The sequence below is a fragment of the Paenarthrobacter sp. 2TAF44 genome, from assembly GCF_052114885.1.
Classification (GTDB): domain Bacteria; phylum Actinomycetota; class Actinomycetes; order Actinomycetales; family Micrococcaceae; genus Arthrobacter.
Genome location: NZ_JBFRFP010000017.1, coordinates 1 through 55,692 on the forward strand (window position 1 = coordinate 1; position 55,692 = coordinate 55,692).

Here is a 55,692-nt window from a genome sequence, read left to right on the forward strand (position 1 = left end):
CACCTAACAAGGTGAGCGCCGCCGTCGTCGCCGGTTCCGATCCCCTAACCGACTGCCATCTTGATGAGCTCGACGATCCTGTCTTCAAGCTCCGGGGTGAGCTCAGTCAAGGCATACGATGTTGGCCACATGCTGCCGTCGTCGAGCATCGCATTCTCTTCGAAGCCGAGCGTGGCATACCTGCTCTTGAACTTGTCGGCGCTCTTGAAGAACACGATGTTCTTCCCGTCTTTGGCATACGCCGGCATTCCGTACCAGGTCTTCGGGGAAAGCTCCGGTGCGTGCTCCCTGATCAGCGCATGGAGTCGCTGCGCAATGGCCTTATCTGCCGGCGGCATCTCTGCGATCTTCGCCAGGACATCGCTCTCGCCGTCGGCTTGGGAAGCCTTCTTGGTCCTTTTGAGCTCCTGCGAACGCTCCTTCATGGCGGCGCGTTCGTCCTCGGTGAATCCCTCGTAGGACTTGGTAGCTCCGGTCTCAGTCATGGCAGGCCCCTCTCGCTGCTGGAAATCTTTCGGATATTTCAACGATAGATCCGGGCCCATCGCCGGGCTTCTTCAAAACTGCTCAAATCCCTTGATCTTTTCCTGAGCGAGTGTTGATGGATTGCAGGAGTGGTTCTTGATCCGGGCCCGGCACAGTGTTTCTTGTCAGCCACTCAGGGCCGGCACAAACGGCCGGCCGGCAGCGGTGGCCTCCCGAAAGGACACTGATTCCCATGGCCATCAGCCTCAAGACCACCTCCGGCAAGGTCCTCGCTTCCGTCGCACTGCTCGGCACCGCAGCCGCCGTCGCCGGCATGGGAACCTACGGCGCGTTCACCTCCTCCACCTCGGCCAGCCAGCAAGTCACCGCCGGCACCGTCACCATCGCCCTGGGCACCGGAGCGAACAACACCCTCAACGTCCCCATCGCAGGGCTGCTGCCCGGAGACAAAGTCGAAAAGCTCGTCACCCTGGCCAACACCGGCAACTCTGACCTGAACAACGTCACCCTCACCACCTCCGCCGGCGCCACCGCCTCACTGCTCACCACGGATGTGACCAACGGCTTGCAGCTGACCATCGAGAACTGCTCCGTCGCCTGGACCGGCGCCGCAGCCCCCTACACCTGCACCGGCACCAAAACCACGGTCATGGCAGCCGCCCCGGTGATCACCGCGAACAAAGTCCTGAACAACCTGACCGCCCTGGCCCCGGCCAAAACCGACTACCTCAAAGTCACCACCGCGTTCCCCACCACCGCGAACGACACCTTCCAAGGCGCCACCAGCACCATCGCCTTCGCCTTCACCGGCACCCAACGCACCGAAACCACCAAGTAACACCCTGTACAAAGAGCCCCCGCCGGGCCTGATCGGTTTCCTTTCCCCCAGCCCGATCAGTCCCGGCGGACACTTTCCCAAAAACTCCAACGGCCCCGACACGCTTATGCAGATGGCGTATCGGGGCCGTTGGCCCTTTTTAAGGCGACTTATTGAAGACGTAACCGTTAGGAGAAACGTCCGGGCCGGAATGTTGCCAGCATGGGGTGCTTGCTGCCGGTCAGGATCTCTCCGGAGAGCAGTTCGCCTGCAATGAGTCCCAGCGTGGCACCCGAGTGCGTGAACGCGACAAAACAGCCGGGCACTTGGCCCAGTTCACCGAAGACGGGCTCACCATCGCCGGGGATGGGCTTGTACCCGATCTTCCAGGAGGCAGGCTTGAGTTCAGGGTTGCCTGCAATCAGCTTGGAGGATTCGTCCGCGAGTTCCTGGACAACCTCATCAGGAATGCTGAAGGAACCATCTGCGTGCTCGGTGATCCGCTCTTCATACCAGTCGTGGTCCAGGGCGAAAGTGTTACCCGGGTTGGGACGAACGGCCGCACGTGGCGTATTCATCACTGCCTTCACCTGATGCTCCACCGGCTTGGTGACCACCAGCATGGAGACCGGGGAACCATTGGGGATTTCCACCCCCAGCGGCTTCACGACGGCGGGCGTCCCCGCGCCGCAAGCGACGAGGACCGCATCGGCTGAATAGGTCTCGCCGGAAGCAGTTTCGACGCCGTTGGCCCGGCCGCCGTCGAGCGTCACCTGGACTTTACCCGCGTTCAGGACGAGCTGGCCGCCGAGGGCGTGGAACTCTTCCATGAGGAAGTTGACCAGGTCCGGCAGGCTCACCCAGCCCTCGCCGGGGTTGAAGATGGCGTTCTCGGGAACAGCGCTGGCGTCGATGCCCGGCGTCACCGATGCGATCTCTTCAGGGGCGAGAAGTTTGGAGTCGTAGCCAATCGACTGCTCGTAAGCATGACGGGCCTCGGTCACGTCGCGCTGGCCGGCAGCGTTCCACATGAGGCCTCCGCCGAACTGTAGCCATTCGCGGGTGGGATCTGCGGCGAACAGTGTCCGGTACCGGTCGACGCCGGCCAGCCGCAGCTGGTGATAGGGGGTGGACCGTTCGCCGGCTGAGTTGAGCCAGGACAGTGAACGGCCGGTGGCCTCGCTAGCCAGGCCCTGCTCGGTCAGGAGCGTCACGGAAGCTCCCCCGCGGAGCAGGTGAACGGCGGTGGAAACGCCCAGGATGCCGCCCCCGATGACGGCGACGTGCTTGGTGGAGGACATAGCTCTCCCTTTCTTTCGTGCTTGTGGATGCTTGCGACGCTCTTGCGCTTACGCGAAGGCGTGGATGCTTTCGATGATTTTGAGGGTTTCAAGAGCCTCGGCCGGCGCTACGGGAAGCCGCCCTTGGCCACGGAGGCAGGCTGCCAGTTCTGCGTAGAACTGCGGGTAGGCGCCCTTTTCTGCAGGTACGGGTGTGGCTGAACCGTCAACTCCCAGAAGCCCCCAAGACTCCTGGGGTTCAATGCCATAAGAAGCGTCCGGCGGCGTGACTCCTGCTGCGAGCGCTGGTTCCTGACTGTCGAGTCCCCACTTGGTGTACCCGGCTTTTGATCCGAGGACGTGGAACCGCGGACCAACCTGGGCCGCCATGCCGTTCATCCACAGCCGGGACCGTACGCCTGACTCGTGGAGCAGTGAGACGAAGGCCTCCGTGTCTGCCGCGCCGGGGTGGGGGCCAAGGTTTGCGGTTTCGCCGTAGCTTTCCTCCACAGGTCCGAACAGCTGGATGGCTTGGTCGATCAAGTGGGCGCCGAGGTCATTAAGGATGCCACCGCCTTCGGCGAGTGTGGATGTATCGCGCCAGTTCCCGAAGCCTTCGGGCCGCCACCATTCAAAACGTGACTCGAAAGTCCGCACTTCGCCCAGTGCCTCTTCCTGCAGCAGTTTGCGCAAGGTCAGGAAGTCGGCGTCCCACCGGCGGTTCTGGAAGACCGTTAGCTGCACACCGGCGTCGGACGCGCGTGTGGCCAGTTCCTCACCGTGGGCGACGCTGGTGACGAAAGGTTTGTCCACTACAACGTTCAGACCGCTGGCGATTGCCGTGGCACCGAGTTCGAGGTGAGTGAGCGGCGGCGTTCCCAGCACCACAAGATCGAGGTCGCTCGCAAGGGCGAACATGTGTTCCGGGGTGGGCACTATCCTCGCTTGCGGATAGAGGCGGGCGGCCTCAGTGGCCCGCCCAGGGTCCGCCGTCACGATGACGTCCAGCGAATAGTTCGGATCTGCTGCGATCAGCGGGGCATGGAAGACCTTGCCTGAGACGCCAAACCCGACGACCGCCGTCCGGATGGGTGCCGCTGTTACCTGGCCCATTACAGGACTTCCGAAAGGAAGCGCTGCAGGCGTTCGCTGCGCGGGTTGTCGAAGAGCTCGGCGGGGGTGCCGACCTCCACCACTTCGCCTTCATCCATGAAGACCACTTGATCAGCAACCTTGCGGGCAAAGCCCATCTCGTGCGTGACCACCAGCATGGTCATGCCGCGGCGGCCGAGGCCTGCCATGAGGTTCAAAACACCCTTGACGAGTTCCGGGTCCAGCGCGCTGGTGGCTTCGTCGAAGAGCATGACTTCCGGTTCCATGGCAAGCGCCCGGGCAATGGCGACGCGCTGCTGCTGACCGCCGGAGAGGTCGCGGGGCCTGTGGTCGGCGCGTTCGGCGAGGCCCACTTCGGCGAGCCGGCGCTGGGCGCGTTCCCGTGCCTCCTTCTTGGACATTCCCTTAACGCTCCACAGTGCGAGGGCCACGTTCTCCAGGGCTGTGTGGTCCGGGAAGAGGTTGAAGTGCTGGAACACCATGCCGATGCGGGCGCGGAGAATGTCCGGCTTGACCTTGAGGGCGCTTTCGCCTGCCAGAAGCACGTCCCCGCTCTTGGGTTCGTGCAGGCGGTTGACGCCGCGCAGGAGGGTGGATTTACCAGAGCCGGAGGGACCGATGATGCACGTGGTTGTTCCCGGGGCAACGGTAAGGCTGACGTTGCGGAGTACCTCGACGTCGCCATAGGCCATGGTCAGGTTCCGCAGTTCCAGGCTGGAGCCGTGGAATGTCTGGACGTCGGCTGAGGTTGACGCATCCTTGGCGGTTGACTTGGCCGCTGACATGTTGGTGCTGGTGCTGCTGCTGGCAGTATTGCTGCTGCTTGTGAGGTTCACGTGTTGCTCCCGGTGATGAGCGGCGATGCCGCGTCGAGTTCCTTGACTTCCTTCAGCCCGCTGGTTGGGGCTGTGGGACGGCGGCGACCGGTGCGGAACTTGTTGTCGAAGTAGTTGACCAGGTGGGTCAGTGGCACGGTGATCACCAAGTAGAAGATGCCTGCCATGACCAGCGGTGAGAGATTGCCTGAGAGCACTGCGGCGTCCTGGCCCACGCGGAACAGTTCACGTTCGCTGACCAGAAGCCCCAGGAAGTAGACCAACGAAGAGTCTTTGACGATTGCAATGAACTGGTTCACCAGCGCTGGCAGCACCCGGCGTACGCCTTGCGGCACCACTACCAGCGCCATGGACTTTGAGTAGCTCATGCCAAGGGCGCGGCATGCCTCGCCCTGGCCTTTGTCCACGCTCTGAATACCAGCACGGAAGATTTCTCCGATGTAGGCGCTGGCGATCAGGCTCAGCGCGATGATTCCCAGCGGGTAGGGCGAGGGTCCAAACACTGACTGGCTGAACCGTGCAAAGCCCTGGCCGATCAGGAGGATGGTGAGGATTGCGGGCAGGCCACGGAAAAGGTCCGTGTAGATCCGGGCCGGGATACGCAGCCACTTGGACCGCGAGATCCCCATGACGGCCACCACCATGCCCATCACTACGCCGAGGATGGTTGCTGCGATGGAGATGATCAGGGTGTTGAGGAGTCCAACTCCCAGGAGTTGGGGCAGTACTTCGATCATCGAATCGACATCGAAGAACGTGCGGCTGATGGTATTGAGCCAATCCATTGAGTGCTCTCAGACGTTTGTTGGTTTTTCGGGATGGCCGGGCGGGCTGCGGGTGTGGCCCGCCCGGCCTTGTTGTTGAGTAGCCGGTGTTGTTGAGTTGGCGGTTGCGCTATTTGGCAGCCGTTGGCGACGGGCTGGAGGTCTGCTCGGCCTTGGGCAGGTATTGCTCAGGCATCGGCGAGCCCGGGAACCACTTCTGGTAGAGCTTCTTCCAGGTGCCGTCTTCCATGGCTGCGGCGAGGCCCTTGTTCAAGGCTTCCTTGAAGGCGGGCTTGTTCTTGGCAATGGCAAAGCCTGCCGGGGCGTCGAAGGACGGGATGTCAGCTGCACTGACCAGTCCGAACTGCTCCTGGTAGGCCTTGGCTGCCTCGTAGTCCAGGAAGTGGGCGTCCACTGCGCCGCTGTTGACGGCGGAGATTGCGGTGTTGTTGTCCGGGAAGCGAACCAGCTGGGCGGAGGTAAAGTTCTTGACCGCGTAGGCTTCCTGGAGCGTGCCCTGGACGACGCCCAGGCGCTTGCCGGACAGGCCGTTGACGTCCTTGATGCCTGATGTCTTGGTGGTGATGACCGTCAGGTAGCCGGCCAGGTAGCCGTCGGAGAAGTCAACGGTTTCCTTGCGCTTGTCCGTGATGCCAATGGCCGCGACGCCGACGTCGAACTGGCCATTGGACACGGCTGCGAGCAGGCCGGAGAAGTCCTGTCCGGTGAAGACAACCTTGTCCACGCCGGCACGGTGAGCCACGTCCTTGAAGAGTTCTACATCGAAGCCGGTGAAGTTACCCGAGGCGTCCGTGAAGGTGTAAGGCTTCGAGTCGCCCAGGCTGGCGACGCGGATGGTGCCGGGTTCGATCAGGCCATAGGGGTTCTCGGCCGAGCTTGAGGTCCCGGCGGAGGATCCACCGCAGCCGGAGAGGGCGAGGAGGGCCGCCAAGGCTGCTGCTGCGAGCGCTGCCGGGCGGAAGTTCAGTTTGATCACAGCGTTGTCCAATCGTGGGGAGGGCCAGCGGTGCTGTCTGGGCCGCTTTTGGGGTCTAACTCGATGCGGGGGTCTTGTTGAGTCCGGTCTCAGCCTCTAGGATTGAGACCGGACTCACATCGATTGATTGAAAATGTAGCGGAAGTCACAAGCCGAGTCAACACCACTTCTGAAAGGTGAACATGAGTACTGATGGATCCCGACGGCGGGACGTGACAGTTGCCGACGTCGCCAAAGCGGCGCAAGTCTCCAAAGCCCAAGCTGCGCGCGCCCTGGGCAACTATGGCGCAGTCAGCGAGGACGTTCGGGAGCGGGTCCTCGCCGCTGCGGAAGGGCTTGGCTACCGCCCCAACGAGCTTGCGCGCAGCATGAACACGGGCAAATCCAACACCATTGGCGTGGTGGTGGGCGATATCGAAAACCCGCACTTCGGCCTGGCCACCAGGGGCATCACCGACACCGCAAAGAAGAGCGGCTACAACGTCATCCTGATCAACACCGATGAAGAACGGGCTGCCGAGGTGGACGCCGTCCAGGTGCTCTTGGACAAGCGCGTTGACGGGCTGATCGTGGCTCCGGCCTCATCCGTGGAAACCTCACACTTGAAGGAGGTCCGCGACTCTGGCCGGCCCTTGGTCCTGCTGGACCGCGCCGCCGAAGGACTCGACGTCGAGACCTTCGCCGTGGACATGGGCACCATCTCCTACGAGTCCACCAAGTACCTCATCGAAGCAGGCCATCGACGCATCGCGTTCGTCTCAACCGTTCGGACAGACGGGCCTTACGTGGCAGCGATGACGCTGGATTCCTCGCAAATCTCGGACCGTCTGGAGGGAATCCGCCGCGCCTTCGAAGACGAGGGCCTCAGCCAGCCGCTGGACCTGGTGCGCCTTAATGCCGGTGACGCCGATTCCATCATGCGAATCACCCGTGACCTGCTGAAGGGGCCAGATGCTGCCACGGCCATCATCGCCTCTGACGGCCTCATCGCCTTGAGCGTTGTGGAGGCCATCCAGGGATCCGGCCTCTCCATCCCCTCGGATGTATCCCTCCTCATGTACGACGATTTCGCCTGGACCCGTCTCACCACTCCCCCGCTCACCGTCATCGCACAGCCCGTCTACGACATGGGAATGGCTGCCGCCACCGCGTTGATCCGGCAGATTGAGGGCAGGAAATCTTCCTCACCCGCTGGACCACCGTTGGAGGCGCGGCTCGTGCGACGCGGCTCAGTGGGTTCGCCGAAGGACGTCGGCGTGCTCAGCCAGGCTGGCGGCTAGCCCCTACCAAGCCCCTTGCACGGCCAAGGGAAACGACCACACTGGAAGCATCAGGTGAGGAAGCTGACATGCCAAAAGTGGAAGTGGATCTGGACTCCGTCGTCCCACCGGCGAAGGTACGGGAGGCCTTGCTGGACTTTAGCCCGCGTCGGCCGGAGATCTGGCCAGGCATCTACCCACCCATGTACGAGGTTTACCAGGTGGGCGATACCTTCGCGGACATCAGAGAAGGAAGCAAAGCTCCCGGTGGCGTGATCTGGGCCAAGGAACACTACGACTGGGCAAACCCCGACGACGTGAAGTGGACTGTCCAGGAGAGTAATTTCTGCGCGCCGGGAAGCTACGTCAATGCGCGAATCACACCCAACGAGTCTGGCGGTTCGCGCATTCACGTCACGTGGAACCGTAAGCCCACCAGTTTGATGGGGCGATTGGCCACCTTCATGATCGTCGTGACCCGGGGTGCGCCGGTGGCAAGCTCCCTGCGAATGGGCCTGAAGAAGTTGGAAGCGAAAGGCGCCACGTAGCCATGATCAAATCTGCAGAGAGCGTTGTCATCGCCCGGACACCGGAGGAGGTCTTCCAGTACGTGGCGGACCTTCGCAACGAACCGACCTGGCACGTTGACATTGCCAGCGTGCCCGACCAAACCGACCCTGTCCCAATCGTCGGCAAGACCTACCCGCTGAGCTTCAAACCCTTTATGGGCAAGACCGACGGCACTTTCACAGCACTGGACGTCAAGCACGGCTCGCGCTTGCAATATCGAGCGGACTTCGCAGGACTCCAGCCACGCATCACTTATACGGTGGAGCCAGCCGGGGAAGGCGCCCGCTTCACTCGAGGCGTGGAGATGCAACCCAGCGGGCTCAAGGTGCTCATGACCCCGATGATGGCGTACATGGTTCCCCGACGAAACAAGGTCTTTGTCCAGAACCTGAAGCGCGTGCTGGAGTCCTGACCGCGGCTATTGCAGGTTCTTCTCAACAACGGCCAAGGTGCGTGCGAGTTCCTCCGTAGGGCTGAACTCCACCAGAACGGTCCCTGGATCAAGCTCATCCGTATGCCCGGGCGGCGTGTAGTACGCCTCGCCAGCGTGGACAATCTCGTCTCCATCAGGCATGTGCATGGTGAGTCTGCCCTTCACGACATATCCCCAGTGATGGCTTTGGCACCGGTCATCCGGCAGCCCTTTATAGAACGGAGTGAAGTCGCCTCCCTCTTCAAACCTCTCAAACGCGATAGTGTAACCGTCGGCCTCGCGGTATCGGCCCTCGTAACCTGTCATGCGCTCGACGCGAGCGCTCTCGTCATCAATCGATAGCTTTGCCATTGCCTTGCATCCTTCGTTCTCTTATTGCGGGCTTAGTCCCGCGGTGCGGCTTCCGCCGCAGCGATGAGGCGGCGCAACCCGCCTCTGTTTGCCCGCGCCCATTCCCGTGTGGCGAATGAGCGCAGAAGTGGAAATCCAAACATCGACAGCACGCCTGGCAGCCCACTCGCCCGGACCAGCCGGCACGTGTAGGTGATCTCGCTTTGGTCCACCTTCGACTCGATCTCGTAGCGGTGAACCAGGAGCCAGCCAGCCCTGGTTCCATACTTTTTGGACTCCAATGCGGACTCCGTCACCCGCTCAAACGTCCGGGGACGCAGGGCTTCTGTGACCACCGAGGAGTCCTGCATCCGGCAAATCCGGTCCTCGGCCGTGGAAGTGAACTCGGTTCCGACGGTTGCCAGTCCTATCGGGGCTTGCATCGACAGAAGTGTCGAGGCCTCGGCTCCTCCCCATTCCATGTGGTTGGGAAGATTGGCGAGGACATCGAAAACAATGTCCGCGGGGACCATGGCATGGTCATGGACGGTTACGGCGATTTCACGTCTGAGGACGTTACCCACCGTTCGTTGTTGCTTCATTCCGCACCTCCACTGCTGACTTTGCGGATAGTCAAAGCATGCGACGACGGCGCGGGGAAAGGATGGGGGATATCCCCCATTAACTGCCCTATTCGGTTCTATTCGCCACGGGAATGACGCATTGCGAATGCAGCGGCTTCGCCACGGCTGCGCAGTTGAAGTTTCGCGAGGATGCTGCTGACGTGATGCTCAGCGGTCTTGGCACTGATGAAGAGTCGACCAGCAATCTCGGTATTGGTCAAGGCCTCGGCAAGTAAGGTGAGCACTTCGCGTTCGCGCCGCGACAACACGCCCAGATCCTTCGGGCCTGTGCGCGCGGGGCCGCCCAGGGCCCGAAGAAGCGCCGCGGCCTGATCTGCCAGACCGAGAGCACCAACGTCGTCGAACGTTGCGAGCGCCACTCCAGCTTCATGAACGGCCACGTACCGGTCTGTTTCACGCAGGGCTTCGGCCAGCGACAGATGGGCGCGCGCAGCCTCGAGGGGCATGCCGAGCTCAGTAAAAACGGAAATCGCCGCGTCAAGCCTTTCGCGCGCCAAGGCGACATCCCCGGTTGCCGCTGCGACGCGACCTGCCGTGAGATGCGAGGCAGCAAGTGATCGAGGCCACTGCGTCTCGGCCGCGACTTCATCGAGCTGTTCGGCCGTCGCTTTGGCTTGGCCGAGGTCACCTTGTGTCAACTGGACCTCAGCGAGCAAGGCGAGCAGCGGGACCATGAGCAGCCCACTGCCAACACGGTGGATCCGGCGATGTAGCAATGCTGCAGCAACGGCTGTGTCGCCTGCAGCAAGACGGACTGCCGCTGTTGCCCGCAATGCATCCGGGCGATCCTCGAAGCCAGCGAGCAGCCGGTTTGCCTCTTCCACCCTGCCCTGCAGCAGCCGAAGTTCCGCAAGCTTGGCAGCCGGGTGTACACATCGTGCACGGTGGCCGCCTTGATCCAGTTCATGCAGCGTTTTGGTGAGCCAGCCCTCGGCATTTGCAATGTCACCGGAAGCAAGGAAGATCTCTGCGCAACAAGTGCCGCAGAATTCCAGCAGTGCAGGATGACCCGTACCCTCCATGAACCGCAGGAGGGTCTTGTTCCATTGGCTGAGTCGAGACGTATCGCAGGCCTGCTCGCTGGCACGCGTCACCATGCAGCACACATCACCAAAGATCATTTGATCGTGAGCTTCGCCGGCGGTTGCCACCACCATTGCCTCATCCACCAGGGTCATCCCGTCCAGTACTTTGCCGGAGGCTATCGTTCCGAGGCCCAGGAGTGCCAGTGCCATGGCCTCAAGATCCGGGTCACCCCAGTTTCGTGCCATCCCAAGCGCGATACGGGCGTCGTCATAAGATGCTGCCGGGTCGGCCTGCAGCAGACCGCGCGTCAGGGCCATCCAGCCATTCTCCACGCCCTCCGGCAAGCGGGATACGATGCTCTGCGCACGTGCAAGCCAGCCTCTGCTGACCGCCTCGCTTCCCAAGGCATCGGCATATTCCCGCGCCAACCATAAAGCCGACCGGAAGGCCTTTGAGTCCTGGCCCAGCCGACGAAAACCGGCGTAAGCAATGGTGCGCTCCGCAATGGAACGGTCGACGTCGCGCAGCCACCAGAGTGCACGGCCCAAGCCATCATGCGCTCCAGGATCATCCTGAATAGCCAGCACGGACTCAAACGCTATCGCCGCTGCTTTCCACTCAGAAGCAGCAAGAAGGTGATCACCCTCCGCAAGGCCTTCAGACACCGCAGCATTGACCATGTGTTCATTCTGCTCTTCGTCATTTTCTTTCTGAAGGGGACCTCTTCCACGAGCCGTGGTGGGTCACCGACGCGGGGCTACGTACCGCCGTCGTGGGTCACTGCCTTAGTCGAATCTGTTGGTGGAAAGCAGGAACAGAGTAAGCGCCAGCGTAAGCCGCACGCGGCCTGGCTGTGTTCGAATGTCGAAGCCCAATGCGGACGTGAACTCGCTTGCGCGGTTCTGGACACTCGAGTGATGCAGGTTGAGCTGGCCCGCCACAGCGCGTAGGCTGCCTGTTTCAGCAATGGCCTCCAGTATTCGCCATGCCTTGGGCTGTTCTGTGATCAACCGCTTCAGCGCCGTGACGTCAGCCGGTTCGTGGGTGGCCTCGCTTGCCCTTTCAGCAAGGACAATGAGGCTCCCAAGATCGTCGGCATTGTGAATTGGGTGGTGTGGACTGGTGATTCTGAGGGCCAGGAGCGCTGTCTGCCACGATCTGTCCAGCTCCTGCGGAACGGCGGCCAAGCCGATTCCTGCCCTCGTATCCTGTAGCGCAGTCGCCATGGACGGGCGAATGAATGCCCGGATTGAACCGAATTCCGTGTGAACTACGGCTGACGATCCCGGCATTGGCATCACCGCAGGGACTGCATGAACCCTGTATGAGCCACTGCGCTCCAGGTGCAGAAGGGCTGCCGCCTCCATGCGCCTTTCCATTGATGACTCACTGCTGATGATCGTCTCGATTGCCCGTCGAGTGGCTGCCACGGGACTCGTTCGATCCCAAAAGATGCCCAGTGCAATCGCGAGCCGTTCCAGGATCAATTCATCATTGACGAACCCGGGGCTGGCGCGCTCTATCCATGCCCGTCCGTCAGCACCAAACGCCTTGGAAGGCCACTCACCTTGTTGTTCCGGCACCCTCTGGCCAGAGGCATCAACGCACATGGAACGGCCATCCATGGCAAAGCCAACTGAACAGTCACACAGTACCGCCGCCCCGCCGATGAGCATTTCCGCATTCGCCCGGCTGTTGACCAGCGCGTCGAAATACGTGATGACCTTAAGGCTTTCCGAGGCCTGGGGATCGAGCGCTTTGAGGCGCCACACGAGTCCTTGCATAACTATCGCCCGCCACCTTTGGTCTTCGAGAAGTTAATGGTGGCCCAGTCCGGCTGCTGCGGCAATGCATGACGGGCAGCCGGACGTGGTTTCAGGCATCCAGAACGCGTCGAAGCCACTGTGTTCGGGCCTCCCGCGCCATGACGGAGAGGGCGGCCTGCGGGAAGAACATATCGAATCCGTGGAAGCCGCCGGGCCACACGTGAAGCTCGGCATCACCCCCGCAGGCCCAAATGGTGGAAGCGTAGGCAATGTCCTCGTCGCGGAAAACCTCGGCGGAGGCCACATCGATAAAAGTGGGAGGAAGGTTTGAAAGATCCTCAGCGCGGGCGGGCGCCGCGTAGATGGAAACGTCCTCTGTCTTGCGGCGGTCGCCGAGGAGCGCGTCCCAGCCGGTATCGTTGCTCGTCCTGTCCCAGACACCCACGCCATCAAATTGGCGACTGGAGATCGTGTCATTGCGGTCATCGAGCATTGGATAGATCAGGAGCTGACCCGCCAACCTGGGGCCACCCCTATCGCGTGCCATCAGGGCGACACCGGCAGCCAGTCCTCCGCCCGCGCTCGCACCGGCAACAATGAGGCGACCAGGATCAATGCCCAGTTCTGCAGCATTCGCGGCCACCCATTCCAAGCCCGCGTAGCAGTCCTCCACGGGCGCCGGGTCCGGGTTTTCAGGAGCGAGGCGGTATTCGACAGAGACAGCAACTGCGTCCAGAAGCTCCACCCAGTCAATGAGCCAATCTGCGCCAAGAAACCGGTCGCCCAGGACCATTCCGCCGCCATGAATGTGGAAGATTCCAGGACCGCCGGCCACGTGGTCTTTCCGCCGAAAAATGGACACGATGAGGTCCGGAGCCCCGACGGGGCCTGGAATGGTCCGCTCAGAGTGCTCTACAGGGCGATTGGCCAGTAAGTCCTCGATAGGGGCAGTCACGAAGGACTGCCGCATGCCGTCGATCATGTCTGGCGTCAGCGTGGGAGTGATCAGATCACCCAATGCCACAAGTGTCGCCCCAAGCTCGGGATCAAAAGGTGGCGCTTTATGTACCGATGTCATCTTGTCCTCCATAAATTCGGCCACCTCGTCGTGACCTGAAGCAAGCGTAGGCCCGCCTGCCCGCGGAGCTAACCGCCAAAAGCCCTCAAAAGGAACGGTTAGGACCGCCATATGGCGGTCAGGATAAGGTCATCCGCCTGATCCAACAGCCACCTCAGTCGCCCTGCTCCGGCTCGTCTGCTGAGCGCACACTGCTATGGATTATGCCCAGTTCCTCAAGCTGCGCCGACATCCCGGCACCGTCCGGAGCGTAAATCCACGGGATTCCCGGCGTAGGTTGTCCCCCGGACTTCGACCTACCGCCGGCGAGCACCGCCTCACCCACTGAGAGCTGCCTGATGGCGATCGCCCTGACGTTCTCCGGGTGGCGGTGTGCGAACTCGGAATAGATGGCTTCGTCATGCTGTCCGTCGTCGCCTACGAGCAACCACTTGATGCGGGGAAATTCTTCAGCCAAGCGCTCAAGCGAGGTCCGCTTGTGCTCCCTGCCGCTGCGGAACCAGCGGTCCGGCGTGGGTCCCCAGTCAGTCAATAGCTTGGGCCCTGCGGGGTACAGATTGCGGGACAGGAACCGTGACAACGTGGGCGCCACATTCCAGGCCCCGGTGGACAGGTAGAGCACCGGCGCCGTTGGTGCCGTCCTGGCGATCCGCTCGTAGAGGACGGCCATGCCCGGCGTCGGTGTCCTCGCATGCTCATTGAGAACGAAGGTGTTCCAGGCCGCGAGGAAGGGCCGGGGAAGGGCTGTCACCATCACAGTGTCGTCAATGTCTGAGACCACTCCGAAGTCGGCGTCGTCCGCCACGATTTCCACCGGAGCCTCAACGATTCTGGAACTCCCCGATTGCAGGATGATCGTGTGCCAGCCGGGGTTCAGAGGTACCTCAATGCGAACATCGACGACGCCCCCACGATCAGCTTCGACGTCATGGACGGTGCCTGCAACGGTTACCTGCACGGTTGCATGCGCGACGGGTGCGCTGATGAAGTTCCGCCAACCGCGCATGCTCTCCTGCAAGGGATTGGCATGACCTGCGGCGTCCCGGGGGTCGCTGCGGACAACCCGTGCCAGCACCCGGACCCAGGAAGTAGTGCCGTAACCGGTGTACGGGACGACCGTTTCCACTCGACCCCGCCGGATGGCGAGGCGCGTCTGGAACCTCAGCCACGCGTCGTCGAGCCTGACGGCGAGATGACGGCCCTTGTCGCTTCCGGGCGTCGGGCCGCTTCCGGGCGTCGGGGGCTGGGCGTCGTCGCTCTTGGGCAAAATGCGCGGTTTCTCAGGACGGGGAAACATGCGTCCAGTCTGGCACGGCCGGGCGTAAGGCTACGATACGGGCGTGAGCCAGGTGAGGACGGATCCGTCGCCTTCGATGTGTTCTGCCAATTCCGCGTTGAACTTTCGGCCGTATTCTGCGGTGATGTGCTCCTGGAAGGCTTCCTCGTCGCGGTAGACCTCGAACACGAAATATTCCCGCGGATTGGTTTCCCGCGTGTAGGGCAGGAACGTGACATTGCCTGGTTCCTGGCGGACGTGCCCGGCGAGTTCTGTCATCATTTCAGCGACCCTGGTTTCGCTGCCTTCCTTGACTGTGAATTCTGCGTACAAGGTTTTGGTCATGTCCAGTCCTTTGATCGATTGAGTGGAATTGCAGTTAGTTCGGGGGCAGTATCTCGCCGGAACCCCTGGGGATGAGTTCCGTTGGGACGATATACGTCTGCGGTGGGCGGTTGTCGCCGTCGATCCTTGCAAGAATCCGCTCGGCAGCGAGCTTTCCGATGCGTTCAGGGTGCTGAGCAACCACGGTAACCCCCGGCTCCATCATGTCGGCCAGGGTGAAGTCGTCAAATCCGACCAAGGCGACTTTGTGCTGCACACCGAGGGATTTCAGCGCCCGCATGGCACCGAAAGTTACCAGGTTCTGACTGGAGAATATCGCCGTAGGCGGGTTCTCTGAAGTGAGCAATTCCTGCGCAGCCCGGAGTGCCGTTTCCTCGTCGTGAAGATTCTCGCGAACCGCAACGGTGGAGGTCGCGATGCCGGACCTGCCGATCTCGTCCAGGAAACCTGCCCGCCGTTTCACAGCGGTCTGGATATCGGTCCGGTCCCCAAGGTAGGCCAGTCTCGTGTGGCCATGTTTGATGAGATGCGCGGCTGCCGCCGCGGCGCCCACCTCGTTATCCGTCACTACTGCATCCGCCTCGATACCCACGGGCTCGCGGTCGATGAACACCAACGGCAGATCCCGTGAGTGCTCCGGAATCATGTACGCCTGGCTCTTGGCGATCGTGGTCAGCACAAGCCCATCCACGCGACGCCCAAGGAAAGCCGAAATCAGCTTCCTTTCCCGGTCCGGATCGTCATCCAGGCTTGAGGCGAAAACTGCGATTCCCCGCACACCGAGGGCATCTTCCATGGCGCGGTGAATCTCACCGCTGAAGGGGTTGGAAACACTGGGAAGCAGCAATCCGATGGACTGGGTCTTGCGTCCGGAACGCTTCAGGCTGCCGGCTGTGATGTCCAGGTGGTACTGGAGTTGCTCGGTTGCCCGCAGGACCCGCTGACGGGTTTCCTCCGAAACGCCTGGTTCGTCGTTCACCACCCTTGAGACCGTTTTGATGCCAACCCCGGCAAGGTCAGCGACGTTTTTCATCGTGGGGGGCTTGCGCGCAGGGTCGGTTTGGTAACGATTAGACACCGTTGTCAACGAAATGCTCCTCAACTTCAATTAACACTTGACTGCACTGTGTGAGCTTGGTTACATGTTACCTGACAACGTTGTCATGGGGGAATCACTCGCCATGAGCAGCCACAAAAAACAGGAGTTTCAATGTTGAGTTCCAAAGCCTCAAGGTCGGCAAAGACCCGCCTTCTTGCCGCTGGTGCAGTCCTGACACTGGGCGCACTAAGCCTGACTGCCTGCGGCGGCGGCTCCTCGCCTTCGTCCAGCGCGAGCAGCGACGAAAAGATCGGCGTTTCGCTGATTGTGAAGACCACGTCCAATCCGTTCTTTGTGTCGATGCAGGATGGCGCCAAGAAGGCTGCCGCGGCGGACGGCGTTGATCTCAAGCTTGCCGCAGGCAAGGCCGACGGCGACGAAGACACCCAGATCCAGGCCATTGAAAACGCAATCTCCAAGGGCGACAAGGGTATTCTCATCACCCCCAACGGCCCGTCCGTAGTGGATGCCCTGAAGAAGGCCAAGGACGCCGGCTTGTTCGTCATCGCGCTGGATACCCCGCCGGACCCGGCCGATGCCGCTGACATCACGTTTGCCACGGACAACTTTGCCGCCGGCGAGCTGATCGGCAAGTGGACTGCCCAGCAGTTGGCGGGCAAGAAAGCTGTGATCGCACTTGTGGACCTCTTCGATGACAAGGTTGTGTCCGTTGACTATAACCGTGACCAAGGCTTCCTGACCGGCCTGGGCATCGACACTGCCGATAAGAAGAAGAACGGCGACGAAGCCAAGACGGGCAAGTACACCGGTGGCAAGGGTGGCGAGTACGAAATCGTCGGCAGCCAGGCTTCCCAGGGTGCCGAAGATGGCGGACGTACCGCCATGGAGACCCTGCTGGCCAAGAACCCCAACATCAACGTCGTTTACACGATCAACGAGCCTGCCGCTGCCGGTGCCTTCGAAGCACTGAAATCCGCGGGCAAGGAAAAAGACGCACTGATCGTCTCCGTTGACGGCGGCTGCTCAGGCGTGAACAACGTCAAGTCCGGCGTTATCGGCGCCACGGCACAGCAGTACCCGGTGAAGATGGCCGAGCTTGGCGTCAAGGCCATTGTTGACCTCGCAAAGACCGGCAAGAAGCCTGCCAACTCTGAGGGCCTGGACTTCTTCAACACCGGCGTCGAGCTCGTCACGGACAAGCCTGCAGACGGCGTGAAGAGCATCACCACCACCGACGCTTCCCAGATCTGCTGGGGCAAGTAAGTTCAGGAGCAACCTAAAGTGACCCAGCAACAGACCGCCGGCCCCCCGAGCGCCGGGCACGCTGATCTGGCCGAGGAATTCCTCGACCGCCAAACGCCGCTCAGCAGAATCCGCAACATTCTCCACCGCTACCCCGCCCTCAGCCCGGCAATTGTCCTGCTGATCGCGGTGGTGGTCTTCGGACTCCTCAACGACCGCTTCCTTCGGGTAGAGAACCTCTCGTTGATCACCCAGCAGGTCGCCGTCGTCGGAACCCTGGCCATTGCTCAGACCCTCATCATCCTGACCGCTGGGATCGACCTTTCCGTCGGCGCAGTCATGATCCTGTCCTCGATGGTGATCGCTCAGATGGCTGTCGGCAGTGGGGTCCCAGGTCCACTGGCACTCATCGCCGGTTTGATCGTGGGACTTGCGTCAGGTGCACTGAACGGTTTCCTCGTGACACGTTTCCGGCTCCCGCCGTTCATCGTCACGCTCGGAACCTTGAACATCTTCATCGCCCTGACCCTGCTCTACTCCGGCGGCAGCACCGTCCGCGGATCCGCAATGCCCGGTGTGCTCACCTGGCTGGGAAGCACCTTCCCGATCGGACCCGTCCGGATCTCCACCGGCGTCGTCATGATGCTCCTGCTCTACATCGCCGTCGCCTTTATCCTGGGCAAGACCGCCTGGGGACGGCACGTCTACGCCGTGGGCGATGACAAGGAAGCAGCCCGCCTGGCCGGTATTCCCGTCAACCGCGTCCTCATGAGCGTCTACCTGGCCGCAGGAGCCGTCCTTGCCGTCGGCGCCTGGATCCAGATTGGCCGTACCAACGCCGCAAGCCCCAACGCCGGCGTCGATCTGAACCTGGACTCCATCACCGCCGTCGTGATTGGCGGAACCAGCCTCTTCGGTGGCCGCGGCTCCATCTGGGGTTCCTTGCTCGGAGCGCTGATCGTTGGCGTCTTCCGCAACGGCCTCTCCCTCGCTGGCCTGGATGTGCTCTACCAGACCCTCGCGGTGGGCATCCTGATCATCATCGCCGTGTCCGTCGATCAGTGGATCCGAAAGGTCAAGTCATGACCATGACTGAATTTACAGCCTCACACACCGAAACCCGCGAGCCCATCCTTAAAGCCAGGAACCTCGTGAAGACCTTCGGCCGGGTGGTTGGCCTCGACGGCGTCAACCTGGATCTCTACCCCGGCGAAGTCCTGGCCATCATCGGCGATAACGGTGCCGGTAAGTCCACGCTCATCAAGTGCCTCACCGGCGCCGAAGTTCCGGACACAGGAGAAATCTTCGTGTCCGGACAGCAGGTCCACTTCAAGCGCCCGCAGGACGCCCGGGTCCACGGCATCGAAACGGTCTACCAAAACCTGGCCGTCTCACCGGCCCTGGATGTCGCGTCGAACCTGTTCCTCGGCCGTGAAGAGCGTCTTCCCGGGCCCTTGGGGACCATCTTCCGGATGCTTGACACCAAGGGTATGCGCAAGAAGGCCAAGGAAGAACTGACCCGGCTGGGCATTTCTACCCTGCAGGACGTCACTGTGCCGGTGGAGAACCTTTCCGGCGGCCAGCGCCAGGCCGTCGCCGTTGCCCGTGCGGCGGCATTCGGATCCAAGGTGGTTGTTCTTGACGAACCGACGGCGGCACTGGGCGTTCGTGAATCCAATCAGGTACTGCAGTTGGTCCGCGACCTTCGTGACCGCGGCCTGCCTGTCATCCTGATCAGCCACAACATGCCCCACGTGTTTGATGTGGCCGACCGGATCCACATCCAGCGCCTGGGTAAATGCGCGGCCACCATCACCCCGCAATCCCACACCATGACCGACGCCGTCGCCATCATGACAGGTGCGGCCAAAGCCTGACAGGCGCGCCGCACCTTCCGTTCCAAACGGAACCCCCTTCTCCGTCCGCGGACCTGCCCACAGGTCCGCGGACGGATCCACACCCGGCCGTCCAGCCGGTACCGACGAAAGAACCGAGATGCATAAGCCTGCCCCGGGCACCTCCGCCCACGACCAGCTGGATGTTGTTGTTATCGGCGAAGCCCTGATCGACATCGTTAACACGCTCGAAGGAACCATCAGCTATCCAGGGGGATCGCCGGCGAACGTGGCCTACGGCCTTGGCCGGCTCGGCGTATCCACGGGGCTGCTCACAGCAATCGGCGAAGACGAACACGGTACCGCCATCGCCAACCACCTCCAGAGCGCAGGCGTCCGGCTTCTTCCTGGTTCAACGTCCCTTGAACGCACAGCCACCGCTACTGCCACGTTGGCGGCAGATGGCTCGGCCAGCTACGAGTTCGATATCGCCTGGGAACTGGCTCCAGTAGCGCCGGCCATGATCCCGAAAGTCCTGCACACCGGATCCATCGCCACATTCCTGGCCCCGGGAGCCTCCACTGTTCGCTCCCTTCTTGAGCAAGGCCACAAGTCGTGCCTGGTCACCTATGACCCCAATATCCGCCCCGCCCTCCTTGGTAGCCACGCCGAGGCAAAGACTATCTTCGAGGACCTGCTCCCGCTCACGGACGTGGTTAAACTCAGCGACGAAGATGCTCACTGGCTCTACCCGACGGCGTCTCCGGACGAGGTCACGTCCCGCCTGCTCGAGCAAGGGGCGCGCCTGGCCGTCATCACCATGGGCGCCGACGGCGCCCTCCTCGCAACGCAAAGCGCGAAGCTCAGCATCCCCTCCGTGAAAACCGAGGTTGCTGACACCATCGGCGCGGGCGACTCCTATATGTCCGCCCTCATCTTCGGCCTTTTGGCAGAGGGCGAAGAAGGATTTGCGCCGGGAGCACTGGAAACCATCGGAAAAACTGCCTCCATGGCCGCGGCCATCACGGTCAGCCGCTCCGGCGCCAACCCGCCCACCGTTTCAGAACTGCAGGCACGGCTGGGCATGTCCCTCAGTGCGAAACTTGCTGTTGCGCCTTAACCAGGGCCTTTCTCCGAATGGCCTGATTTCCTGATCAAATCACGACGGCGGCAGCTCGCCTTTCGGTTCCGACGAACCAACGGTTCTTTGGGTGCCGGGGCGACCTGCCGCCGTCGTGCGTTTTTCCGTTGCGTCTCCCTGAACAACTCTTCCGACAGCGATCCTTTGACGTATCGCAGGTCACATCGTATGATTAATGAATCGATTCAAGAGTGGGATCAACCACAGGTAACCTTCCTCATGCTGAATGAGCACCGCATTGTTCAGTCCTGGATTGGAAGAGTTTTTGTTCCTTGCCAACGACGACAAAGGAGTTCGGCGAATGACCGTCACGCACCGGAGGGATACCCCTTCAACCCAGGACGACACCATCGGCCGGAAGGACCCGAAGAAAGCCGCAATGAGCGGCTGGATCGGAAGCGCGCTGGAGTACTACGACTTCGCGCTCTATTCACTGGCCGCGACGCTGCTTTTCCCCACGATCTTCTTCCCCACGGAGAACCCCACCGTAGGCATCATCGCCTCCCTGGCCACCTATGCCGTGGGATACGTTTCCCGCCCGCTCGGCGCAGTGGTCCTGGGTGCTTACGGTGACAGGCATGGACGCAAGAGGGTCCTCGTCTTCGCGATGCTGCTCATGGGGTTCGCTACTTTCGCAGTGGGACTCCTGCCAACCTACGGGCAGGTGGGGCTTCTTGCGCCCGTCCTGCTGGTGATTCTCCGCTTGATCCAGGGCTTCGCGGTCGCTGGCGAACTCGGTGGTGCCAGCGCGATGATCGTAGAGCACTCCCCCGATGCAAGGCGCGGCTTCTTCGCTAGCTTCAGCCTTCAAGGCACGCAGGTGGGTTCGATCCTCGCCACTGCTGTCCTCATTCCGCTCGCCGCCCTCCTGCCTGATGATCAGTTCCATTCCTGGGGCTGGCGGGTGCCGTTCCTTCTCAGCGCCGTCGTGATTTTGGCCGGCTACATCATTCGCCGCCGCGTGCAGGAGCCCCCCGCCTACCTGGCGCAGTCGGAAGAGCCAAGCACCAAACGCCGCTTCCCCCTTGCAGACCTCCTGCGCACCCACCCGTGGGTCCTGGTCCGATGCGTTGCGATGACGTTCACGAACGTCATCGGCATGGCCACCCTGATCTTCGGCGTGTCCTTCGCTACCCAGAAGAGCTACGGCAACGGCTTCTCAAGCAGTGAATTCCTCTGGGTGACCATGGCAGCAAACGTAGCCGCAGTGGTAACTATCCCGTTGTTCGGGGCATTGTCAGACCGGATTGGCCGGCGGACACTCATGGTTGCAGGCGGCATAGCTGGCGGCTTGCTGACCATGGTGTACCTGTGGGCGATCGAACAGGGCAGCCTGCCGCTGATCTTCGTCTGCGTTGTCATCGTCCAGGGCATCCTGTTCCAGATGTGGAACGCCACTTTCGCCACGTTCTTCCAGGAGCAGTTCCCTATGCGGATGCGGGTGACGGGCTTCGCAGTTTCACAAAACATCGGCCTCATGATCGCCTCGTTCTTCCCGAGCTTGTTCACGGCCATCGCTCCCCCAGGATCTGCGAACATCCCCATGGTCATCGGCCTGACCACTCTGGGCATCTGCCTTGTCTCGGCGCTGGCCACCCTTTTGTCTTCGGATACCAAGGGAAAGACGCTGGAGGAGCTTGAGGTCCGCTAGCCTCAAGACACTTGGGTTGCCCGTCTCCGCAGCCATGCACTGCGCACATGTTCACGGAGCGTCTTCTGGCTTCGGCGGCTGACCAGGATCACGCAAGCGACGGCGGTCACCAAGACCACCACCCCGCCTGATGCGACAGCCCAGCGGGCCCCGAATTCCGTGCCGATCCAGCCCATAAGGGGTGCTCCAATTGCGGTCCCGCCTTGCAGGATGGCCAGGTACAGCGCGAGGACGCGTCCACGGAATTGGGGCTCAACGGACAACTGGATGGTGGTGTTGCAGCTGTTCAGGAACGTGATGGACGCCAGCCCTACTGGAACAAGTACTGCCGCATAAATCCAGAACGACGGCGAGATGCTCGCCAGGACGGTAAAAGCGCCGAGGCTCAGCGCGCCGCCCAGCATGAAACGGAGCCTCGGGCCGGACCTGCGGGCGGCAAGCAACGCACCCGCGAGCGTTCCCACGGCCATGATGGATCCCAGGAGGCCAAACGCCTCCGGCCCCATGCCAAACTCCGCCGTGGACATCAACGAATTCGTTACCTGGAAGTTCATACCAAAGGCGCCCAGGAGGCCCACCATCAGCAAAATGAGGACCAGGTCCGGGCGCTGACGCACGTACTGGAGGCCCTCGGTCAATTGGTGTTTGCCGCGGGCCACTGGCGTTGCTGGCTCCAGCTCCGATGCCTTAACCCGCCAGAGGGAAACGATGACGGCCACAAAGCTCGCGGCGTTGAGAAGGAACACCGGGCCCGTCCCGATCCATGCAATGAGCACACCGGCGATGGCCGGGCCGGTCAGCCTGGCACTGTTGAAGGACGCCGAGTTCAGGGCCACGGCATTGGAGAGCCTGTCAGGGCCAACAAGTTCTGACACGAACGCTTGCCGGGCCGGGCCGTCGATGGCCGCAGCCAACCCCAAGGCAAGGGCGGCGAGATAGACGTGCCACAACTGGGCAACACCCGTTGCCACCAGAAGGCCAACGATCAGCCCGCAGATTCCCATGGCCGTTTGCGTCCAGAGGAGGATCACGCGCTTGCGATAGCGGTCGGCCAGGACGCCCGCATACGGCCCGAGCAGGAGCATAGGCAGGAATTGCAAGGCCGTGGTAATGCCCACTGCCGTTCCGGAGTGATTGGTGAGGACCGTCAGGACCAGCCAGTCCTGTGCCACCCTCTGCATCCAGGTGCCGACGTTGGACACCAGGGCGCCGCCAGCCCAGAGCCGGTAATTGGGACTTTCGAGGGCGCGGAACATGGCACTCACTTGGCGCTCATCTCCTGCATGATGTGCGCGGCCCGGCTGAGCGTCAGCCGATCCTCCTCGCTGAGTCCTGCTACGCGCTGGGCAAGCCAGGCAGTCCGTTGGCTGCGGGCCTCGGCCAGAACTTCCTGGCCAGCGGGAGTGATGCTGATGTGGACCTGCCGGCCGTCTTCGGGGTTGGCCTGCCGTGACACGAAACCTTGCCCGGACAGGGCATTCACGATCCGGGTCATCGACGGTGCCTGGACGTGCTCCAGCTCGGCCAATTCCCGCAGCGTCTGCGAACCGGAATTTAGGTGGGCGAGCACCGTGTACTGCCCGGGAGTAATAACCTCGCCAGTGGCTTCGATGCGCAGCCTGCGGGATGTCCGCATCACCGCGGTTCGAAGATCAATGGCAAGAACGTCAGCTTGAATCTCCGCCGGTCCGTCGTTAATAGCTGCGGTCACTGGGAGGCGCCTCCTGAGGTTGGCATAATAGTTAGCAGTGCTAATTAGCTCCGCTAACTATTATGCTCCTCGCCCGGCAGGCTGTCCACGCAATGGTGCAGCACAGCAGGAACGCTCGCTTAAGCTGCAATGGATCTTTTCTACGACACATAAACTTATCTGTCGTACAATTTATCCATGGTCTATCGCAGTCCGCTCATCGACAAGCTCCCCAAGGGCTCTCCCTTCACCGTCAATGAGGCCTCTAGATTGGGGGTACCAAAGGCGAGCTTGTATCGGCTCCGCGACTCGGGCGTTATCGATCAACTAGGACCAGGGCTGTACTTTTTGAGCCGGAGTCTCGATGCCGACTTGGATCTGCTTGAGGCTGCATATAAGGCGCCGTTAGCTACCATCTGCCTCAGCAGCGCACTTGCGAGGCACGGCCTCATCGACGAGATCCCTTCCACAATTGACTTGGCCCTACCGCGCGGTAAGACGCCTCCGAAAATCGCGGGACCAATCACTTGGCATCAGTTCGACAAAGCAACGTTCGATCTCGACCGCACCCTGGTCCCGATTGAAGGCGTGGAAGATGCCCACATAGGCATCTATTCGGCCGAACGATCCATAGTTGACGCCTTCCGCCTTCGAGCCAGCGCCGGATATGAAACGGGCATCGAAGCCTTGAGAAATTGGCTCAAGCGCCCTGGATCACAACCGGCACGACTCATGGAGCTTTCCACGGCTATTCCTCGATCCAAAGGACCCCTTCGTGTGGCCATGGAGGTCCTTCTATGAGCTCCAGCGAGATCTACCGGCAACTGCAAGCCGTTGCGCGCAAAAGGGGTCGGCCATCGGAGGAGATTTTCGTCTTATACGCACTGGAGCGATTTCTTGCGCGGCTCAGCGACACCCGTCATGCTGGTGATTTCTGCCTCAAGGGCGGGGTCCTGCTCTCAGCTCATGCTCTTCGCCGACCCACGCGCGACATCGATATGCAGGCCCTCGACTTCCAACTCGACGTAACTCGTATCACCGAAGTGGTCAAAAACGGTTTCCGACGTCGTCGTCGACGACGGCCTGGTTTTCAACACCGACGATCTGACGACCGAGCAGATTCGGGACGAGGATGAATACAGCGGTCTACGGGTGGCCCTACCTGCGACGTTGTATCGCGCAAATATCGTCATCAAACTCGACATCAGCACAGGCGACCCCATCTGGCCCGCGCCGGAGCTCATCAAAATTCCGTCACTGCTTTCCGGGTTCGTGAAGATGCAGGGCCATCCTCTCCTCACCGTAATTGCTGAGAAAACAGTGACGATGCTCCAGCGCGGAACGGCCAGCACCCGCTGGCGCGATCTACTCGATGTCGCACTCCTCTCTGAGCGATTCGAGTTCAAGGCCCGGGAGGTAAGGCAAGCGGCAATTCAAGTTGCTCAACATCGAGGCGTCGATCTCGCCCCACTCCGCGGCCTGCTCGGTGGCTACGGCCAGGATGGCAGGCAGGCAAAATGGGCGGCGTGGCGCCGGAAACTGAAGCTTGAGGAGATGTGCCAGCGCGACCTGGAGGCCCAGGTCGAACTTGTGCTGACGTTTATCGAGCCAGTCTTCAACGGCACGGCGGCCGATCACCACAGCTGGAACCCTGGCACGCGATCATGGTCCTAGGGGTCTGTCGCCCGTCAATCCACCGAAGTGGCGCGCCGCCGTCGTGCGTGCAGCCAGACTCATCAAGCCCCGCTGTCCACCGTGAGCACAACCTTTCCGCGAGTGTGCCCTTCCATGTTGAGCCGGAACGCATCTGCCGCTTTAGCCAAGGGAAGCGCCTCCGCTACCTCTACCCGGATCTTGTGTTCGTCCACCAGGTCAGCGAGCTGCTGCAGTTCGGCACCAACGGGATTCACCCACATCCAGGTTCCGCCGTGCGACTCCACCTCACTGTCCGCAATGGACGCATGCCGACCTCCGTCGGACAGGACCTTCAGCGTCGCCTCGAGGTTTCCGCCTGCAAAGTCCGCCACAACGTCCACTCCAGCAGGACTCAGCGCACGCACGCGATCGGACAGCCCCTCACCATATGCCACCGCTTCGGCCCCGAGGGACTTGAGGAATTCGTGGTTCCTTTCCGACGCGGTCGCGATGACCCGTGCGCCGAGCGCCACGGCGATCTGAACGCCGAGGGATCCGACACCGCCAGAACCGCCATGGATCAAAACCGTCTCTCCCGCCTTGAGCCCTAGACGATTGAGCACCTGGAAGGCCGTGAGACCGGCCAAAGGAAGCCCGGCCGACTGGTTCCAATCCAGGGAGGCCGGCTTCCTGGCAAGAAGCCGCTCCGGGAGCGCAATGTATTCAGCAAAACTTCCGCCGTGAACATAGTCCTTGCGGCCATAGGAGATAACTTCGTCGCCGGGCTTGAAATGCGGGGCGTCGATTCCCACAGACTCCACCACTCCCGCCACATCCCACCCCGGAATGGCCGGGAACTGCAGATCCATGAAGGAGTCCAGGTAACCGGCCATAATCTTCCAGTCGACAGGATTTACCGACGCCGCCTTTACCTTCACCAGGACCATGCCCGGGCCAACTTTAGGCATTGGCTGCTCGGTCAGCTCAAGGACGTCCGGGTTTCCATACTCGCTATAGGTAATTGCCTTCATGCTTGCGACAACTGCCCTCCCCGCGAGGCTATTCCGACGCGCGAGGTGACTCGTGCAGAACTTTCGCGGCCAGCTCTTTAGCCCAGCCCACAGCTTCTGGTTGCGCATCGAGATTTGAATTCGATACAGCTCCGTCGTAGAGCAGCCGGAGCCGGGCGGCCACGCCTGCCGGTTCGACAAAGCCTGCTTCTTCACAGAGGGAAAGCATCGCATTTGAAAGCCAGTCCCGGAAGGCCCGGAGCGCCTCGGCCTCCACACTTCCGGGAAGTGCCTCTGCGCTGGCATTGGCGAAGGGACATCCCCTCCATCCGGGAGAAGAGACCGTTTCCTGCAGCGCATCAAAGATGGCCAAGAGCTTGTCGACCGGATCATCCAAACCCTGCTGGAACCTCGCAATGCGTTCGCGCCGTTGACGGTCGCGACCCTCCAGGTAGGCGGCGACTAGATCGTCCTTGCCCGAAAAGTTGTAGAAGAGCGAGCCCTTGGCTACGCCTGCCTCTTCGATTAGGCGGTCAATGCCAACAGTGTGGACACCTTCGGCATAAAACAACTTGTCTGCAGCATCGAGGAGCCGCTGACGAGCCGGAAGTTTGGTGGAGGCCATGCATTAAGCATATCAGACAGATCTGTCTAAAATTTCTTGACTCTATTGAACCGACCTGTCTAACTGGGATTAGACCGTTCTGTCTAAGGAGCTTCACTTGTCCCGTACCTTGTCACCATCCCGGCCACCCCGCACGTTCCCGGCCAAAGCGGCTTTTCCCGGGCTAGCCGTGGTCTTCGCCGCATTCTTTTTCGCGGCAGGGGCACCCACGCCTTTGCTCTCGCTCCGGCAGCAGGAGTGGGGCTTTTCGGCGGCCACCCTTAGCCTCGCCTTCGCCATCTACGCAATAGGCCTGTTGGCAGCGCTGCTGGTGGGAGGCTCACTTTCGGATCACCTGGGCAGGCGCCCAGTCATGCTGATTGCCTTGTACACCGAGCTGATTTCCATGATCGCGTTCATGGTTGCATCCACCATTACCTGGATGATTATCGCGAGGGCCCTGCAAGGAATCGCCACCGGCATTGCAACAAGCGCCTTCAACGCAGCCATCGCCGAGCAAGCACCGTCACACCGTAAGAAACTCGCTGGCGGCCTTGCGGGTGCGTCAGTGGCTGGGGGTCTTGGCATCGGAGCCCTCGTAACGGGTGCCGCAGTTCAGTTCACAGCGGACGCCAACCTGCTCATTTTCGCCATTCTCACGGGCGTCATGATCCTGGCCATCGTTTTTGTCAGGTTTACAGCAGAAACAACGCCAAAACGCCCCGGGGCAGCTCGATCCCTCACACCCCGGCTCAGTCTTCCAGCTGGCATCCGACGAGAATTCGCAGCGGGCATCCCGGTTCACATTGCCGGCTGGATGTTCCCTGCCTTCTTCCTTGGGCTCTTCCCCCCACTGCTCCGGCTGCACTTTGCACTGGATGGGGGCCTGGTGGCAGGTTTCTCCGCATTTCTGGGTCCATTCTCCGCCGCCATTGCAGGGCTCTTGTTCGCCCGGCACCCTGCCCGGCATGGCTCCCTTGTTGGAGTGTCCCTCATCCTGGTGGGGATAGTGGCGGTCCTCCTGGGAGTCAGTGAAAAATGGCTTGCCGCCGTCTGGGTCGGCGCCGTACTTGGCGGTCTCGGATTCGGCGGCTCCTTTGGAGGGCAACTTCGCCTGATCGCACCCCATATCCAGCCCCAACAACGCGCGGGAGTCTTCTCCGCCATCTATACGGCGGCCTATCTGGCCTTCAGCGTGCCGGTCATCATCGCTGGCCTTCTCGCGCCCATCTGGGGACTTGTGCCCACACTGCAGGCCTACGGAGTGGTCATCATGGCCGCTGCCGCAGTGGGCATCATCGTCCAGGCAGCTAGGTTGAGATCGGATGCTGCGCAGAAGGCGGTCGCAGTCCTCCCGTGACCAAAACGGCGTGACCAAAACGGCGGGCCACCCGCCGGTTCAACATGGAACCGAGGGTGACCCGCCGTCGTCGTAAATTGCAGTGAAACTTAGTCGTTGATCAGGTCGTGTACCACGATCGTCTGGTCCCGGTCGGGGCCGACGCCGATGGCCGAGAAGCGCGTGCCGGAGAGTTTTTCCAGGGCCAGCACGTAGTTGCGGGCGTTCTCCGGGAGGTCCTCCAGGGTGCGGGCACCGGTGATGTCCTCGGTCCAGCCGTCGAAGTACTCGAAGATCGGCACAGCGTGGTGGAACTCCGTCTGCGTCATGGGCATTTCGTCGTGACGGACGCCGTCCACATCGTAGGCAACGCAGACCGGGATCTGCTCGATGCCTGTGAGGACGTCCAGCTTGGTCACGAAGTAGTCCGTGAAGCCGTTGACGCGGGAAGCGTGGCGGGCCAGCACGGCGTCGTACCAACCGCAACGGCGGGGACGGCCGGTGTTTACACCGAACTCGCCACCGGTCTTCTGCAGGTACATACCCATTTCGTCGAACAGTTCAGTGGGGAACGGACCGGCGCCAACACGTGTGGTGTAAGCCTTGATGATGCCGATGGAACGGGAAATACGCGTGGGACCAATACCCGAGCCGACGGACGCACCGCCCGCCGTCGGGTTGGATGAGGTGACGAACGGGTACGTGCCGTGGTCAACGTCCAGGAACGTTGCCTGGCCACCTTCCATGAGCACAACTTTGCCCTCGTCCAACGCGTTGTTCAGCTCCAGCGTGCTGTCGATAACCAGCGGGCGAAGTCGTTCAGCGAAGGAGAGGAAGTAGTCCACGATCTCGTCCACCACGATGTCGCGGCGGTTGTAGACCTTGACCAGGAGTTCATTCTTCTGGCGCAGCGAACCCTCCACCTTCTGGCGGAGGATCGATTCATCGAAGACGTCCTGGACGCGGATGCCCAGGCGGGCCACCTTGTCCATGTAGGCCGGGCCAATGCCGCGGCCGGTAGTGCCGATGGCGCGGCTGCCGAGGAAGCGCTCCGTGACCTTGTCCAGAACCTGGTGGTACGGGGCGACGAGGTGCGCATTGGCCGATACGCGCAGGCGGGAGGTGTCCGCGCCACGGGCCTCAAGGCCGTCGATTTCCTGGAAGAGTGCCTCGAGGTTCACCACGCAGCCGTTGCCAATAATGGGAATTGCGTTGGGGCTCAGAATGCCCGCGGGAAGGAGCTTCAGCTCATACTTCTCACCGCCAACCACCACGGTGTGCCCGGCGTTGTTACCGCCGTTGGGCTTAACCACGTAGTCAACACGGCCACCGAGCAGATCGGTAGCTTTGCCTTTGCCTTCGTCGCCCCACTGGGCTCCGACGATCACGATAGCGGGCATGGGATCCTCCCCCATTCTTTCGGGCGAGACCAGGCCGGATGGCCGGGACTCGACGCCGTACATGAGAATGCCCCGACTTACCGGTGCAGCCTGCCGCGGACGGCAGCGTACGCAAGAGTTTCGGGGCTCTTACCAGCCAAGTTTAGCCGATGGCAACGGTTTCTCTGGTGTTTGGCCGGTGTTGGCGTGGAGTTGTGGACAAGTCAAGGTACTGCCAGGGCGGCTGGACCGGCCGACGAACTGCCCAACGAAAGACTCAGCAGACCCGCACTGTCCACCAGCCCCACACGAATGGCGGAAACCTTGTACTCCCCCGTCGCTGCCGTAACGTCAGCCGGCTTGGTGCCTGGCCAGCTTTGATCGGGTTGGACGTTGACATTGATGGCCACCAGTGTGCGGACTGCTGTCAGGACAGGCCCGACGGCGTTGATCACCGGCGTGATCAGCAACTGGAGGCTGCTGCCCAGGTTGGCGACAATTCCCGTGTTGAAGATGGTGGTGTTGAGGACGTTCTTGACCACGGTGTTGCTGCCGGTTGTCAGAGGACCCAGGAGGGAGTTGAGCAACGTTGTCACCACCCCGAGCGCGTTACCTCCCAGCACCTGGGTGGAAATTTGGGGTGCAGGTGCCGTGCCCGCGAGGAAACTGCCAAGAGAGGCTGGTCCCATGACAACAGTCACTTTGGCCAGGGGGGTCCCAAGCACCGGAGCCTTGAGGTCAATGGTGGTGGTTGCCTGGAGCGAGATGCTGCTGAGTGCAGTGTTAACGGCCGCCAGCACGCGGTTCTTCCACGAGTCCAGCAACGCGGTGACCCTGTTGGTGACGGCGGTGGCCATGGCGGCGTCCAGGACCACTGCGTGGTTGGGCTCCATGCCATTGAGACCCGTCACTGAACTGCCTGTAAGGGCCGCGATGTTGACCTTGATGGTGCCGGTTCCCAGGTTGACCGTGACAATCCCGTCGGTCATGGACTCGGTCATCATTGCGGTTACCCCGCTCAGATCCGGGGCGGACAACGTGGCCGTAGTGCTGTAGGTCCCCACCGCCAGCGTGGTCAACAGTGGGTCCACGATGCCCTTGATGCCATCAGAGATCCCCGTGGTCAACCCGCCCGTCCCCAGCAAAGCATTCAGTTGCGTGGGAACAGCCGCCACCAACGACGCCCCACCGGTGGACAACGTCCCGACCGCGGGAATGGCCGCCGTCAGGTCCAGCCCGGCGATCCCGTACTGGCGCTGCACGGTGGGAGTGGGGTTCAGCATCGGCCAGCCGTTGGTCATGACACAGGCGTCAAGCGCTGACGACGACGCCACGGCCCCAACGTCCAATGTCACGCCGGCCAAGGAACCGGGGACGATGTTTCCCAAGGAAATACTGGCCGACTTCGGCGCAGAGGCGGCTCCCTGCGCGGTGCCGGCGACGTCCACGGCACCGGTCTGATCAGACACCAGGCCGGCCGCTCCGTGAGCCTGCCCGCTCTTCTGCGATCGAGCCCACTGCGAGTAGGTGCCCAAGCTACCCACTGGCGCCCCTAATCCCAGACCCAGCGAGACCGGGCTGCTGCCCAAGGCCGTGACCGGGATTTTTGTGACGAAGGCATCGGTGGTGCCAGGTACAAGCACGGCAGAGACCGGTGTGGGGGTGGCTACGGTGCCATTGTTCACCACGGTCAGCCCCTGGACTCCCGCCACGGTATCCAGGTTGGTGTTGAGCACTGTGCCGTGCAGTTCCCTTGCCCAAGCCTGGTTGGTGAACATGGAGTTGGTACTGCAGTCCCCGGGCGAACTCACTCCGACGGCGCTCTTCACCCATTCGCTGTCTGTCCAGGCCGCGGTGGTCAGGCCCGTGGTGGCAGCCAAGGCGATGGCAGAGACTGCCGCGACGAGGATCGAGCGACGTGGCCGGTTGAGGAATGCCCGGCGGACCAGCGAGCCCCGGGCCGTCATGCGTCGTGTCCCTTGGATTCACGCGGTCGCTTCATCGATGCCAGGACGGCCGTTCCCAGGAGGAGCATCGCGCCACCAGCGAAGAGTGCCGGGAGGGAAGAGGCACCGGTGTTTCCAAGGGGTTCCTTGCTTCCGCCATCGGCCACCGGTGGCAGCGAAGGTGCGCTGGCACCGTCGTCGTCCCCCATGGCACTGACCCCGATACCCAAGGTGAGCGTCGCGTCCGCGGAAGGGCCGGCGTCGGGAGGCCCGGCCAAGGTGAAGCGGAGGTAGGGCGACGTTCCCGTCCGGAGGTTGCTGAGCGGTATTCGGATGGCTTGGTTCCAGTCGTTGAGACGGGTGGGCGCAATCCTGGACCTTGATGACCCGCCGGGGCATTCCAGGTGCTGGTTCAGCCCGCTGTCGCCCTGCCACGGAGATGTGCACTCGTCCACGGCGATTGCGTATCCGTCAGCAGCGGCCAGGGTGCCTGCGGCAGTGAGTTGGAGGGCAGAGTTGGCCTCCGGCTTGTCCAATGACAAACCGATCTGCCACACGAACGAGTCGCCCGGCCCCAGTTGCGGGAACTCAAGCGGATACACGGAAGAGGAGAGCCACAGGAGGCCGGGGGTCCCGGTCTGGGGCACAGGGATGAGGTGGTCGGCAGCCTGGGCGGGGAGGGCACAGCCCAGCGCGCTTACGACGACGGCACAAACTGCCGCTGCGGGCCTCACCGCCCGGATCCACTGCTTCACCGCTTTTTCACCTCCCTGTTGACACCACACCTTTGTGACGGGCGGCCCGCTTGGGCCAGTACGCCCACACAACAAGAGCGGCCACCGCCATGGTGGCGGCGCCGATGAAGCCGGGGCCCCGCATCGCCATCACCCAGGAACCAACCGCAGGAACTGTTGCCAGTACCTTCTGGGCGGTCTCCACCTGGTAGGGCAGCGGGTCCTCTGAGCTGTTCGCGTCGCCCTTGAGCCGCAGCGACGCGCCGGAACCGGAAGGATCCACCGACACCACGCGGTGCGTTACCAGGACCCCGGATTCTGAACGCTTAACGGATACGACGTCGCCCGGGATCAATTCCGCCGCTGGCACCTGGACTGTGAGGGACAAGGCTCCCACCGGATAGATGGGCTCCATGGATCCGGTCCTGAACACCACGAAAGATGCTTTGTAGGCGAAGCCCAGGAGCAGCGCCACAATGCACACTAACCCGAGCACGGCCACCAATGTCAGGGCAATCTCACGGGAGAGGTTGAGGATGCGGGACAAGACGGCCCAGAAGCCCGTCCCTCCTAAGGCAGGGGCCGAAGGGGGCAATGGGGACGAGCTCCTGGTCCGGGTCAATGGCTCTGTCACAGAACCGTATTACGAGCTGACGATGCTGGTGAACCTCCACAGCGGAACCGTCTGCTTACCCTGCAAGGTCACGTCGGTCACGGCGGACGGGAGGGTGATGGCGAAGCAAATGTTCACTGCCATGCCGGCCGTTGCAGCATCGGCGCCCTTCGGCAGGGAAATGGGGGTGTTGGAGTTGGTTGTCAACGGGACACCTGCCGCAGCGGAACCAACGATGTCCGTGCCGCCGGTCAGGGTGCCTGCCGCACAGTTCGCCGGAGTCACACCCTGGACAGCGCGGTACGTCAGGGCGTTGTAGAGGGCCAGGGAATTGGTGGTGGTGTCAGCCGCGGGGGCTGTCCCGCCGAGCTTGACTGCCTCCGCCAAAGTGGCCGTGAGGGCTTCGGAACCCGCTGCTGCCCGCAGCTGCATGGGCGCATAGGCCGTATCTCCGGGCTTCAGCGCGGCCGAGATGGCGCCGAAGGTGAGTGCGCCATCGGTGGTCGAGCTCGGCACCGTGGGAATGTTCGGCTTGTCGCTCCACGCATCGGCGCCCGTGCCGTTGGTGTTGCTGAACGTGTTCTGCTCCATGTGGTAGGTCAGCGTGCCCGGGCCTTTGTCCCCACCGGAGTTACCGAAAACCCACTCGTTGTCCGTCCAGGCGGCCAGCGTGAACGCGGCACCTACGCCCAGGACAAGCCCGCCCGCAAGAAGCGCGCGAACCTTCGTTGCTTTATTCGTTGACGTCTTTGCGACCATTGTCTAACCCCCACGGTTGATGATGCTGAGCTGGTGGGGAGGCCGAACGGTTTCCCCCGAAACCAGTGGTTTCACCGTCATTATCCGGGGAAGGAAAAGCGCCCTCCGGCGGAGGTGCACTTTAGGGTTAACGGCAGCTCTCGACGTCGGCGCGGAGGACGTTGGGCGCCTTACCCGCCGGCCACGAATCGAAGGGCCGCTTCGGCGAACGCGGGCCACTGGGAGCGCGAACTGAAAGGCACTTCCACCCAGTCCTTGAACGGTCGCTTCATGCCGGACGGATCAAAAAGCACGGCCCCGGGAAGGGCCAGGGCACGCGCATGTTCGGGAGTCTCCTTGCCAAGTTTGAACACCACTTTGTCCCCGTTCAAACAGGCCAGCGCCTTCTTGTCCAGCATGAGCGAGCTGGCGCCGAACATTTTCCCTGTGACCACTCCTGCGGATGCGAGCTCCGAACCCAGCTCCTGGAAAGCAGTAACGGCGGCAGCGGGCGATTCTTGTTTCTCCATACCGGGCATCTTGCCGGAAATGACGCACCGGCGTCGAGGGCTGCGCCGCAGAGGTGAGGCCGGAGTTGCGCGGTCCGTCGAGATTCCAGACACGTTTCCGGGGCAACACGCCGCGTCTCATTTGGGGGCGCGCCGAAACAGGGTGCTGCAGCGCCCATAGTCCGGTAAGGTTAGTTAGCCCCCAACAGCACCCTTTGAGGTTCGGCAGCGGCATGCCCGCGGCCCCTTGGAAAGGTGCGCGCAGTAACACCTAGGAGACCAAACCCCTGATGCAAGAACTGGCGACTGAATCACCCGAAGAAATCCTCTGGAACCGCCGCTACGAACCGCACATCGCCGAGGTCAACGAGCTGTGCGACTCCATCAAGGAGCAGAAGCCGGGCAGCGAGGTCCTCTACATCGACCCCGCCCACAGCATGGATGACTGCCGCATCGTCAGCCTTTTCTCCAATCAGCGCACCAACTCCGGCGAAGGATTCATCAACCCGGGTGACGAAGAAGCAGCCACCCGCATGCTCGGCATGCAGTGGCAGCTGGGTCTCCGCCCGGAGCTCATGATGCCGTGGAACGCGTACCCGTGGATCGAGCCCAACGAGGAACCGGGCAAGCTGACGCCAGCCAACATCACCGAAGGCCTGAAGCCGCTCCTGCGCTTGCTCGCGATCCTGCCGCGCACGTCCGCCCTCGTGGCACACGGCAATGAGGCACACCGCCTCGCCGACCAATTGATGAAGGCCGCCCCTGCCAGCATCGCCCGCCGCGGCTTCAAGACCTTCAAAGTCCGCTCCCTTGGTGGCCGCTCCTTCGCAGGCACACCCGCGCGCCAGCAGGAATACCTGGACGCCATCCACGGCGCCTATGCCGAGGCAATGGCGCGCACGGGCATCCCGCGCAAGGCTTAGTCTCCCCCTTCGTTGCAGTCCGCAACGAGCTAACGACGGCGGCCCCCACCTTTTGGTGAGGGCCGCCGTCGTCGTTCGCTTTAGCAGCGCAGGCCTTAGCTGGCCTCGATCGCTGCCTTGGCCTTCGGATCTGAGTCGTTCAGGAACTTCTCGATCCGCTCGGGCTCTTCGAGTTCACCGATGGCAGCGGCGGCACGACCCAGTGCGTAGAGCGCGCGCAGGAAGCCCTGGTTGGGCTCGTGCTCCCACGGGATCGGTCCCACACCGCGCCAGCCGTTGCGGCGCAGCGAGTCCAGTCCCCGGTGGTAGCCTACGCGGGCGTAAGCGTAAGAGTCGATGGTGCGACCCTCTGCCCAGGCTTCCTCAGCGAGGATTGCCCAGAGAAGAGACGACGTGGGGTTCTTCTCCACGAGGTCCAGCGCTTCCTTGCCGAGAGCCAGGTGCTGATAGACCTCGGTTTCGGCGGGCAGGAGCGTGGGCTCAGGCCCCATCAGGTTCTTCCGGAATTCGTCGGACATTAGAAAGTCTTGCCGACCGATCCGAGCTGCTGTGCGGCTTCGACGATGCGCGCGGCCATGCCGGCTTCGGCGGAAGCGCCCCAGACGCGGGGGTCGTAGGTCTTCTTGTTGCCCATTTCGCCGTCGACCTTCAGGACGCCGTCGTAGTTGGAGAACATGTGGCCGGCAACCGGGCGGGTGAACGCGTACTGGGTGTCGGTGTCGATGTTCATCTTGATGACACCGTAGGAAACGGCGTCAGCGATTTCCTGCTCGGAGGAGCCAGAACCGCCGTGGAACACGAGGTCGAACGGGTTATCCTTGCCGATCTTGGCGCCAACCTCGGACTGGATCTGCTTGAGCAGTTCCGGGCGGAGCTTGACGTTGCCCGGCTTGTACACGCCGTGCACGTTGCCGAAGGTCAGGGCGGTGAGGTAACGGCCGTTTTCGCCGGCGCCCAGGGCCTCGATGGTTGCGAGAGCGTCTTCGGTGGTGGTGTAGAGCTTCTCGTTGATTTCGTTCTCAACGCCGTCTTCTTCGCCACCGACGGTGCCGATTTCGACCTCGAGGATGATCTTCGCTGCAGCTGCGCGTTCAAGCAGTTCGCGTCCGATGCGCAGGTTCTCAGAGAGGGTCTCGTGCGAGCCGTCCCACATGTGCGAGTTGAAGATGGGGTCCTTGCCGGCCTTTACAGCTTCCTCGGAAGCAGAAAGCAGCGGAAGAACGAAGTCTGCAAGCTTGTCCTGCGGGCAGTGGTCCGTGTGCAGGGCGATGTTGACGTTGTAGTTCTTGGCAACTTCGCGGGCGAACGCGGCGAAACCGAGCGAACCGGCAACCATGTCCTTGACCGAAGCGCCGGACCAGTAGGCCGCGCCACCGGTGGAAACCTGGATGATGCCGTCGGATTCGGCCTCGGCGAAACCGCGGATCGCAGCGTTCAGAGTCTGCGACGACGTCACGTTGACCGCGGGGAAAGCGAATCCGCCAGCCTTTGCGCGGTCGATCATCTCGGAGTAAATCTCTGGGGTTGCAATGGGCATGGTGACTCCTATGCTGAATTCGTCTGTGGGTTGGTAACCCTGGAGTAGACCGCTTACGGCTAGCTCCCATCCTAGCGATATCCGCCGGGACGCCGTGTTTCGGGTCACTGGAGCTCTTAACACTTCCGCCGAGTTGGCATTTAATGACAATCCCACGCTCTGGCATTGCCATTAACTGTCACCTCGGCGCGGCTCCCACCCACGGCTTTGGAGCGCCCGGCGGACTTTGTGTACGACGGCGGGCCACTCACCTTGGAGGTCGTGCTTGGAGATCCGGACTTCCAGCCAGCCCAGGGCGAGGGACTTCTCTTGACGTTCGATGTCCCGCAGATGTTGCTCGGCCGAGCCATGGTGTTGGCCGTCGTATTGGAGCGAGATCCGGTATTCGAGGTAAGCGGCATCCGGCCACAGCACGGCGTGGCCCAAGTTATTGCGAACCACGTGGTTGAGTTGGGGCTCGGGCAGGTTTGCATTAAGCAGTGCCAGTCGCATCAGCGATTCCGGGGCAGAATCAGCGCCCCCGCGTAATAGGTCCAATGCTGCCCGTGCCGTGCGCACTCCCCGCATTCCCGGATGCCTGTCCACCACGTTCCGTAGCTCCTCAATGCTGCACACTGCTTCCTTGGGCACAGGAAAATCGGCGCCGTGGGAGCAGACCAGGGAATCACCGGCCGCAACCAGGTCCTCCACAGTCAGCGTTGCGGCCAAGTCCAACCACGTCCGCGCAGGCGAGGTGAGCCTGACGCCGTCGTGCTCCCCCACCTCATCCGGCTGGAAGGTGAGCAAGTGCCCCACGACATTGACCCTCCGCGGAAAACTAAATCCCCTCCGCCGCGCCAGGTGAATGCGCCAATCTCCGCTATAGCTGGACGGCAACGGCACACCCCAGATCCGTGCGGCCGAGAGCGAGACGAGGATGGAGGAATCATCCAAATCCGTATAAGCGTGCAAAGCAGAAGCTCCGGAAGCATCGGACCCGGCAGGAACCCTGATCCCCCGCGAAACCAACACCAGATCCTTGGCGTGGGTTCGGGACCGAGGCACGCCGGCCTTGTCCGATGCTCGCACAGAGAATGATCCAGTGGTCAGATGGTCCGGAAGTGATGCCCTGCGCATGCCCCATTCTGGCTGGTTTACAAGGCGCTCCGTCGGCTTATCCACAGGCTGGCGCTCCCGTGGCTCGCCGAGTTGGCAGTTAATGGCAATCCGGAGCTCTGGGATTGCCATTAAATGCCACCTCGGCGAAGAGACTAGGCGACCGGCTGCTGGAACACGTGCCGGCGAACCCACGCATGCATCGCGATCGCCGCAGCGGAGGCAGCATTCATGGAGCGCGTGGAGCCGAACTGCTCAATGGACAGCGTAGCAACGGCAGCTTCATGCACCTCGGGTGTGAGGCCTGGGCCTTCCTGCCCGAATACAAGGACGCACTTTTCCGGGAGGTCGTAGGTCTCCAGCGGCACGGAATCCGGGAAGATATCGATGCCGATCACGGCAAGCCCCTCCCCTTGCGCCCACTGGACAAACTCCTCAACTGTGGGGTGATGGCGGACGTGCTGGTAGCGGTCGGTGACCATGGCCCCGCGACGGTTCCACCGGCGTCGACCGATGATGTGGACCTCTTTGGCGAGGAACGCATTCGCTGTGCGCACAACCGTTCCGATGTTGAGGTCGTGCTGCCAGTTCTCGATCGCGATGTGGAATTCGTGCCGCTTGGAATCCAGGTCTGCGACGATCGCCTCATGCTTCCAATACCTGTACTGGTCCACCACATTGCGGCGGTCGCCGTCCCTGAGCAGGTCCGGGTCCCAGTGCTCGCCAACGGGCCACTCGCCTTCCCAAGGCCCGACGCCGACCTCCGGCTTTGCTTCAGCCCCGCCTTCTGCCGCGGTTCCGTTAACTTCCACGGTTCCGTCAGCTTCTACTGCGGTGTGGGCAGGGGTGGGCAGGGCCGTGTTGGGGGGAAGGTCACTCACCCCTCAACTTTAGCCCTGCCCGTCTTGGCCTCTTTGCCCGAGCGCCTAGACCATCTTCCACTTGTTGATGCGGTACGAGTTGGCGAGCTGCTCCATCAGGCCGGGGTGGGCATCCCAGTAGGTCTTGTGCCCGCTAACGCCCAGCATCTGCGGAGTTCCCCACGGCGTCACCGAGAACAGGTTGACTGCCTGGATTTCTTCGCCGCGCGCGTTGGTGCAGGTGAAGCCAATGACCACGGCAGCACCACGGCGGAATTCGCGGATCTCGGGCATCGAGGTCTTGAAGTCCGAGGTGCACTTGTGGCCCACCAGGTTCTGGGGCAGTTCCGTGGCGGTCATCCCCTTGTACCGGGCCTCGATGTCCTCGATGGCGGCCTTGATCTCTTTCGGGTCCTTGCCGAACTTGCCTTCGTCGGACTCGGCGAAGAACGCATACGCGAGGGCAATGCCGTCGCCGTCCGCCTCCACGGTGCCTTGGGCCTTCTTCTGGATTTCTTCACCGGTGGTGGGGTCCTTGGTGATCCCGAAGGATTCGTCGTGGGTCCACTCGGCCAGGTACTGGAAGGAAGATTCACCAGTGACCCACTTGCTGAACAGCGGATCGCCGTCGGCCGGAACATTCGTCGGGCCGGCAAATTCTTCCCACACGCTGGGCAGCGGGATAGCACCCTCCGGAATCTCCGAGGAAGCGGTTGCCTCGCCAGACGGCTCTGCGGACGGTTCGGACGCTGCGTCGGAGGCTTCGTCCGAGGCACTGGCCGAAGACACCGGACTCTCTACGGCCACGGGTTTGGTCACCGAAGGAATCAACCATGCGAACACGACTACCAGCGCAATGATAACGACGACGGCGACCCCGCCGAGGATCAGGAACAGCGCCTTTTTGTTGTGATCACCCGGGCCCTGGCCGGGTCCGCCGGGCTGACCAGGGTAACCAGGTTGACCGGGGTAACCAGGCTGGCCGGGGTAGCCGCTGCCCGGTGAGGTGAAACCGGGCTGACCCTGCTGCGTCTGTGGGTAGCGGTGGACCGTTTCGGCGAACTCGCCGTCAGGGTAACCCTGCTGGGTCGGCAATTGTTGCGCGGGGAAAGCCTGGGTCACTTCCGGCTGTGTGGGGAGAGCCTGAGTTTGGCCCTCCTGCCCCTGCGCTTCCGGATGGTACTGCCCTTCCGGCTGGTACTGCGCTTCCGGCTGATACATAGGCTGGGTCGGGCCCGGCTGATACTGCCGATACTGCTCCTGGCCGGTGTCATAGCGCGGCTGCGGCACGCCGTCGGGATTGTAGGGAGGCTGCGGCACTCCGTTGCTGTTGGTCATGACAGGCCCTTTCAAACGTGTTGAGTACCGGCGTATCTGGGGATATCCGGTTGTCGATCCAGTGCTGGGGACCTGCTGAAGTGCGGCGACACAAAAAATCCACCATGTCGATCCCCCGACCCACGGTGGTGGCACGCCTGCGCCGGAACAAGCGTAGTCGAGGCTGAGCCGCCCGACGCAAGTCAAAGCCGAATATCCGCATGGGCAGAACTACCCACGCAGGCACACCATGGGATGTCTCCCTTCGAACCGCGATTTTTATTCGAAGCGTGTAGCCGTCACGGAAGTAGTTCGCCGGATCAGGCCAAAGGTGGCGATGACAGCGCTGAGCGCCAGGAGCAGGCTCAGCGCCAAGGCAATGAAATATCCGGGCTCCGGCCACGAGAGTTGGTATGCGTCGTTAATTGCCGTGACCATGAGCCAGGCCGTGAGGAACCCGAGGCCGATGGAAAGCAGCAGCACGCTCAGGAGGGGAACTGCAGCTTCCCGGGCGATGATCCGACGCAGAATTGAGGCTGGCATCCCCATAAGGCGCATAAGCCCAAGAACCCTTTGCCGGTCCAGGATTGCCGAGGCCGTCCCAACAGCGAGGGAAAGCCCGGCGATGGCGACGGCAACGAACATTCCGAGGTACGCAAGCACGGCAAGGCCCTGGATCAGGCGTTTGGATGATTGCAAGTGAAAGTCAGATGGGGAGGACGCAGGGGTGGCCGTGACTCCCGAGCGGCTCAACGCAGTCCGAGCGCGGTCCATGGCCTCAGGAGTGCCGTCGGTGTCCACCACTATGACAACCGGAACAAGACCCGCGAGTGTCCCATCGGGAGCCGCTGTCAAGACCAGCGGCTGAGCTGTCCAGAAGTAGAGGAAGGCGCTGTCCACAGCAACCGTTTCTGCTGCTGGAATGTCCTCGAACCCCAAGGCCCGAGCTTCTGAGGCCCGGAAGTAGAGCTCGGGTCCGGCGCCCCGGTCCGAAAGCACAGCCGAGCCATAGCCAATGGTGGCGCTGAGAATTCCGGGCAATTCCTTCGCAGCTAAAGCCGCTTTCCCTACCCGGACCTGTGTTTCTCCAGACCCCACAGTTGCGTGGAGGCTGGTGGGCTGCATCAACCCGGGGCGCGGCTGTGGACTCTCGGTGGATTCCAGGATGCTGGATGCGCCGGCGAAAACCGAGACAACAAACACTGCAATCACAAGCCCCGATACGGACCGGAAAGTAGCCGCCGGAGTCTTTTGAATACGGCTTGCGGCAACGATTGCGGCCGCGCTTCGTGCCTGTCGCTGGCCCATCCGGCTCACCATTCGAGTCAGCCACGGGCCGATCACAACGATGCCCGCAAGAACCATCATGAATCCGACCACCAAGAGCGTGGACTCAAGCCATGGCAGCCGGAAATTCAGAACACGGATGAGAACAACCGCCAAAGTCATGAAGGCGAGCCCCATAACCAGCGGCACTGTTCGCCAAATTGTTGGCTTCTTCTCGTGAACCACCCTCGTCACCCCTAGAGGCCCAACGTCTGCGCGTGCGGTCCGAATGGCGGCGACAAGTGCAGACGCCACCACAACTACAGCCACCACCGCCACATTGGCCGCCAATCCGGTGTGGAGATCAGCAGCAAACATTCTGGTGCCATTGATCGGTATCTGGGCAGTGGCAGGCTTCAACATCACCGCCAGGGCAAGGCCTATCGCGGCACCGATCAGGCTGGGGATGGCAATTTCCACGGCGGCAATCCGGGAGACCGTGCCGGGTGACGCCCCAATGAGTCGCAGGGTCGCAAACCGTTCGCGTCGCTGCGCTGCTCCTAAATCTGTGACGATGCTGATCAACAGCAACACCGGAAAGAACACTGCTATGGCTCCGACAAGGAGCACCGTGGTGTAGGAGGCGGCGCTGCCTCCGTACGGGTTGCTGGTGAAGTCCGAAACCAACGAGGCGTTTCCGCTCTTTCGAAGCTCTGCCTCCGAGGCCCCCGTGATGACCACCAGGGAATCGGGCCCCGGCAGGGCAGCGTCGTTGATCACGCCGGCAAACTCCCCAAACCGGTCTCCGAGCTGATCCCGGGGCGTCGATTCGATCAGGCGTTGTAGCGCTGGCGAGGCGTAATAGCTCCCGAATTCCGGCGGGCTACCAATTCCCGGGGTGCTCACGGTCGTCGAGGGAAGTGCAGCGAAATCGCGGCGCTCAATGAGTTGGTCCCGGAAGATCTCCAGCCCATTGCTCCGCATGAGCACTGTTTCCTGAGTCAAGGGGATAGGAGCTGCAACGCCCGAAGCATCGATCGAATCCGATACGGACGGATGCCCCGTTTCGCGCAGCCAGGCGCCACGGTCGTCCCGGGCTTGCAATCCGTTGGCGCCACCCCAGAGCAACGACAAAAGACAGACCCCGACGGCGACTCCTCCAGCGATTCCAGTCAACCTGCCATAGGCGGAGCGGCTGCCGGCCACAGCCAGGCGGAAAAGTCCCCAGTTCACGTGGACACCCGGTATCCGGCGCCCAGAGCACCATCGCGCACAATGACTTCCCGATCTGCATAGGCAGCGGTTCGGGCATCGTGGGTGATCATCACCACCGTCGTGTCGGCTTCGCGGACAAGATCGAGCATCAAGGTGAGTACGTTTTCCGAGGCGAGGGAGTCCAACGAGCCAGTGGGTTCATCTGCGAACAACACCGCAGGGGACGTCACCAAGGCACGGCCAACAGCAACACGTTGGGCTTGGCCACCAGACAATTCGCCAGGCAGCTTTTCGCCCAGTCCGTCCAAGCCAAGACGTTGCAGCATGTCTCTGGATCGCTCCAGCGCTTCAGGTCGTTTGATCCCCTTAAGCAGCAACGGGATGCTGACGTTATCGACCGCGCTGAGTTCCGGCAGCAACTGCCCGAATTGAAAGACGAATCCAAAGTCCGTCAGCCGCAGCCGGGCCCGCTTGGTCTCCTTGAGTTCGTTGAGGTGCAAGGGCACTTCGTCAACGGGGTTGTACGTCACCGTTCCGCGGTCGGGCACGAGGACCCCGGCCAGGCAGTGCAGCAGCGTGGACTTCCCGGAACCTGATGAACCCATGACGGCCAATACTTCCCCGGCATGGACATCCAGGTCTATTCCGCGGAGCGCCTCCGTCGGGCCAAAGGAGTGGTGCAACCCGCGGGCACTGAGGATGGGTGTTTGGATGCTCATGCGCTCTGAAGCTCCTTTTTGAGTTGGGACAGGCGGGTGGCCGTGAGGTCGATCCATCTCAAGTCCGCTTCGATGTGGAACAGACCGTGGTCACACATCAGTACCTGCAGCAGGCCTGCTTCCTTCTTCGCGCGCGTCAGTTCCCGCATCCGGGCCATGTGTTGGCTGCGCTGCACGTCAAGGAGCCGCTCGGCGTCGTCATCCAGCAGCAGTGCGATGACGGTTTTCGCAAAGAGGTTGCTCTGCAGGGATTCCGAGGGAATGTCGGGAGTGAAGAGCCACTCGCGCACTGTGGCTTCTCCGGCGTCGGTAATCGCATACTTTTTTCGATCAGGACCTCCCCCGGTCTCTTCGCCCAAAGCCCGGATCAACTCATCACGGACCATCCGCGCCAGCGTGGAATACACCTGTCCGTAGGCCAGCGCCTTGCCTGCTCCGAAGTATCGGTCGTAAGAGTGCTTGAGGTCGTAGCCGTAGCTGGGCTCGCGATTCAAAAGGCCCAGAAGGGTGAGTGAGTTGTTCACAGCTCCATCTATACACTGAGTTTATAGTTAACGCCATCGAGACCACGGGATGTCACCCCGGCCGAATAATGAAAGACTGGGAGGCAGTGCATGACCAATCCCAGCCGGAGGCAAATATGGCAGAAGAATCCACGCCCCACACGTCCGCATCGGTTTACCGGAACGGCCACGAAATCGAATGCTGGCTCACGGACATGGACGGCGTGCTGGTTCATGAAAACCAGGCGATCCCGGGTGCAGCCGAGCTCATCCAGCGCTGGGTGGATACGTCCAAGCGCTTCCTTGTCCTGACGAACAATTCCATCTTCACCCCCCGGGACCTCGCGGCCCGCCTCCGCGCCTCCGGCCTGGAAGTTCCGGAGGAGAACATCTGGACGTCCGCGCTGGCCACGGCCCAGTTCCTCAAGGACCAGGTCCAGTCCTCTGATTCCGGCAACCGCGCTTACACCATTGGCGAGGCCGGCCTCACCACTGCATTGCACGAAGCCGGATTCATCCTTACGGACACGGAACCTGACTTCGTGGTGCTCGGCGAAACCCGCACTTACTCTTTCGAAGCGATCACCATGGCGGTCCGGCACATCCTGGCCGGCGCCCGTTTCATCGCGACCAACCCTGATGCCACTGGCCCTTCCAAGGACGGCCCCATGCCGGCAACGGGCGCAATCGCGGCAATGATCACCAAGGCCACGGGCCGCGAACCGTACATCGTGGGCAAGCCGAACCCCATGATGTTCCGCTCGGCCATGAACCAGATCGACGCCCACTCGGAGACCACGGCCATGATCGGCGACCGCATGGACACGGACATCGTGGCAGGTATGGAAGCTGGCCTCCACACGGTCCTGGTGCTCAGCGGCATCACCCAGCGCGAGGAAATCGTGTCGTTCCCGTTCCGACCCAACCAGATCCTGAGCTCCGTGGCCGACCTCAAGAGCCAGATCTAAAGCCAAAGGAGTCCTGTCGTGGCTGTGCTCAACCTCCGTCCTCTGGCCGGTGGCCGGATATTGAGGGGGAGCCAGCCGTTTGGCCTGGATGCAGCCGCGACATCGGGATTCCTGGCGCAGCATGGCATCCAGGCCATCATGGACCTGCGCAGCGAGCTCGAGCGGTCTTTGGTTCCGTGGCTGGTTCCGGGCGGCCCCTCTCCTTCGAACGCGTCCAAGCCCGACGGCGGTGGCGGGAGTACCGCCGTCGTCGGACCCGCCGTCGAGCTCATCCACAATCCGTTGGATCCCAACACGGTGGCGGGGTCGCTGCAGGCAGTGGAGACTCCGGAAGATCTGGGAGATCTGTATTTGGGCTGGATCCGCGTCAGACCCGATTGGGTAGCCGATGCCCTGCGTCCTGTCGCGGAAGGCAAACGCACACTGGTTCATTGTTCGCTGGGCAAGGACCGGACTGGAGTGGTGTCGGCGATCGCGCTCATGGCCGCGGGTGAATCGGACGAGGCCGTGGTGAAGGACTACACGGCCACCACGCGCAACCTTCCGAACCTGCTTCAGGTCATGGCCGAGACATGGCGGCTCCACGTCCCGTCCACTCCCGCGCAGTATTTCAGCCCTGACCTCATGATCCTGCAGAGCCCTGAAGCCGCGATCCGGCATTTCCTGGTGGGCTTCGCGCGGGAATTCGGGGATGCTCGCAGCTTCCTGCGCGAGGCGGGCCTCACCGCCGTCGAGGTTGAAGCACTGCGGGGCTGAACCGCTGCGGGGTGATGCAGCGGAGCCCAGCAATAAAACCTACGCTGGCCGGATAACCCGTCCATTCGGCTCCTGGTACGACGGCTCCTCGGGTGCAGGCGGCAGCGGTTCCAGCTCATTCTGGACCCGCTCCAACAGGGGCCGATAAATGTCGGCACTCCACTGCGGGCTGGCATGGGCGGGCCGGGCACCATCCGTACTGAGCACCGGGAGCTTCATGTTCGCCGCGAAGACCTTGCTCCACGCAGCCCGAGCAGACTCGTAGTTGACCGTCTTGTCCTCGGAGTTGCCCAGGAACGCCATTTTGGCCGAGCCGATTTTGCCGGCGAGACGCAGGCCATCGAAGTGGTAAATGTACGCAGACTCCGTCTGGATCAGCACGCTGGAGGGGGCAATTGGCGAGAGCTGCTCCAGGCTTTGGTCCAGGATTTGCCGCCAAGTGCGTTCGTCCTTGTGCGCCACCCGCTCCCCCAGTTCATAGCCGCCACGCAGGACTGAAGGGATGCGGAAGCCATTCTCATAAAGGAACACCACGCCGTCGAACCAGCTCTGATCCAGCACATCAGCGCGGCTGAAGGGACTGGAATCCAGGACGATCAGCTGGGTCTCCACACCATGCAGTTCCAGCAGACGGGCGGCAACTTGCGTGGCGAGCATCCCACCGAAGCTGTGGCCGTAGAAATACAGCTTCTCCAGCCCCAGTTCGCGAACGTGAAGAACTAGTTCGCGGACCACCTCATCAACGTCCAGGCCAAGGTTGGAATACCCGACGGCGGCAAGGCGGCCGCGCTGGTGCAGGGCGGGGCGCAGCGAGTTCAGGATCCACTGTGCCTCTTCCCAACTGGTTTTATACCCGGGAAACAGGATCCAGCTGGCCTTCGGAAAGTAGAGATCCGAGTAGGAGTCCGGAACGCGGAGGATCTTGGTGGCCCGACGCTCGGCCTGCACGTGCCGGGTAAACAGCATGTCTCCGGCCAGTGCCACGGAAACCCCTGCAGTGATAAGGAAGTCGCGGCGCGATATCCGCTTTATCCGGGAAACCTGGGGCAGGATCCGAGCCCAGTCGGCCGGATCGGCAGCATCCCCTGAGCCGGATCCGGGCATGGCAGAGCCCCGGCCAGGGAGGTTTTCGTTCACCTCCGGCGGAGCCTGGAGCTTCCCTACTTGAACGTCCACGCAGCTAGCATAGGCTTCGCGGGCACTGCCTTACAGCCCCGTAGTTTGCCTACAAACTCTCTAGTTGAGGCCCAGTTCGTCCTTGCCGAAGGCAAAGAGGTAGGGCACGCCGGTTTCGGCTTCGATCTTCTCTTTCGCGCCGGTGTCGCGGTCCACGATGACGGCGACGGCAACCACATTGCCGCCGGCCTTACGGACACCCTCGACGGCGGTCAGTGCGGACCCGCCGGTGGTGGACGTGTCCTCGAGGACAACCACATTGCGGCCCTCAACCGAGGGACCTTCTACCTGGCGGCCCATGCCGTACGACTTCTGGGCCTTACGGACCACGAAGGCGTCCACGGCGCGCCCGGCGTCAACGGCGGCGTGCATGACAGCAGTACCTACGGGGTCGGCACCCATGGTGAGTCCGCCAGCGCACTCAACCGGGATCCCGGCGTCGTCGATCATTGCCAACATGACCTGGCCCACCAGTTTGGAGGCCTCGTGATGCAGGGTGATGCGGCGGAGGTCGATGTAGTAGTCAGCTTCCTTGCCGCTGGAGAGGATCACCTTTCCGCGGACCACCGCCAACTCTTTAATGAGTTCAAGAAGGCGGGCACGGGCAGTTGCAGTATCTGCTGCGGGGGTACTGGTGGAAGTCATGGCTTCTAGTTTAGTGGGGACGGAGCCGGGCGAAGCGCAGGGGCCGCGGTGGTGGAACGAACAACCAGCTTGGGATTCACGATCTGTTCCTCACTGCCTGGCTCGTTTTCCAACTGATGGAGTACCGCGGACATGCAACGGCGGCCGAGTTCTTCAAAGTCCTGTTTGATGGTGGTCAGCGGCGGCAGGAAGAACGCAGCTTCAGGCTGATCGTCGTATCCCACCACGCTGATGTCTTCCGGAACTCGCAACCCAGCTTCCTGCAGGGCGCGAAGGACTCCCACCGCCATTTGGTCGTTCGCGACGAAGACGGCGGTGACAGTGGGCTGATCGTCTGGTTTGCGCTGTTCAATGAGCGCCAGGCCTGCTTCGTATCCCGAGGCGGCGTCCCATCCCCCTTGGAGAAGAACGTCGGCCTCCAAGCCGGCGTTGCCGAGCGCCTCCTGCCATCCCTTGATGCGCTCAGCCGCGTCGATCCAGTGGGGCGGACCGGAAATGTGTCCGATGTGGCGGTGTCCGAGCCCGATGAGATGTTCCACCGCCAACCGCGCTCCCAGACGCTGGTTTAGTGAAGCACCCGTCAGCTGGTTCCCGGTTCCGGCACCCACGGCCACCATGGGAAACGGGACGGCGACGTCACGGAGGGCGGCCAGGACATCCGGATGCGGTACCAGGATGACCACCCCCTCCACAGCCTGGTTGCGAAAATGCGTGATGGCGTCGTTGATGCTGTCGCCGGTCACTTCGCGGAGGTTGGCGATGCTGACGAAATAGCCTGCTTCCCGGCCCGCCTGTTCGACTCCCAGCAAGGTATTTGCGGGTCCGTACTGGCCGGTTTCGCAGGCCAGCACTCCTATGGTCCGGGAGCGCCGCGTCACCAGGCTGCGGGCTGCGGTGTTGCGCCGGTAGCCAAGGCTGGCGATGGCCGATTCCACGCGTTCCTTGGTCTTCCCGCTGACGTTGGGGTGGTTGTTCAAGACACGGGAAACGGTCTGGTGCGAGACCCCGGCCAACTTGGCTACATCCCCCATAACGGGTGGCCTGCTTGATGGTGCACCGGGAGACATCGCACCTCACTTTATGGATTCGTATGGCGGGCTTGGGCAGGATTGGCCCGCATCCGGCTCTTCACACCGAGCAGGTCAGCTCGGCTGGGAGCCGAATGCGGGCCTATCCCAGGATTTTTTGCTACTTGGCGTCTACCCGCACAGGTTCAGTCTTGGCAGCTGGCGCAGATTCGGTTGCCGGAGGCGTTGTCTTCCACTTGAAGCGGCGGCCGATTGAGGACCCTCCGCCAGCACCGGTCCGATTCTTGTTGAAGATGTCAAAGCCGACTGCAAGGAGCAGAACCAGGCCCTTGATGAGCTGCTGGTAGTCAGTTCCCAAGCCAAGGATGGACATACCGTTGTTCAGGACACCCATGATGAGGCCACCGATCATTGCTCCCGCAACGGTACCGATACCACCTTGGACGGCCGCGCCACCGATGAATGCGGCAGCAATGGAGTCCAGTTCAAAGCCGGTACCGCCAGCAGGCTGGGCGGAGTTCAGTCGTGCCGTGAACACCAGGCCGGCCAACGCAGCGAGGACGCCCATGTTGACGAACAACCGGAAGGTTACCTTCTTGGTCTTGATGCCGGAGAGCTCTGCTGCATGCAGGTTTCCACCAATGGCGTAGGTGTGGCGCCCGAAGATGCTGTTGTTCATCAATGCCGAGTACAGGATCACGAGGACTGCCAGGACGATCAGCACAATCGGGGTTCCACGGTAGCTGGCCAGCAGGAACGTGATGATGAGCATCAGTACGGCAATGAAGCCGTTCTTGACGGCAAACCATGCCATCGGCTCATTCTCAAGGTTGAACTTGCGGCGGACCCGGCGTTCCTTGATGGCCTGGAAGAGGATGGCTGCGGTGCCGCCAACGCCCAGGATGACGGTCAACCATTCAAGTACGGATGTGCCGCCGGAGATATCGGGGAGGAAGCCTCCACCGAGGGCCCGCAACTCGTTGGGGAACGGGGTGATCTGCTGGTTCTTAAGGGTGATGAGCGTCAGGCCACGGAAGATGAGCATGCCGGCCAGGGTGACGATGAAGGCGGGAATGCCCACATAGGCAATCCAGTAACCCTGCCAGGCACCCACCAAGGCACCTACCAGGAGGCAAGCCGGGATGGCGAGCCACCATGCCCAGCCCCAGTGCACGATCATCACACCGGCAACAGCACCGATGAACCCGGCGATGGATCCGACGGAGAGGTCGATGTGGCCGGCGATGATGACCATCACCATGCCTATGGCGAGGATCAGGATGTAACTGTTCTGGACCACCAGGTTGCTGACGTTCTGCGGTTCAAGCAGGATGCCGTTGGTCAGGACCTGGAAGAGGATAACGATCAGGATCAGGGCGACGAAGATGCCAACCTGGCGGAGGCGGCTTGTGAGGAAGCCAAGGGATTCTCGTAGGGCGGACATGTTGGCTATTCCTTCTCTTGAGTCATGAAGTGCATGAGGGTTTCCTGGGTGGCCTCGGCGATGGGGACCTCGCCGGTGATGTGCCCTGCGGACAGCGTGTAGATCCTGTCGCAAATGCCCAGGAGCTCAGGCAGCTCCGAGGAGATCACGATTACGGCTTTCCCGGCGGCTGCGAGTTCATTGATGATCGTGTAGATCTCGAACTTTGCGCCGACGTCGATACCGCGGGTTGGTTCGTCCAGGATCAGCACGTCCGGATCCGAGAACATCCACTTGCTCAGCACCACTTTCTGCTGATTACCGCCGGAGAGCTTGCCGGTGATGGCTGCAACGGATGGCGCCTTGATGTTCATGCTCTTCCGGTAGTGGTTGGCAACGGTGGTTTCTTTGTTGCCATCAACCCATCCGCGTTTGGCCAGCTTGTTCAGCGCCGCCATGGAGATGTTCCGCTTGATGTCCTCGATCAGGTTCAGGCCATAGTGCTTGCGGTCCTCGGTGGCGTAGGCAATGCCGTGATCGATCGCGTCCGAAACGGTGGAAGTGTTGATCTCTTCGCCGTACTTGTAGACCTTGCCCGAAACGGCGCGTCCGTACGTCCTGCCGAAAACGCTCATGGCCAATTCGGTGCGGCCCGCGCCCATAAGGCCCGCCAAGCCCACTACTTCGCCCTTGCGGACATTCATGTTGGCATTGTGCACCACGGTGCGGCTGTGGTCCTGGGGATGCTGAACGGTCCAGTCTTCAATGCGGAGGACTTCCTCGCCGATGTTCGGAGTCCGGTCCGGATAGAGGCTTTCAAGGTCACGTCCCACCATTCCGCGGATGATGCGTTCCTGGGTGATCTGGCCCTGGTCCAGCCGCAGGGTCTCGATGGACTTGCCATCGCGGATGATGGTGACGGCGTCGGCCACCTTGCGGATCTCGTTGAGTTTGTGGCTGATGATGATGCTGGTGACGCCCTGGCCCTTGAGGTGCAGGATGAGGTCCAGCAGGTGGTCCGAGTCTTCATCGTTCAGCGCAGCAGTTGGCTCGTCCAGGATGAGGAGCTTCACCTCTTTGGAGAGCGCCTTGGCAATCTCCACCAGCTGCTGCTTGCCAACACTGATGTGCTGGATGGGTGTGACGGGGTTTTCGCTCAGACCTACGCGGGCAAGCAGCTTGGCGGCTTCGAGGTTGGTTTTCCGCCAATCCACCCAGCCGTTGTTTGCCAGTTCGTTGCCGAGGTAAATGTTCTCTGCGATGGAAAGGTACGGGCTAAGGGCCAGTTCCTGGTGGATGATCACGATCCCGCGCTTCTCGCTGTCCGAGATGCTGTTGAATTCGCAGGGTTCGTTCTCAAAAAGAATGTCGCCGTCAAAGGAGTTGTGCGGGTACACCCCGGACAACACCTTCATCAGGGTGGATTTCCCGGCGCCGTTCTCTCCACAGATAGCGTGGACTTCGCCGCGGTTTACATCCAGGGTGACGTCCTGAAGGGCCTTGACCCCGGGGAAGGTCTTGGTTATTCCTCGCATTTGAAGAATGGGTACGTTCATCGTCAATTCCCACTGACTGGTTGGAAACTTTGCCTGGCCGGGGATTCGGCCGGCTCATGGTGGGTTGTGGCCCCGCCCCGCTTCAGAAGCGGGACCACAACCCGAAGGAAATGCTTACTTGACGTCGGATTCCTTGTAGTAGCCCGAGTCGATGAGTTCCTTCTTGTAGTTGTCCTTGGTGATGATGACGGACTTCAGGAGGAAGGCCGGAACAACCTTGACCTTGTTGTTGTAGGTCTTGGTGTCGTTGGTTTCCGGTTCCGTACCCTTGAGCACGGCGTCAACCATCTTCACGGCCTGCGCGCCGAGCTGGCGGGTGTCCTTGAAGATCGTGGAGTACTGCTCGCCGGCGATGATGGACTTCACGGAGCCCTTTTCGGCGTCCTGGCCGGTAACTACCGGCAGCTTTCCGGTGGAGTAGCCACCGGTGCTGGTCAGGGCCGAGATGATGCCGATGGAAAGGCCGTCATACGGGGAGAGCACGCCGTCCAGCTTGGTGCCGGAGCTGTAAGCCGACGTCAGGATGTCTTCCATGCGCTTCTGGGCAACGGGTGCCTGCCAGCGCAGGATGGCTGCCTGCTCGAACTTGGTCTGGCCGCTGGGAACCTTCAAGGTGCCTGCATCCAGGTAGGGCTTGAGGGTGTCCATGGCGCCAGTCCAGAAGAAGTTGGCGTTGTTGTCATCCGGGCTTCCGGCGAAGAGCTCCACGTTGAACGGGCCCTTGCCATCAACCTTCTTGCCACTTGCGTCCACGAGGCCAAGGCCGGTGAGCAGTGACGTAGCTTGCTGGACACCCACGGTGTAGTTGTCGAAGGTGGTGTAGTAATCGACGTTCGGTGTTCCGTTGATGAGGCGGTCGTAGGCGATGACCTTGACGTTCTGTTCCTTGGCCTTGGCCAGGACGTCGGTCAGCGTGGTGCCGTCAATTGCTGCGATGATCAGGGCCTTGGCGCCCTTGGTCAGCATGTTCTCAATCTGGGAAACCTGCGTAGGGATGTCATCGTTGGCGAACTGAAGGTCAGTCTTGTAGCCAAGGTCCTTCAAGGACTTCTCAACGTTGGCGCCATCGGCAATCCAACGCTCGGACGTCTGAGTCGGCATCGAAATGCCGACCAGCGAATCGCTGGGCTTGGCGGTGCTGCTGGATTCTGCAGCTCCTCCGCGGCTACCGCAGCCCGTGGCTCCCACGGTCAAGGTAAGGACAACCGCTACGGCGCCCAGGAGTTTCTTTAATCTCACGATGCTCTCCTTCCGCGGCAGCTTTGCCGCGAACTCTGATGCAGCCGGAGCATCTGCGCGTCCGGCACGGTGAAGCTGGGTTGGCCTGTGCGCTGGGGGCGGCACAGGCTACTTCAAGGTGATACGACTGCCATTGTGAACGCTAACAATACCGTCGGTCAAGTGGATTGGATCACAAAATGATTGCAGGTGGGAACCTCGTCCGGAAGTCTTGATTTACAACGTTGTTAGCGTTCACACTTTCCCATTTCATGCTTTCGGCACCAAAAAGAAGAGCCCGGCACCGCCTTGTGGGCAGTGCCGGGCGTTCCAGTGCAGCGAGCTAGGACAGTGCTCCTTCGAGTGCTGAGAACGCGTCGTCCACGATCTTCTCCACGGGCTGATCGATGTCCACTACCAAGCCGGCTTCATCGGATTGCAACGGCTCAAGCGTTGCGAGTTGCGAATCCAGCAAGGACGCGGGCATGAAGTGGCCGGGCCGGGCGTTCATGCGCTCACTCAGCAACTCACGCGCGCCCTGCAGGTGCACGAACACCACGGACGGATCGCCACTGCGGATAATGTCCCTATAAGAACGCTTGAGCGCGCTGCAGGCAATCACAAGAGCAGAGTTCGACGCCGCGAATCGCGTCCCGATTTCGGCCAGCCAGGGTGCGCGGTCCTGATCGTTCAGCGGAGTACCCGAGGCCATCTTGTCGATGTTCGACTGAGGGTGCAGCGAATCGCCGTCGAGGAATTCGGCTCCGAGCCGCTCAGCGACGGCTGCACCGACCGTGCTTTTGCCGCAGCCGGCCACGCCCATCACCACGACGTGGTGGAGGGACTGCGCTTTACCAGTCATGAACAGTTCCATCCACAAGACGGTTGTACGGCAGATAGGCCTGCTGGTACGGGAAGGCAGCGGCTGCTTCTTCGTTGAACTCGACACCGATGCCGGGCTCCTCCCCGGGGTGCAGGTATCCGTCCTTGAACGTCATGGACTGCTGGAAGACCTCGTTGGTCTTGTCCGAGTGCTGCATGTATTCCTGGATGCCATAGTTGTGGATGGCCAGGCCAACATGCAACTGGGCGGCGAAGCCCACCGGCGAGATATCCGTAGGTCCATGGAAGCCTGACTTGATCTGGTACTGGGCAGCGAAGTCCATGACCTTCTTCAACGGCGAGATCCCGCCGAAGTGCGTGGAAGCCGCCCGGACATAGTCGATCAATTGCTCCTTGATGAGGGTCTGGTAGTCCCACACGGTGTTGAAGATTTCGCCGATGGCCAGCGGCGTGGTGGTGTGCTGGCGGACCAGGCGCAGGCCTTCCTGGTTCTCGGCCGGGGTGCAGTCCTCCAACCAGAACAGGTCATACGGCTCCAGTGCCTTGCCAAGCTTCGCTGCCTGGATGGGGGTCATGCGGTGGTGGCCATCGTGAAGCAACGGAATTTCCGGACCGAACTCATTGCGCACGGCCTCGAAAACCGTGGGCAGATGGCGCAGGTAGGCGCGGGTGTCCCAGTCTTCTTCCAGTGGGAAGTTGCCGCGGCCGGCAGGCTCGTAGTCGTAGCGTTCGCCGGATGCCTGGGCCTGGGCGGCAACTCCATAGACGGCCTTGATGCCTGGGACCGCGGTCTGGATGCGGATGGACTTGTAGCCCAGTTCCAGGTGCTCACGCACCGAGTCGAACAGCGAGGGAATGTCCGAACCCGACGCATGCCCATAGGCACGCAGCCCGTTCCGGGATGCACCACCGAGCAGCTGGTAGACCGGCATGCCGGCCACCTTGCCTTTGATGTCCCACAGCGCCATGTCCACGGCGGCAATCGCGGCCATGGTCACGGGCCCCCGGCGCCAGTAGGAGCTGCGGTACAGGAACTGCCACGTGTCTTCGATGCGGTGCGGATCCTTCCCGATCAGCAGCTGCGCCACATGCTCCTTAAGGTACGCGGCGACGGCCAGTTCCCGGCCGTTGAGCGTCGCGTCACCAATGCCAGTCACCCCGTCTTCGGTGGTGATGCGCAGGGTGACGAAGTTCCGGGAGGGGCTGGTCACGAAGACTTCAGCGGCAATGATTTTCATGGTCGAGGGATCCTTCCGATGGATATTAAGCGTGGGAGATGGTGGCGGCCAGAGGGTCCTGGAGCCGGTGAATCTGTGCAACGAGGGCGGGATCCCTCGCGAGCGCCGGATTGACCAGCGCCAGCAGCGCTGCGGTGCGGTGTTCGCCGTCGAGCGTTTTGGCTTCCTTGATCCCAGCGGTGAGCGGGTCCTGAAAGTCATCTGTGGAGGACAAGTGTGCGATCCAGGCTGCGATCATCCGCGCGGCACCATCTCCGCTACGTCCCGCAGCACGTTCGGCCTCAAGGACCGGCAAAGCCCGCATGCGAAGTTTGGTGGTTCCGTCCATGGCAATCTGGGACAGGTGGTGTGCGATCCGGGCATTGCCGAAACGTTCCAACAATGCCCGTCGGTACTCCGGAATGCCCAGCGCGTCACCGGAAAGGTGGCGTGAAGCTTCGTCCCAGAACGCCTCAACAGCATCCTTGCACACGGGATCGGACAAGGCCTCAGCTACCGTTGAATGGCCCCGGATCTGTCCTGCGTAGGCCAGGATCGAGTGGGCACCGTTCAGCAACCAGAGCTTCCGGTTCTCGTAGGGCTCGATGTCCTCCACGAAGACCGCGCCAGCGTCTTCCCAGCGGGGCCGGCCCGCCGGAAAGTCGCCACTGAGGATCCAGTTATGGAAGGGCTCCGTGACCACCGCGGCTTGGTCCCGGTAACCACATTGTTCAGCCACTACCGCAACATCATCCTGCGTGGTCCGGGGAGTAATGCGGTCGACCGAGGTGCTGACGAAGCTGACGTTGGAATCGATCCATGCCGCCAGTGCCTCATCCCTGGCACGGGCAAGGGCACCAACAGCCTGCCGGGCCACGCTCCCGTTATGGGCCAGATTGTCGCAACTCACGACGGCGAGCGGTCCCACCCCAGCATCCCGGCGGGCGGCGAGGGCGATCACCAAACGGGCCAACGGCGTCGAGTTATCATCCATGTCGGGACCGCCCGCAGCGTACGCGGCCTCGGTAATGGTGAGCGTGATCAGTGCAGTGTCCGGTGCAGCAACCAACTCCGCCAACCGTCCGACGTTGGCCCCGTCCACCGCCTCTGCGATGCTGCCGACCACCTCGAACGAGTCGCCGGTGCCTGACCGCTCCACCACGGTGAACAGGCCGTCCTGTTCAGCCAGAACTGCTGCTGCCTCGGGTCGGCGTCCGGTGAAAGCCGCAATCCCCCACTCCGCAGAATCGCCAGCATGCTGCGTGTACCAGGCCTGGTGCG

At 61.9% G+C, this 55,692-nt stretch carries 57 protein-coding genes (1 of these 57 only partly in view); 16 read left to right on the forward strand and 41 right to left on the reverse strand.

Annotation, left to right across the window (positions count from 1 at the left end):
• Positions 1-44 precede the first annotated feature (44 nt).
• Positions 45-485: an iron chaperone gene (locus AB4Z15_RS16620; RefSeq protein ID WP_442004183.1), complete on the reverse strand. Its 441-nt coding sequence runs from the start codon at positions 483-485 to the stop codon at positions 45-47.
• Positions 486-718: 233 nt separating this feature from the next.
• Here AB4Z15_RS16620 and AB4Z15_RS16625 point away from each other — a divergent pair, with 233 nt between their 5' ends.
• Positions 719-1,324 carry a TasA family protein gene (locus AB4Z15_RS16625; protein ID WP_431117159.1) on the forward strand — a complete coding sequence of 202 codons (606 nt, stop codon included), beginning with the start codon at positions 719-721 and terminating at the stop codon, positions 1,322-1,324.
• Between the two features lie 167 nt (positions 1,325-1,491).
• Here the strand turns inward: AB4Z15_RS16625 and AB4Z15_RS16630 are convergent, their stop codons facing one another.
• From AB4Z15_RS16630 to AB4Z15_RS16650, 5 genes are all read right to left on the reverse strand, one after another.
• Positions 1,492-2,604: an NAD(P)/FAD-dependent oxidoreductase gene (locus AB4Z15_RS16630; RefSeq protein WP_442018169.1), complete on the reverse strand. Its 1,113-nt coding sequence runs from the start codon at positions 2,602-2,604 to the stop codon at positions 1,492-1,494.
• Between the two features lie 48 nt (positions 2,605-2,652).
• Positions 2,653-3,696 carry a Gfo/Idh/MocA family protein gene (locus AB4Z15_RS16635; protein WP_442018170.1) on the reverse strand — a complete coding sequence of 348 codons (1,044 nt, stop codon included), beginning with the start codon at positions 3,694-3,696 and terminating at the stop codon, positions 2,653-2,655.
• On the reverse strand, positions 3,696-4,481 hold the full coding sequence (locus tag AB4Z15_RS16640) for an amino acid ABC transporter ATP-binding protein (protein WP_431120100.1): 786 nt from the start codon (positions 4,479-4,481) through the stop codon (positions 3,696-3,698). Before AB4Z15_RS16640 ends, AB4Z15_RS16635 begins: the two co-directional genes overlap by 1 nt.
• Positions 4,482-4,528: 47 nt before the next feature.
• Positions 4,529-5,317: an amino acid ABC transporter permease gene (locus AB4Z15_RS16645; RefSeq protein WP_223935683.1), complete on the reverse strand. Its 789-nt coding sequence runs from the start codon at positions 5,315-5,317 to the stop codon at positions 4,529-4,531.
• 109 nt (positions 5,318-5,426) lie between these two features.
• Complete coding sequence (locus AB4Z15_RS16650; RefSeq protein ID WP_442018171.1) at positions 5,427-6,293, reverse strand: ABC transporter substrate-binding protein; 867 nt, start codon at positions 6,291-6,293, stop codon at positions 5,427-5,429.
• A 182-nt stretch (positions 6,294-6,475) separates the two neighbouring features.
• Between AB4Z15_RS16650 and AB4Z15_RS16655 the strand changes: the two genes are divergently transcribed.
• The 3 genes from AB4Z15_RS16655 (at position 6,476) to AB4Z15_RS16665 (ending at position 8,534) form a co-directional block, all read left to right on the forward strand.
• On the forward strand, positions 6,476-7,573 hold the full coding sequence (locus tag AB4Z15_RS16655) for a LacI family DNA-binding transcriptional regulator (protein ID WP_442018172.1): 1,098 nt from the start codon (positions 6,476-6,478) through the stop codon (positions 7,571-7,573).
• A 68-nt stretch (positions 7,574-7,641) separates the two neighbouring features.
• Positions 7,642-8,100, forward strand: coding sequence for a hypothetical protein (locus AB4Z15_RS16660; protein ID WP_442018173.1), 459 nt, complete (start codon positions 7,642-7,644; stop codon positions 8,098-8,100).
• A 2-nt stretch (positions 8,101-8,102) separates the two neighbouring features.
• Complete coding sequence (locus AB4Z15_RS16665; protein ID WP_442018174.1) at positions 8,103-8,534, forward strand: SRPBCC family protein; 432 nt, start codon at positions 8,103-8,105, stop codon at positions 8,532-8,534.
• Positions 8,535-8,540: 6 nt separating this feature from the next.
• On the opposite strand, the gene AB4Z15_RS16670 is transcribed toward AB4Z15_RS16665, so the two are convergent.
• From AB4Z15_RS16670 to AB4Z15_RS16705, 8 genes are all read right to left on the reverse strand, one after another.
• Positions 8,541-8,906, reverse strand: coding sequence for a cupin domain-containing protein (locus AB4Z15_RS16670; RefSeq protein WP_442018175.1), 366 nt, complete (start codon positions 8,904-8,906; stop codon positions 8,541-8,543).
• A 32-nt stretch (positions 8,907-8,938) separates the two neighbouring features.
• Positions 8,939-9,487 (reverse strand): hypothetical protein, encoded by a 549-nt coding sequence (locus AB4Z15_RS16675; protein ID WP_442018176.1) that lies wholly within the window; start codon positions 9,485-9,487, stop codon positions 8,939-8,941.
• Between the two features lie 98 nt (positions 9,488-9,585).
• Positions 9,586-11,235, reverse strand: coding sequence for a response regulator transcription factor (locus AB4Z15_RS16680; protein ID WP_442018177.1), 1,650 nt, complete (start codon positions 11,233-11,235; stop codon positions 9,586-9,588).
• Positions 11,236-11,340: 105 nt separating this feature from the next.
• Positions 11,341-12,339: a helix-turn-helix domain-containing protein gene (locus AB4Z15_RS16685; RefSeq protein ID WP_442018178.1), complete on the reverse strand. Its 999-nt coding sequence runs from the start codon at positions 12,337-12,339 to the stop codon at positions 11,341-11,343.
• Positions 12,340-12,430: 91 nt separating this feature from the next.
• Positions 12,431-13,399: an alpha/beta hydrolase gene (locus AB4Z15_RS16690; protein ID WP_442018179.1), complete on the reverse strand. Its 969-nt coding sequence runs from the start codon at positions 13,397-13,399 to the stop codon at positions 12,431-12,433.
• Between the two features lie 154 nt (positions 13,400-13,553).
• Positions 13,554-14,696, reverse strand: coding sequence for an App1 family protein (locus AB4Z15_RS16695; protein WP_442018180.1), 1,143 nt, complete (start codon positions 14,694-14,696; stop codon positions 13,554-13,556).
• Between the two features lie 30 nt (positions 14,697-14,726).
• Entirely contained in the window at positions 14,727-15,020 is a 294-nt protein-coding gene (locus AB4Z15_RS16700; RefSeq protein ID WP_431118010.1) for a putative quinol monooxygenase, read from the reverse strand.
• Between the two features lie 34 nt (positions 15,021-15,054).
• Positions 15,055-16,053 (reverse strand): LacI family DNA-binding transcriptional regulator, encoded by a 999-nt coding sequence (locus AB4Z15_RS16705; RefSeq protein WP_442018181.1) that lies wholly within the window; start codon positions 16,051-16,053, stop codon positions 15,055-15,057.
• A gap of 177 nt (positions 16,054-16,230) precedes the next feature.
• Here AB4Z15_RS16705 and AB4Z15_RS16710 point away from each other — a divergent pair, with 177 nt between their 5' ends.
• The 5 genes from AB4Z15_RS16710 (at position 16,231) to AB4Z15_RS16730 (ending at position 21,949) form a co-directional block, all read left to right on the forward strand.
• Positions 16,231-17,343 (forward strand): substrate-binding domain-containing protein, encoded by a 1,113-nt coding sequence (locus AB4Z15_RS16710; protein WP_442018182.1) that lies wholly within the window; start codon positions 16,231-16,233, stop codon positions 17,341-17,343.
• An 18-nt stretch (positions 17,344-17,361) separates the two neighbouring features.
• Positions 17,362-18,408, forward strand: coding sequence for an ABC transporter permease (locus AB4Z15_RS16715; protein WP_223947813.1), 1,047 nt, complete (start codon positions 17,362-17,364; stop codon positions 18,406-18,408).
• Positions 18,405-19,199 carry an ATP-binding cassette domain-containing protein gene (locus AB4Z15_RS16720; RefSeq protein WP_431118005.1) on the forward strand — a complete coding sequence of 265 codons (795 nt, stop codon included), beginning with the start codon at positions 18,405-18,407 and terminating at the stop codon, positions 19,197-19,199. Before AB4Z15_RS16715 ends, AB4Z15_RS16720 begins: the two co-directional genes overlap by 4 nt.
• 118 nt (positions 19,200-19,317) lie before the next feature.
• Positions 19,318-20,277, forward strand: a complete 960-nt coding sequence (locus AB4Z15_RS16725; protein ID WP_442004167.1) for a carbohydrate kinase family protein — start codon at positions 19,318-19,320, stop codon at positions 20,275-20,277.
• A 322-nt stretch (positions 20,278-20,599) separates the two neighbouring features.
• Positions 20,600-21,949 carry an MFS transporter gene (locus tag AB4Z15_RS16730; RefSeq protein WP_442004166.1) on the forward strand — a complete coding sequence of 450 codons (1,350 nt, stop codon included), beginning with the start codon at positions 20,600-20,602 and terminating at the stop codon, positions 21,947-21,949.
• Between the two features lie 2 nt (positions 21,950-21,951).
• On the opposite strand, the gene AB4Z15_RS16735 is transcribed toward AB4Z15_RS16730, so the two are convergent.
• Together AB4Z15_RS16735 and AB4Z15_RS16740 are read right to left on the reverse strand one after the other, a co-directional pair.
• Positions 21,952-23,214 carry an MFS transporter gene (locus tag AB4Z15_RS16735; protein ID WP_442004165.1) on the reverse strand — a complete coding sequence of 421 codons (1,263 nt, stop codon included), beginning with the start codon at positions 23,212-23,214 and terminating at the stop codon, positions 21,952-21,954.
• Positions 23,211-23,585: a MarR family winged helix-turn-helix transcriptional regulator gene (locus tag AB4Z15_RS16740; protein ID WP_442018253.1), complete on the reverse strand. Its 375-nt coding sequence runs from the start codon at positions 23,583-23,585 to the stop codon at positions 23,211-23,213. The genes AB4Z15_RS16735 and AB4Z15_RS16740 overlap by 4 nt, the downstream gene beginning before the upstream one ends.
• A 252-nt stretch (positions 23,586-23,837) precedes the next feature.
• Here AB4Z15_RS16740 and AB4Z15_RS16745 point away from each other — a divergent pair, with 252 nt between their 5' ends.
• Genes AB4Z15_RS16745 through AB4Z15_RS16755 form a run of 3 tightly spaced genes read left to right on the forward strand, consistent with a single transcriptional unit; the run spans position 23,838 to position 25,313 of the window.
• Positions 23,838-24,440 (forward strand): type IV toxin-antitoxin system AbiEi family antitoxin domain-containing protein, encoded by a 603-nt coding sequence (locus AB4Z15_RS16745; RefSeq protein WP_442018183.1) that lies wholly within the window; start codon positions 23,838-23,840, stop codon positions 24,438-24,440.
• A complete protein-coding gene (locus tag AB4Z15_RS16750; protein WP_442018184.1) occupies positions 24,437-24,775 on the forward strand; it encodes a nucleotidyl transferase AbiEii/AbiGii toxin family protein in 339 nt (112 codons plus the stop codon). The genes AB4Z15_RS16745 and AB4Z15_RS16750 overlap by 4 nt, the downstream gene beginning before the upstream one ends.
• Entirely contained in the window at positions 24,723-25,313 is a 591-nt protein-coding gene (locus tag AB4Z15_RS16755) for a nucleotidyl transferase AbiEii/AbiGii toxin family protein (RefSeq protein WP_442018254.1), read from the forward strand. Before AB4Z15_RS16750 ends, AB4Z15_RS16755 begins: the two co-directional genes overlap by 53 nt.
• 62 nt (positions 25,314-25,375) lie before the next feature.
• On the opposite strand, the gene AB4Z15_RS16760 is transcribed toward AB4Z15_RS16755, so the two are convergent.
• Complete coding sequence (locus AB4Z15_RS16760) at positions 25,376-26,305, reverse strand: NADP-dependent oxidoreductase (RefSeq protein ID WP_442018185.1); 930 nt, start codon at positions 26,303-26,305, stop codon at positions 25,376-25,378.
• Positions 26,306-26,333: 28 nt separating this feature from the next.
• Positions 26,334-26,909: a TetR/AcrR family transcriptional regulator gene (locus AB4Z15_RS16765; protein ID WP_442018186.1), complete on the reverse strand. Its 576-nt coding sequence runs from the start codon at positions 26,907-26,909 to the stop codon at positions 26,334-26,336.
• Between the two features lie 97 nt (positions 26,910-27,006).
• Here AB4Z15_RS16765 and AB4Z15_RS16770 point away from each other — a divergent pair, with 97 nt between their 5' ends.
• Positions 27,007-28,248, forward strand: coding sequence for an MFS transporter (locus AB4Z15_RS16770; protein ID WP_442018187.1), 1,242 nt, complete (start codon positions 27,007-27,009; stop codon positions 28,246-28,248).
• An 89-nt stretch (positions 28,249-28,337) separates the two neighbouring features.
• On the opposite strand, the gene AB4Z15_RS16775 is transcribed toward AB4Z15_RS16770, so the two are convergent.
• The 6 genes from AB4Z15_RS16775 to AB4Z15_RS16800 form a co-directional block, all read right to left on the reverse strand.
• Entirely contained in the window at positions 28,338-29,627 is a 1,290-nt protein-coding gene (locus tag AB4Z15_RS16775; protein WP_442018188.1) for an adenylosuccinate synthase, read from the reverse strand.
• 203 nt (positions 29,628-29,830) lie between these two features.
• On the reverse strand, positions 29,831-31,573 hold the full coding sequence (locus AB4Z15_RS16780) for a choice-of-anchor G family protein (RefSeq protein ID WP_442018189.1): 1,743 nt from the start codon (positions 31,571-31,573) through the stop codon (positions 29,831-29,833).
• The gene (locus tag AB4Z15_RS16785) at positions 31,570-32,307 is read right to left on the reverse strand and encodes an LPXTG cell wall anchor domain-containing protein (protein ID WP_442018190.1); all 738 of its coding nucleotides are present in this window, start codon (positions 32,305-32,307) and stop codon (positions 31,570-31,572) included. The genes AB4Z15_RS16780 and AB4Z15_RS16785 overlap by 4 nt, the downstream gene beginning before the upstream one ends.
• A 7-nt stretch (positions 32,308-32,314) precedes the next feature.
• Complete coding sequence (locus AB4Z15_RS16790; protein WP_442018191.1) at positions 32,315-32,881, reverse strand: signal peptidase I; 567 nt, start codon at positions 32,879-32,881, stop codon at positions 32,315-32,317.
• Between the two features lie 48 nt (positions 32,882-32,929).
• The gene (locus tag AB4Z15_RS16795; protein WP_442004155.1) at positions 32,930-33,658 is read right to left on the reverse strand and encodes a SipW-dependent-type signal peptide-containing protein; all 729 of its coding nucleotides are present in this window, start codon (positions 33,656-33,658) and stop codon (positions 32,930-32,932) included.
• 170 nt (positions 33,659-33,828) lie between these two features.
• The gene (locus AB4Z15_RS16800; protein WP_442004154.1) at positions 33,829-34,167 is read right to left on the reverse strand and encodes a hypothetical protein; all 339 of its coding nucleotides are present in this window, start codon (positions 34,165-34,167) and stop codon (positions 33,829-33,831) included.
• A 269-nt stretch (positions 34,168-34,436) separates the two neighbouring features.
• Here AB4Z15_RS16800 and AB4Z15_RS16805 point away from each other — a divergent pair, with 269 nt between their 5' ends.
• The gene (locus AB4Z15_RS16805) at positions 34,437-35,069 is read left to right on the forward strand and encodes a uracil-DNA glycosylase (RefSeq protein ID WP_431117920.1); all 633 of its coding nucleotides are present in this window, start codon (positions 34,437-34,439) and stop codon (positions 35,067-35,069) included.
• Positions 35,070-35,164: 95 nt separating this feature from the next.
• Here the strand turns inward: AB4Z15_RS16805 and AB4Z15_RS16810 are convergent, their stop codons facing one another.
• The 8 genes from AB4Z15_RS16810 to AB4Z15_RS16845 all read right to left on the reverse strand — a co-directional run bounded on the left by AB4Z15_RS16810 (position 35,165) and on the right by AB4Z15_RS16845 (position 43,602).
• A complete protein-coding gene (locus AB4Z15_RS16810) occupies positions 35,165-35,587 on the reverse strand; it encodes a DUF3151 domain-containing protein (RefSeq protein ID WP_442018192.1) in 423 nt (140 codons plus the stop codon).
• Entirely contained in the window at positions 35,587-36,606 is a 1,020-nt protein-coding gene (gene fbaA / locus AB4Z15_RS16815) for a class II fructose-bisphosphate aldolase (RefSeq protein WP_431117919.1), read from the reverse strand. The genes AB4Z15_RS16810 and fbaA overlap by 1 nt, the downstream gene beginning before the upstream one ends.
• A 171-nt stretch (positions 36,607-36,777) precedes the next feature.
• Positions 36,778-37,833: an endonuclease domain-containing protein gene (locus AB4Z15_RS16820; RefSeq protein ID WP_442018193.1), complete on the reverse strand. Its 1,056-nt coding sequence runs from the start codon at positions 37,831-37,833 to the stop codon at positions 36,778-36,780.
• A gap of 23 nt (positions 37,834-37,856) precedes the next feature.
• Entirely contained in the window at positions 37,857-38,582 is a 726-nt protein-coding gene (locus tag AB4Z15_RS16825; RefSeq protein ID WP_442018194.1) for a TrmH family RNA methyltransferase, read from the reverse strand.
• Between the two features lie 45 nt (positions 38,583-38,627).
• Positions 38,628-39,899 carry a hypothetical protein gene (locus AB4Z15_RS16830; RefSeq protein WP_442018195.1) on the reverse strand — a complete coding sequence of 424 codons (1,272 nt, stop codon included), beginning with the start codon at positions 39,897-39,899 and terminating at the stop codon, positions 38,628-38,630.
• Between the two features lie 258 nt (positions 39,900-40,157).
• Complete coding sequence (locus AB4Z15_RS16835) at positions 40,158-42,377, reverse strand: FtsX-like permease family protein (RefSeq protein WP_442018196.1); 2,220 nt, start codon at positions 42,375-42,377, stop codon at positions 40,158-40,160.
• The gene (locus AB4Z15_RS16840; protein ID WP_442018197.1) at positions 42,374-43,078 is read right to left on the reverse strand and encodes an ABC transporter ATP-binding protein; all 705 of its coding nucleotides are present in this window, start codon (positions 43,076-43,078) and stop codon (positions 42,374-42,376) included. Before AB4Z15_RS16840 ends, AB4Z15_RS16835 begins: the two co-directional genes overlap by 4 nt.
• Positions 43,075-43,602: a PadR family transcriptional regulator gene (locus AB4Z15_RS16845; RefSeq protein WP_442018198.1), complete on the reverse strand. Its 528-nt coding sequence runs from the start codon at positions 43,600-43,602 to the stop codon at positions 43,075-43,077. Before AB4Z15_RS16845 ends, AB4Z15_RS16840 begins: the two co-directional genes overlap by 4 nt.
• Positions 43,603-43,718: 116 nt before the next feature.
• Here AB4Z15_RS16845 and AB4Z15_RS16850 point away from each other — a divergent pair, with 116 nt between their 5' ends.
• Both AB4Z15_RS16850 and AB4Z15_RS16855 read left to right on the forward strand, forming a co-directional pair.
• Complete coding sequence (locus AB4Z15_RS16850; protein WP_223935648.1) at positions 43,719-44,549, forward strand: HAD-IIA family hydrolase; 831 nt, start codon at positions 43,719-43,721, stop codon at positions 44,547-44,549.
• A gap of 18 nt (positions 44,550-44,567) precedes the next feature.
• The gene (locus tag AB4Z15_RS16855; RefSeq protein ID WP_442018199.1) at positions 44,568-45,305 is read left to right on the forward strand and encodes a tyrosine-protein phosphatase; all 738 of its coding nucleotides are present in this window, start codon (positions 44,568-44,570) and stop codon (positions 45,303-45,305) included.
• Positions 45,306-45,344: 39 nt separating this feature from the next.
• On the opposite strand, the gene AB4Z15_RS16860 is transcribed toward AB4Z15_RS16855, so the two are convergent.
• From AB4Z15_RS16860 to AB4Z15_RS16900, 9 genes are all read right to left on the reverse strand, one after another.
• Complete coding sequence (locus AB4Z15_RS16860; protein ID WP_442018200.1) at positions 45,345-46,481, reverse strand: alpha/beta fold hydrolase; 1,137 nt, start codon at positions 46,479-46,481, stop codon at positions 45,345-45,347.
• Positions 46,482-46,541: 60 nt separating this feature from the next.
• Entirely contained in the window at positions 46,542-47,126 is a 585-nt protein-coding gene (gene pyrE / locus AB4Z15_RS16865) for an orotate phosphoribosyltransferase (protein ID WP_442018201.1), read from the reverse strand.
• A gap of 5 nt (positions 47,127-47,131) precedes the next feature.
• Positions 47,132-48,157 (reverse strand): LacI family DNA-binding transcriptional regulator, encoded by a 1,026-nt coding sequence (locus AB4Z15_RS16870; protein WP_442018202.1) that lies wholly within the window; start codon positions 48,155-48,157, stop codon positions 47,132-47,134.
• A 157-nt stretch (positions 48,158-48,314) separates the two neighbouring features.
• Positions 48,315-49,598, reverse strand: coding sequence for a multiple monosaccharide ABC transporter permease (mmsB, locus tag AB4Z15_RS16875; protein ID WP_442018203.1), 1,284 nt, complete (start codon positions 49,596-49,598; stop codon positions 48,315-48,317).
• Positions 49,599-49,603: 5 nt separating this feature from the next.
• Positions 49,604-51,133, reverse strand: coding sequence for a multiple monosaccharide ABC transporter ATP-binding protein (gene mmsA / locus AB4Z15_RS16880; protein WP_431117899.1), 1,530 nt, complete (start codon positions 51,131-51,133; stop codon positions 49,604-49,606).
• A gap of 114 nt (positions 51,134-51,247) precedes the next feature.
• Complete coding sequence (chvE, locus tag AB4Z15_RS16885) at positions 51,248-52,372, reverse strand: multiple monosaccharide ABC transporter substrate-binding protein (protein WP_431117898.1); 1,125 nt, start codon at positions 52,370-52,372, stop codon at positions 51,248-51,250.
• A 322-nt stretch (positions 52,373-52,694) separates the two neighbouring features.
• Positions 52,695-53,213: a gluconokinase gene (locus tag AB4Z15_RS16890; protein ID WP_442018204.1), complete on the reverse strand. Its 519-nt coding sequence runs from the start codon at positions 53,211-53,213 to the stop codon at positions 52,695-52,697.
• Positions 53,203-54,432 (reverse strand): D-mannonate dehydratase ManD, encoded by a 1,230-nt coding sequence (gene manD / locus AB4Z15_RS16895; RefSeq protein ID WP_442018205.1) that lies wholly within the window; start codon positions 54,430-54,432, stop codon positions 53,203-53,205. The genes AB4Z15_RS16890 and manD overlap by 11 nt, the downstream gene beginning before the upstream one ends.
• A gap of 25 nt (positions 54,433-54,457) precedes the next feature.
• On the reverse strand, positions 54,458-55,692 hold the 3' portion of the coding sequence (locus tag AB4Z15_RS16900) for a mannitol dehydrogenase family protein (protein ID WP_442018206.1). 106 nt of this gene lie beyond the right edge of the window; 1,235 of the gene's 1,341 nt are visible here — the last part of the coding sequence; its start codon lies off the right edge, out of view — the gene reads right to left on this strand; the stop codon is at positions 54,458-54,460.

Excerpts from the sequence above, each read along its gene's own strand:
- AB4Z15_RS16780 (WP_442018189.1), bottom strand. The coding sequence starts at position 31,573 with ATGACGGCCCGGGGCTCGCTGGTCCGCCGGGCATTCCTCAACCGGCCA.
- pyrE (WP_442018201.1), bottom strand. The coding sequence starts at position 47,126 with ATGACTTCCACCAGTACCCCCGCAGCAGATACTGCAACTGCCCGTGCC.
- AB4Z15_RS16820 (WP_442018193.1), bottom strand. The coding sequence starts at position 37,833 with ATGGCAATCCCAGAGCTCCGGATTGCCATTAACTGCCAACTCGGCGAG.
- AB4Z15_RS16840 (WP_442018197.1), bottom strand. The coding sequence starts at position 43,078 with ATGAGCATCCAAACACCCATCCTCAGTGCCCGCGGGTTGCACCACTCC.
- mmsB (WP_442018203.1), bottom strand. The coding sequence starts at position 49,598 with ATGTCCGCCCTACGAGAATCCCTTGGCTTCCTCACAAGCCGCCTCCGC.
- AB4Z15_RS16760 (WP_442018185.1), bottom strand. The coding sequence starts at position 26,305 with ATGAAGGCAATTACCTATAGCGAGTATGGAAACCCGGACGTCCTTGAG.
- AB4Z15_RS16690 (WP_442018179.1), bottom strand. The coding sequence starts at position 13,399 with ATGACATCGGTACATAAAGCGCCACCTTTTGATCCCGAGCTTGGGGCG.
- AB4Z15_RS16810 (WP_442018192.1), bottom strand. The coding sequence starts at position 35,587 with ATGTCCGACGAATTCCGGAAGAACCTGATGGGGCCTGAGCCCACGCTC.
- AB4Z15_RS16805 (WP_431117920.1), top strand. The coding sequence starts at position 34,437 with ATGCAAGAACTGGCGACTGAATCACCCGAAGAAATCCTCTGGAACCGC.
- AB4Z15_RS16655 (WP_442018172.1), top strand. The coding sequence starts at position 6,476 with ATGAGTACTGATGGATCCCGACGGCGGGACGTGACAGTTGCCGACGTC.
- AB4Z15_RS16890 (WP_442018204.1), bottom strand. The coding sequence starts at position 53,213 with ATGACTGGTAAAGCGCAGTCCCTCCACCACGTCGTGGTGATGGGCGTG.
- AB4Z15_RS16700 (WP_431118010.1), bottom strand. The coding sequence starts at position 15,020 with ATGACCAAAACCTTGTACGCAGAATTCACAGTCAAGGAAGGCAGCGAA.
- AB4Z15_RS16795 (WP_442004155.1), bottom strand. The coding sequence starts at position 33,658 with ATGGTCGCAAAGACGTCAACGAATAAAGCAACGAAGGTTCGCGCGCTT.
- AB4Z15_RS16730 (WP_442004166.1), top strand. The coding sequence starts at position 20,600 with ATGACCGTCACGCACCGGAGGGATACCCCTTCAACCCAGGACGACACC.
- AB4Z15_RS16680 (WP_442018177.1), bottom strand. The coding sequence starts at position 11,235 with ATGGTCAATGCTGCGGTGTCTGAAGGCCTTGCGGAGGGTGATCACCTT.
- AB4Z15_RS16630 (WP_442018169.1), bottom strand. The coding sequence starts at position 2,604 with ATGTCCTCCACCAAGCACGTCGCCGTCATCGGGGGCGGCATCCTGGGC.
- AB4Z15_RS16635 (WP_442018170.1), bottom strand. The coding sequence starts at position 3,696 with ATGGGCCAGGTAACAGCGGCACCCATCCGGACGGCGGTCGTCGGGTTT.
- AB4Z15_RS16625 (WP_431117159.1), top strand. The coding sequence starts at position 719 with ATGGCCATCAGCCTCAAGACCACCTCCGGCAAGGTCCTCGCTTCCGTC.
- manD (WP_442018205.1), bottom strand. The coding sequence starts at position 54,432 with ATGAAAATCATTGCCGCTGAAGTCTTCGTGACCAGCCCCTCCCGGAAC.
- AB4Z15_RS16800 (WP_442004154.1), bottom strand. The coding sequence starts at position 34,167 with ATGGAGAAACAAGAATCGCCCGCTGCCGCCGTTACTGCTTTCCAGGAG.
- AB4Z15_RS16660 (WP_442018173.1), top strand. The coding sequence starts at position 7,642 with ATGCCAAAAGTGGAAGTGGATCTGGACTCCGTCGTCCCACCGGCGAAG.
- AB4Z15_RS16775 (WP_442018188.1), bottom strand. The coding sequence starts at position 29,627 with ATGCCCGCTATCGTGATCGTCGGAGCCCAGTGGGGCGACGAAGGCAAA.
- AB4Z15_RS16765 (WP_442018186.1), bottom strand. The coding sequence starts at position 26,909 with ATGGCCTCCACCAAACTTCCGGCTCGTCAGCGGCTCCTCGATGCTGCA.
- AB4Z15_RS16645 (WP_223935683.1), bottom strand. The coding sequence starts at position 5,317 with ATGGATTGGCTCAATACCATCAGCCGCACGTTCTTCGATGTCGATTCG.
- AB4Z15_RS16685 (WP_442018178.1), bottom strand. The coding sequence starts at position 12,339 with ATGCAAGGACTCGTGTGGCGCCTCAAAGCGCTCGATCCCCAGGCCTCG.
- AB4Z15_RS16750 (WP_442018184.1), top strand. The coding sequence starts at position 24,437 with ATGAGCTCCAGCGAGATCTACCGGCAACTGCAAGCCGTTGCGCGCAAA.
- fbaA (WP_431117919.1), bottom strand. The coding sequence starts at position 36,606 with ATGCCCATTGCAACCCCAGAGATTTACTCCGAGATGATCGACCGCGCA.
- AB4Z15_RS16870 (WP_442018202.1), bottom strand. The coding sequence starts at position 48,157 with ATGGGGGATGTAGCCAAGTTGGCCGGGGTCTCGCACCAGACCGTTTCC.
- AB4Z15_RS16720 (WP_431118005.1), top strand. The coding sequence starts at position 18,405 with ATGACCATGACTGAATTTACAGCCTCACACACCGAAACCCGCGAGCCC.
- mmsA (WP_431117899.1), bottom strand. The coding sequence starts at position 51,133 with ATGAACGTACCCATTCTTCAAATGCGAGGAATAACCAAGACCTTCCCC.
- AB4Z15_RS16665 (WP_442018174.1), top strand. The coding sequence starts at position 8,103 with ATGATCAAATCTGCAGAGAGCGTTGTCATCGCCCGGACACCGGAGGAG.
- AB4Z15_RS16670 (WP_442018175.1), bottom strand. The coding sequence starts at position 8,906 with ATGGCAAAGCTATCGATTGATGACGAGAGCGCTCGCGTCGAGCGCATG.
- AB4Z15_RS16725 (WP_442004167.1), top strand. The coding sequence starts at position 19,318 with ATGCATAAGCCTGCCCCGGGCACCTCCGCCCACGACCAGCTGGATGTT.
- AB4Z15_RS16675 (WP_442018176.1), bottom strand. The coding sequence starts at position 9,487 with ATGAAGCAACAACGAACGGTGGGTAACGTCCTCAGACGTGAAATCGCC.
- AB4Z15_RS16740 (WP_442018253.1), bottom strand. The coding sequence starts at position 23,585 with ATGCGGACATCCCGCAGGCTGCGCATCGAAGCCACTGGCGAGGTTATT.
- AB4Z15_RS16640 (WP_431120100.1), bottom strand. The coding sequence starts at position 4,481 with ATGTCAGCGGCCAAGTCAACCGCCAAGGATGCGTCAACCTCAGCCGAC.
- AB4Z15_RS16830 (WP_442018195.1), bottom strand. The coding sequence starts at position 39,899 with ATGACCAACAGCAACGGAGTGCCGCAGCCTCCCTACAATCCCGACGGC.
- AB4Z15_RS16620 (WP_442004183.1), bottom strand. The coding sequence starts at position 485 with ATGACTGAGACCGGAGCTACCAAGTCCTACGAGGGATTCACCGAGGAC.
- AB4Z15_RS16745 (WP_442018183.1), top strand. The coding sequence starts at position 23,838 with ATGGTCTATCGCAGTCCGCTCATCGACAAGCTCCCCAAGGGCTCTCCC.
- AB4Z15_RS16710 (WP_442018182.1), top strand. The coding sequence starts at position 16,231 with ATGTTGAGTTCCAAAGCCTCAAGGTCGGCAAAGACCCGCCTTCTTGCC.
- AB4Z15_RS16850 (WP_223935648.1), top strand. The coding sequence starts at position 43,719 with ATGGCAGAAGAATCCACGCCCCACACGTCCGCATCGGTTTACCGGAAC.
- AB4Z15_RS16705 (WP_442018181.1), bottom strand. The coding sequence starts at position 16,053 with ATGAAAAACGTCGCTGACCTTGCCGGGGTTGGCATCAAAACGGTCTCA.
- AB4Z15_RS16695 (WP_442018180.1), bottom strand. The coding sequence starts at position 14,696 with ATGTTTCCCCGTCCTGAGAAACCGCGCATTTTGCCCAAGAGCGACGAC.